Source organism: Roseovarius sp. W115 (assembly GCF_032842945.2).
In the GTDB taxonomy this organism is placed as follows: Bacteria; Pseudomonadota; Alphaproteobacteria; order Rhodobacterales; family Rhodobacteraceae; genus Roseovarius; species Roseovarius rhodophyticola.
Window position 1 is genome coordinate 3444347 of the sequence record NZ_CP146606.1, and the last position, 56501, is coordinate 3500847.

54 protein-coding genes, 1 tRNA gene and 3 pseudogenes (2 of these 58 running past the window's edge) are annotated in these 56501 nt (G+C 57.7%); 32 read left to right on the top strand and 26 right to left on the bottom strand.

Annotation, left to right across the window (positions count from 1 at the left end):
* On the top strand, nucleotides 1–216 hold the final stretch of the coding sequence (locus RZS32_RS17510) for a disulfide bond formation protein B (RefSeq protein WP_317054833.1). Its footprint begins 246 nt before the window's first position; 216 of the gene's 462 nt are visible here — the last part of the coding sequence; its start codon lies off the left edge, out of view; its stop codon occupies nucleotides 214–216.
* 5 nt (nucleotides 217–221) lie between these two features.
* On the opposite strand, the pseudogene RZS32_RS17515 reads toward RZS32_RS17510, so the two are convergent.
* Nucleotides 222–649, bottom strand: a pseudogene (locus RZS32_RS17515) (Lrp/AsnC family transcriptional regulator).
* Nucleotides 650–764: 115 nt separating this feature from the next.
* Between RZS32_RS17515 and rocF the strand changes: the two are divergent.
* The 3 genes from rocF (at nucleotide 765) to RZS32_RS17530 (ending at nucleotide 3471) form a co-directional block, all read left to right on the top strand.
* Nucleotides 765–1691, top strand: coding sequence for an arginase (gene rocF / locus RZS32_RS17520; RefSeq protein ID WP_317054834.1), 927 nt, complete (start codon nucleotides 765–767; stop codon nucleotides 1689–1691).
* Nucleotides 1691–2743 (top strand): ornithine cyclodeaminase, encoded by a 1053-nt coding sequence (locus RZS32_RS17525; RefSeq protein ID WP_317054835.1) that lies wholly within the window; start codon nucleotides 1691–1693, stop codon nucleotides 2741–2743. Before rocF ends, RZS32_RS17525 begins: the two co-directional genes overlap by 1 nt.
* A 71-nt stretch (nucleotides 2744–2814) precedes the next feature.
* A complete protein-coding gene (locus tag RZS32_RS17530) occupies nucleotides 2815–3471 on the top strand; it encodes an FkbM family methyltransferase (protein ID WP_317054836.1) in 657 nt (218 codons plus the stop codon).
* A 260-nt stretch (nucleotides 3472–3731) separates the two neighbouring features.
* Here RZS32_RS17530 and RZS32_RS17535 read toward each other — a convergent pair whose 3' ends face one another.
* The 6 genes from RZS32_RS17535 to pdxH all read right to left on the bottom strand — a co-directional run bounded on the left by RZS32_RS17535 (nucleotide 3732) and on the right by pdxH (nucleotide 10660).
* Nucleotides 3732–4295 (bottom strand): ImmA/IrrE family metallo-endopeptidase, encoded by a 564-nt coding sequence (locus tag RZS32_RS17535; protein WP_317054837.1) that lies wholly within the window; start codon nucleotides 4293–4295, stop codon nucleotides 3732–3734.
* A 272-nt stretch (nucleotides 4296–4567) separates the two neighbouring features.
* Complete coding sequence (locus RZS32_RS17540; RefSeq protein WP_317054839.1) at nucleotides 4568–8236, bottom strand: vitamin B12-dependent ribonucleotide reductase; 3669 nt, start codon at nucleotides 8234–8236, stop codon at nucleotides 4568–4570.
* 549 nt (nucleotides 8237–8785) lie between these two features.
* Nucleotides 8786–8862, bottom strand: a tRNA-Pro gene (locus tag RZS32_RS17545).
* Nucleotides 8863–8939: 77 nt separating this feature from the next.
* The gene (locus tag RZS32_RS17550; protein ID WP_422395926.1) at nucleotides 8940–9332 is read right to left on the bottom strand and encodes a DUF192 domain-containing protein; all 393 of its coding nucleotides are present in this window, start codon (nucleotides 9330–9332) and stop codon (nucleotides 8940–8942) included.
* A gap of 62 nt (nucleotides 9333–9394) precedes the next feature.
* A complete protein-coding gene (locus RZS32_RS17555) occupies nucleotides 9395–9934 on the bottom strand; it encodes a cold-shock protein (protein ID WP_317054841.1) in 540 nt (179 codons plus the stop codon).
* Between the two features lie 120 nt (nucleotides 9935–10054).
* On the bottom strand, nucleotides 10055–10660 hold the full coding sequence (pdxH, locus tag RZS32_RS17560) for a pyridoxamine 5'-phosphate oxidase (protein WP_317054842.1): 606 nt from the start codon (nucleotides 10658–10660) through the stop codon (nucleotides 10055–10057).
* A 173-nt stretch (nucleotides 10661–10833) separates the two neighbouring features.
* On the opposite strand from pdxH, the gene fabI reads away from it, so the two are divergent.
* Genes fabI through RZS32_RS17600 form a run of 8 tightly spaced genes read left to right on the top strand, consistent with a single transcriptional unit; the run spans nucleotide 10834 to nucleotide 18516 of the window.
* Nucleotides 10834–11640 carry an enoyl-ACP reductase FabI gene (gene fabI / locus RZS32_RS17565; protein ID WP_317054843.1) on the top strand — a complete coding sequence of 269 codons (807 nt, stop codon included), beginning with the start codon at nucleotides 10834–10836 and terminating at the stop codon, nucleotides 11638–11640.
* A 15-nt stretch (nucleotides 11641–11655) separates the two neighbouring features.
* Nucleotides 11656–12219 (top strand): hypothetical protein, encoded by a 564-nt coding sequence (locus RZS32_RS17570; RefSeq protein WP_317054844.1) that lies wholly within the window; start codon nucleotides 11656–11658, stop codon nucleotides 12217–12219.
* A complete protein-coding gene (locus RZS32_RS17575; RefSeq protein WP_317054845.1) occupies nucleotides 12216–12818 on the top strand; it encodes a LysE family translocator in 603 nt (200 codons plus the stop codon). The genes RZS32_RS17570 and RZS32_RS17575 overlap by 4 nt, the downstream gene beginning before the upstream one ends.
* Nucleotides 12819–12836: 18 nt before the next feature.
* The gene (gene gpt / locus RZS32_RS17580) at nucleotides 12837–13334 is read left to right on the top strand and encodes a xanthine phosphoribosyltransferase (RefSeq protein ID WP_317054846.1); all 498 of its coding nucleotides are present in this window, start codon (nucleotides 12837–12839) and stop codon (nucleotides 13332–13334) included.
* A gap of 3 nt (nucleotides 13335–13337) precedes the next feature.
* Entirely contained in the window at nucleotides 13338–14531 is a 1194-nt protein-coding gene (locus RZS32_RS17585) for an aminotransferase (RefSeq protein ID WP_317054847.1), read from the top strand.
* Between the two features lie 58 nt (nucleotides 14532–14589).
* On the top strand, nucleotides 14590–16431 hold the full coding sequence (locus RZS32_RS17590; protein ID WP_317054848.1) for a peptidyl-prolyl cis-trans isomerase: 1842 nt from the start codon (nucleotides 14590–14592) through the stop codon (nucleotides 16429–16431).
* Between the two features lie 12 nt (nucleotides 16432–16443).
* Nucleotides 16444–17955 (top strand): anthranilate synthase component I, encoded by a 1512-nt coding sequence (trpE, locus tag RZS32_RS17595; RefSeq protein WP_317054849.1) that lies wholly within the window; start codon nucleotides 16444–16446, stop codon nucleotides 17953–17955.
* Between the two features lie 12 nt (nucleotides 17956–17967).
* A complete protein-coding gene (locus tag RZS32_RS17600; RefSeq protein WP_317054850.1) occupies nucleotides 17968–18516 on the top strand; it encodes a pseudouridine synthase in 549 nt (182 codons plus the stop codon).
* 54 nt (nucleotides 18517–18570) lie between these two features.
* Here the strand turns inward: RZS32_RS17600 and RZS32_RS17605 are convergent, their stop codons facing one another.
* The 3 genes from RZS32_RS17605 to RZS32_RS17615 all read right to left on the bottom strand — a co-directional run bounded on the left by RZS32_RS17605 (nucleotide 18571) and on the right by RZS32_RS17615 (nucleotide 20740).
* Nucleotides 18571–18729, bottom strand: a complete 159-nt coding sequence (locus tag RZS32_RS17605; protein WP_317054851.1) for a hypothetical protein — start codon at nucleotides 18727–18729, stop codon at nucleotides 18571–18573.
* Nucleotides 18730–18937: 208 nt separating this feature from the next.
* Nucleotides 18938–19399, bottom strand: a complete 462-nt coding sequence (locus RZS32_RS17610) for a hypothetical protein (protein ID WP_339106740.1) — start codon at nucleotides 19397–19399, stop codon at nucleotides 18938–18940.
* 417 nt (nucleotides 19400–19816) lie between these two features.
* Nucleotides 19817–20740, bottom strand: coding sequence for a CorA family divalent cation transporter (locus RZS32_RS17615; protein WP_317054853.1), 924 nt, complete (start codon nucleotides 20738–20740; stop codon nucleotides 19817–19819).
* A 335-nt stretch (nucleotides 20741–21075) separates the two neighbouring features.
* Between RZS32_RS17615 and RZS32_RS17620 the strand changes: the two genes are divergently transcribed.
* The 7 genes from RZS32_RS17620 to RZS32_RS17650 all read left to right on the top strand — a co-directional run bounded on the left by RZS32_RS17620 (nucleotide 21076) and on the right by RZS32_RS17650 (nucleotide 28684).
* Nucleotides 21076–21510, top strand: coding sequence for a CBS domain-containing protein (locus RZS32_RS17620; protein ID WP_317054854.1), 435 nt, complete (start codon nucleotides 21076–21078; stop codon nucleotides 21508–21510).
* 170 nt (nucleotides 21511–21680) lie between these two features.
* Nucleotides 21681–22643: a calcium/sodium antiporter gene (locus RZS32_RS17625; protein WP_317054855.1), complete on the top strand. Its 963-nt coding sequence runs from the start codon at nucleotides 21681–21683 to the stop codon at nucleotides 22641–22643.
* Nucleotides 22644–22776: 133 nt separating this feature from the next.
* A complete protein-coding gene (locus tag RZS32_RS17630; protein WP_317054856.1) occupies nucleotides 22777–24075 on the top strand; it encodes a KamA family radical SAM protein in 1299 nt (432 codons plus the stop codon).
* Complete coding sequence (locus RZS32_RS17635; protein WP_317054857.1) at nucleotides 24069–25073, top strand: D-alanine--D-alanine ligase family protein; 1005 nt, start codon at nucleotides 24069–24071, stop codon at nucleotides 25071–25073. Before RZS32_RS17630 ends, RZS32_RS17635 begins: the two co-directional genes overlap by 7 nt.
* Nucleotides 25070–26050 carry a D-alanine--D-alanine ligase family protein gene (locus RZS32_RS17640; RefSeq protein WP_317054858.1) on the top strand — a complete coding sequence of 327 codons (981 nt, stop codon included), beginning with the start codon at nucleotides 25070–25072 and terminating at the stop codon, nucleotides 26048–26050. Before RZS32_RS17635 ends, RZS32_RS17640 begins: the two co-directional genes overlap by 4 nt.
* A 1-nt stretch (nucleotide 26051) precedes the next feature.
* Nucleotides 26052–28313: a GNAT family N-acetyltransferase gene (locus RZS32_RS17645; protein WP_317054859.1), complete on the top strand. Its 2262-nt coding sequence runs from the start codon at nucleotides 26052–26054 to the stop codon at nucleotides 28311–28313.
* Nucleotides 28310–28684 (top strand): SET domain-containing protein-lysine N-methyltransferase, encoded by a 375-nt coding sequence (locus RZS32_RS17650; protein ID WP_317054860.1) that lies wholly within the window; start codon nucleotides 28310–28312, stop codon nucleotides 28682–28684. Before RZS32_RS17645 ends, RZS32_RS17650 begins: the two co-directional genes overlap by 4 nt.
* Nucleotides 28685–28732: 48 nt before the next feature.
* Here the strand turns inward: RZS32_RS17650 and RZS32_RS17655 are convergent, their stop codons facing one another.
* From RZS32_RS17655 to groL, 3 genes are all read right to left on the bottom strand, one after another.
* Nucleotides 28733–29410: a hypothetical protein gene (locus RZS32_RS17655; RefSeq protein WP_339106741.1), complete on the bottom strand. Its 678-nt coding sequence runs from the start codon at nucleotides 29408–29410 to the stop codon at nucleotides 28733–28735.
* Nucleotides 29411–29561: 151 nt separating this feature from the next.
* On the bottom strand, nucleotides 29562–29804 hold the full coding sequence (locus RZS32_RS17660; protein WP_317054862.1) for a hypothetical protein: 243 nt from the start codon (nucleotides 29802–29804) through the stop codon (nucleotides 29562–29564).
* A gap of 60 nt (nucleotides 29805–29864) precedes the next feature.
* A complete protein-coding gene (gene groL / locus RZS32_RS17665) occupies nucleotides 29865–31508 on the bottom strand; it encodes a chaperonin GroEL (protein WP_317054863.1) in 1644 nt (547 codons plus the stop codon).
* Nucleotides 31509–31735: 227 nt separating this feature from the next.
* Between groL and RZS32_RS17670 the strand changes: the two genes are divergently transcribed.
* Nucleotides 31736–31912: a hypothetical protein gene (locus RZS32_RS17670; protein ID WP_317054864.1), complete on the top strand. Its 177-nt coding sequence runs from the start codon at nucleotides 31736–31738 to the stop codon at nucleotides 31910–31912.
* A 48-nt stretch (nucleotides 31913–31960) separates the two neighbouring features.
* Here the strand turns inward: RZS32_RS17670 and RZS32_RS17675 are convergent, their stop codons facing one another.
* Complete coding sequence (locus RZS32_RS17675; protein ID WP_317054865.1) at nucleotides 31961–32809, bottom strand: LysR family transcriptional regulator; 849 nt, start codon at nucleotides 32807–32809, stop codon at nucleotides 31961–31963.
* Nucleotides 32810–33062: 253 nt separating this feature from the next.
* Between RZS32_RS17675 and RZS32_RS17680 the strand changes: the two genes are divergently transcribed.
* The 3 genes from RZS32_RS17680 (at nucleotide 33063) to RZS32_RS17690 (ending at nucleotide 35142) form a co-directional block, all read left to right on the top strand.
* Nucleotides 33063–33311 carry an EF-hand domain-containing protein gene (locus RZS32_RS17680; RefSeq protein ID WP_317054866.1) on the top strand — a complete coding sequence of 83 codons (249 nt, stop codon included), beginning with the start codon at nucleotides 33063–33065 and terminating at the stop codon, nucleotides 33309–33311.
* Between the two features lie 26 nt (nucleotides 33312–33337).
* Complete coding sequence (locus RZS32_RS17685; RefSeq protein ID WP_317054867.1) at nucleotides 33338–33700, top strand: SPW repeat domain-containing protein; 363 nt, start codon at nucleotides 33338–33340, stop codon at nucleotides 33698–33700.
* A 95-nt stretch (nucleotides 33701–33795) separates the two neighbouring features.
* Nucleotides 33796–35142: a cation:proton antiporter gene (locus RZS32_RS17690; RefSeq protein ID WP_317054868.1), complete on the top strand. Its 1347-nt coding sequence runs from the start codon at nucleotides 33796–33798 to the stop codon at nucleotides 35140–35142.
* A 134-nt stretch (nucleotides 35143–35276) separates the two neighbouring features.
* Here RZS32_RS17690 and RZS32_RS17695 read toward each other — a convergent pair whose 3' ends face one another.
* The 4 genes from RZS32_RS17695 to RZS32_RS17710 form a co-directional block, all read right to left on the bottom strand.
* On the bottom strand, nucleotides 35277–35909 hold the full coding sequence (locus tag RZS32_RS17695; protein WP_317054869.1) for an exopolysaccharide biosynthesis protein: 633 nt from the start codon (nucleotides 35907–35909) through the stop codon (nucleotides 35277–35279).
* A 59-nt stretch (nucleotides 35910–35968) separates the two neighbouring features.
* A complete protein-coding gene (locus tag RZS32_RS17700; protein ID WP_317054870.1) occupies nucleotides 35969–36256 on the bottom strand; it encodes a hypothetical protein in 288 nt (95 codons plus the stop codon).
* A 345-nt stretch (nucleotides 36257–36601) separates the two neighbouring features.
* Complete coding sequence (locus tag RZS32_RS17705; protein WP_317054871.1) at nucleotides 36602–37234, bottom strand: tyrosine-type recombinase/integrase; 633 nt, start codon at nucleotides 37232–37234, stop codon at nucleotides 36602–36604.
* Between the two features lie 333 nt (nucleotides 37235–37567).
* Nucleotides 37568–39289 (bottom strand): divergent polysaccharide deacetylase family protein, encoded by a 1722-nt coding sequence (locus RZS32_RS17710; RefSeq protein WP_317054872.1) that lies wholly within the window; start codon nucleotides 39287–39289, stop codon nucleotides 37568–37570.
* A gap of 124 nt (nucleotides 39290–39413) precedes the next feature.
* On the opposite strand from RZS32_RS17710, the gene RZS32_RS17715 reads away from it, so the two are divergent.
* The 6 genes from RZS32_RS17715 to lexA all read left to right on the top strand — a co-directional run bounded on the left by RZS32_RS17715 (nucleotide 39414) and on the right by lexA (nucleotide 44282).
* Complete coding sequence (locus tag RZS32_RS17715) at nucleotides 39414–39995, top strand: anthranilate synthase component II (protein ID WP_317054873.1); 582 nt, start codon at nucleotides 39414–39416, stop codon at nucleotides 39993–39995.
* The gene (trpD, locus tag RZS32_RS17720) at nucleotides 39992–41014 is read left to right on the top strand and encodes an anthranilate phosphoribosyltransferase (protein WP_317054874.1); all 1023 of its coding nucleotides are present in this window, start codon (nucleotides 39992–39994) and stop codon (nucleotides 41012–41014) included. The genes RZS32_RS17715 and trpD overlap by 4 nt, the downstream gene beginning before the upstream one ends.
* On the top strand, nucleotides 41011–41826 hold the full coding sequence (trpC, locus tag RZS32_RS17725; protein WP_317054875.1) for an indole-3-glycerol phosphate synthase TrpC: 816 nt from the start codon (nucleotides 41011–41013) through the stop codon (nucleotides 41824–41826). The genes trpD and trpC overlap by 4 nt, the downstream gene beginning before the upstream one ends.
* A complete protein-coding gene (moaC, locus tag RZS32_RS17730; protein ID WP_317054876.1) occupies nucleotides 41826–42302 on the top strand; it encodes a cyclic pyranopterin monophosphate synthase MoaC in 477 nt (158 codons plus the stop codon). The genes trpC and moaC overlap by 1 nt, the downstream gene beginning before the upstream one ends.
* Nucleotides 42299–43471 (top strand): gephyrin-like molybdotransferase Glp, encoded by a 1173-nt coding sequence (gene glp, locus RZS32_RS17735; RefSeq protein WP_317054877.1) that lies wholly within the window; start codon nucleotides 42299–42301, stop codon nucleotides 43469–43471. Before moaC ends, glp begins: the two co-directional genes overlap by 4 nt.
* A 109-nt stretch (nucleotides 43472–43580) precedes the next feature.
* Nucleotides 43581–44282, top strand: coding sequence for a transcriptional repressor LexA (gene lexA, locus RZS32_RS17740; protein WP_317054878.1), 702 nt, complete (start codon nucleotides 43581–43583; stop codon nucleotides 44280–44282).
* On the opposite strand, the pseudogene RZS32_RS19045 reads toward lexA, so the two are convergent.
* Nucleotides 44276–46203: pseudogene (locus tag RZS32_RS19045) on the bottom strand (ComEC/Rec2 family competence protein). The gene lexA and the pseudogene RZS32_RS19045 overlap by 7 nt on opposite strands.
* A gap of 197 nt (nucleotides 46204–46400) precedes the next feature.
* Between RZS32_RS19045 and gltX the strand changes: the two are divergent.
* Together gltX and gltA are read left to right on the top strand one after the other, a co-directional pair.
* Nucleotides 46401–47810, top strand: coding sequence for a glutamate--tRNA ligase (gltX, locus tag RZS32_RS17755; protein WP_339106742.1), 1410 nt, complete (start codon nucleotides 46401–46403; stop codon nucleotides 47808–47810).
* Between the two features lie 72 nt (nucleotides 47811–47882).
* Entirely contained in the window at nucleotides 47883–49178 is a 1296-nt protein-coding gene (gene gltA / locus RZS32_RS17760) for a citrate synthase (RefSeq protein WP_317054881.1), read from the top strand.
* 366 nt (nucleotides 49179–49544) lie between these two features.
* Here gltA and RZS32_RS17765 read toward each other — a convergent pair whose 3' ends face one another.
* The 7 genes and pseudogenes from RZS32_RS17765 to RZS32_RS17800 all read right to left on the bottom strand — a co-directional run bounded on the left by RZS32_RS17765 (nucleotide 49545) and on the right by RZS32_RS17800 (nucleotide 56058).
* Complete coding sequence (locus RZS32_RS17765; protein ID WP_317054882.1) at nucleotides 49545–50915, bottom strand: aspartate aminotransferase family protein; 1371 nt, start codon at nucleotides 50913–50915, stop codon at nucleotides 49545–49547.
* Between the two features lie 84 nt (nucleotides 50916–50999).
* Entirely contained in the window at nucleotides 51000–51992 is a 993-nt protein-coding gene (locus RZS32_RS17770; protein WP_317054883.1) for a cyclodeaminase, read from the bottom strand.
* Nucleotides 51985–52976, bottom strand: a pseudogene (eutB, locus tag RZS32_RS19050) (hydroxyectoine utilization dehydratase EutB). Before eutB ends, RZS32_RS17770 begins: the two are co-directional and overlap by 8 nt.
* Nucleotides 52973–54136: an aromatic ring-hydroxylating oxygenase subunit alpha gene (locus RZS32_RS17785; protein ID WP_317054885.1), complete on the bottom strand. Its 1164-nt coding sequence runs from the start codon at nucleotides 54134–54136 to the stop codon at nucleotides 52973–52975. Before RZS32_RS17785 ends, eutB begins: the two are co-directional and overlap by 4 nt.
* Nucleotides 54137–54176: 40 nt before the next feature.
* The gene (argE, locus tag RZS32_RS17790) at nucleotides 54177–55340 is read right to left on the bottom strand and encodes an acetylornithine deacetylase (protein ID WP_317054886.1); all 1164 of its coding nucleotides are present in this window, start codon (nucleotides 55338–55340) and stop codon (nucleotides 54177–54179) included.
* Between the two features lie 20 nt (nucleotides 55341–55360).
* The gene (locus RZS32_RS17795) at nucleotides 55361–55924 is read right to left on the bottom strand and encodes a GntR family transcriptional regulator (RefSeq protein WP_339106910.1); all 564 of its coding nucleotides are present in this window, start codon (nucleotides 55922–55924) and stop codon (nucleotides 55361–55363) included.
* 5 nt (nucleotides 55925–55929) lie between these two features.
* Nucleotides 55930–56058 (bottom strand): hypothetical protein, encoded by a 129-nt coding sequence (locus RZS32_RS17800; protein WP_339106743.1) that lies wholly within the window; start codon nucleotides 56056–56058, stop codon nucleotides 55930–55932.
* A 124-nt stretch (nucleotides 56059–56182) separates the two neighbouring features.
* Here RZS32_RS17800 and RZS32_RS17805 point away from each other — a divergent pair, with 124 nt between their 5' ends.
* Nucleotides 56183–56501 carry the start of a maleate cis-trans isomerase family protein gene (locus tag RZS32_RS17805; protein WP_317054888.1) on the top strand. Its footprint extends 473 nt past the window's final position, so 319 of the gene's 792 nt are visible here — the first part of the coding sequence; the start codon lies at nucleotides 56183–56185; the stop codon falls past the right edge of the window.

Consider the following 56501-nt stretch of genomic DNA (forward strand, 5'->3'; position numbering starts at 1 on the left):
GTCGAAAAAGGCTGGTGGGACGGGCCATCAAGCTGTTCGTCGCAGAGCACCGAAGGCTTGTCAGCGCAAGAACTGATGGATCAGATCCTTTCTGCACCATTGGTGCGTTGTGATGAAGTGCCTTGGTCTATGTTTGGATTGTCTATGGCCAGCTGGAACACGGTTGTCGCATTAGCGCTCGCGGGTCTCTGGCTAAAGGCCGCACGCGCCAGCTAGGCCGCCTACCCGGCCTGCTTTTTCGTGTTGAGCAGAAGGTTGGTCTCTGACGTGGCCACACCTTCAATCCGGCGGACCGCGCTCAGCACATCATCAAGCTCTTCCAGCGTGTTCGTTCCGATCTCAACGATCAGGTCCCAGCGTCCATTGGTGCTATGGACCGCGCGGATGGCACTGATCCCGCTCAGGTGACGCACGATACGATCCGCCCCCTGCCCTCAATGCCCAGCATCATCAGACCCCGCACCGCATCGCGATGCGTGTCGCCGCGCACCTGCACGGTGAACCCAATGATGTCGCCTCGGGCTTGCAACCGGTCTATGCGCGCGCGCACCGTGGTCCGCGAGACCCCCAAAAGCCCGGCGAGTTCTGATAAGGACGCCCGTGCATCGTGACGCAACGCAGACAGTAACTTGCGGTCTTTTTCGTCCATTTCGCAATCATAGCCTTTCATTCTGTCAAAGCTGGTTTCGTTTAGTGCAAAATGATCGCTTCAAAAACCCACAAATCGAAAACATTCTATATGCAAGATTCTGGAGAAACGACGCATGAAGAAGAACAGCTGTATTTTGGTTGGTGCCCCTGTGGACAGTGGCAAGAAACGTGCCGGATGCCTGATGGGGCCGGATGCTTACCGTGTTGCCGGGCTTACGACAGCGCTGGAGGATCTGGACCTCGACGTCCAGGATTGGGGCAATGTCGCGGCTGAACCCGCAGATGTGCCTGCAAGCCTGCCGCAGCATATCTTTGAGCCTGCGTTGACCATCGGCTGGACAACGGCGCTGATTGACGCAACCGAACGCGCTATGGCCGAAGGCCTGCCAGTGTTCCTTGGGGGCGATCACAGCCTGTCCCTGGGCACAGTGGTCGGTGCAGCCAATCACGCCGCCAAGACGGGCAAACCGCAATTCGTGCTCTGGCTCGACGCGCATACCGATTTCCACACGCCGCAGACGACCGCGTCGGGCAACATGCATGGGACGCCCCTGGGTTATGCCAGTGGTCGCGAAGGGTTTGGCGGGTTTCCAGAGGTGCGCAACCCTGTGCCCTTTGGCAATATCTGCTTTCTTGGCTTGCGGTCAGTCGACCCCGATGAACGTCTTTTTCTGCAGGACACCGACGCACTCTGTCATGACATGCGCACAATCGACGAGAAAGGCATTGCCCGCCCGCTGGCGGCCTTCCTTGACGATGTGGCCCGCGCTGGCGGAGCTTTGCATGTCTCGCTGGATGTGGATTTCCTCGATCCGACCTACGCACCCGCCGTGGGCACCACGGTTCCGGGTGGCGCGACCATTCGAGAGGCCCATCTGGTGATGGAAATGATCTGCGACAGCGGCTTGATGACCTCGCTGGACCTGGTGGAACTGAACCCGCATCTAGATGAACGCGGCCGCACGGCACAGGTCATGGTCGACCTCGCCGCCTCGGCGCTTGGCCGTCGCGTCTTTGACCGCCCAACAGGGGTGTTCTGATGACCAATCCAATCCCCTCTGACAAAGCCCTCGTCCCCTTCGTCTCGGTCGATCACATGATGAAGCTGGTGCATCACATTGGCATTGAACCTATGCTGATCGGCCTGGCGGATTACATCGAAGCCGATTTCAAACGCTGGGAGCTTTTTGATAAAACCCCGCGCGTGGCGAGCCATTCGGATGTGGGTGTGATTGAACTTATGCCCACCTCGGATGGCGAGGCGTATGGCTTCAAATACGTCAACGGCCACCCCAAGAACACCAAGGAAGGGCTGCAAACCGTGACGGCCTTTGGCCTCTTGGCGGATGTTGATACGGGCTATCCGGTTCTTCTGACCGAAATGACAATCCTGACAGCGCTGCGCACGGCGGCCACCTCAGCCATGGTGGCCAAACACCTCGCCCCCAAAGGCGCTGACACGATGGCCATGATCGGCAATGGAGCGCAGTCGGAGTTTCAGAGCCTGGCCATGAAGGCGCTTTGTGGGCTGAAAACCGTGCAACTGTGGGACAGTGACCCGAAAGCCACCGAAAAAGCGGCGCGCAACTTGCAGGGGCTTGGTCTGAACGTGGTGCCCTGCGCCAGCGCCGAAGACAGCATGGAAGGTGCTCAGATCATCACCACCTGCACGGCGGACAAGCAATGCGCAACAATTCTGACGGACAACATGGTGGGCGAAGGGGTCCATATCAACGCCATCGGCGGGGACTGCCCCGGCAAGACCGAGTTGGCTCCGGCCATCCTGCATCGGTCTGATATCTTTGTGGAATACCCCGAACAGACCCGGATCGAAGGAGAAATACAGCAGCTGGACGACGACCATCCGGTCACCGAATTCTGGCAGGTTCTCACCGGCAAGGCCAAAGGCCGCACCGATGATCGTCAGATCACGCTCTTTGACAGCGTTGGCTTTGCCATCGAGGATTTTTCGGCGCTGCGCTACGTGCGCGATCATATCCATGATGCCGGATGTTTCATAGAGCTGGACCTGCTCGCCGACCCGGACGACCCACGTGACCTTTTCGGCATGGTACAGCGCGCAGGGGCCTGACCTTGCGCACTTGGGTTGCCTAACGGGGAACATGCCACTACACCCGCTTGCAAAACGGACAGGCACCTCCAATGGCATCCCTCAAGAAATGGCTCGACCGGCGTAAAAACCCTTGGAAAGGCGTGTTTTACGACGCGTTCAAAGCGTGGCGTCGGGACAATGCGGCAGAGCGGCTGAAGGCCTATGCAGACCTTCCACCAGAACCGACCGTGTTTGATTTCGGCGGGTACAAAGGCGAGTGGACCGATATTGTTCTGGCCGATGCCCCGGACGCAAAGATGCATATTTTTGAGCCACACCCCCGGTTTGCTGAGGCACTAGAGGCCAAGTACGATGGCAAATTCCGTATATCCGTGCATCCCTTCGCGCTGGGGTCAAAGGCGGACACCATGAAGCTGTCGGATGCTGACAATGCCTCTTCTGCCGTCGCGGATGGCGGTGGCGACATTGAGGCGCCTATTCACGCCGTTCAGGAGTTTTTCGAGGCGCATGACATTCCCGCCATCGAACTCATGAAGATGAATATCGAAGGCGGCGAATATGATCTTTTGCCTGCACTGATCGACAGCGGTGTGATGACCCGAGTGGGCAAGCTGCAGGTGCAGTTTCATCTCTTTGACGAAGGGTTCATTGCCAAACGCGATGCCATTCGCGAAACACTCAGCGCCACGCATGACTGCGCCTGGGTTTATCCCTTTGTCTGGGAAGAATGGCGCAAGCGTAAATAAACAAAGAAAAACGGGGGCATAAAGCCCCCCGGTCAGAGTTTCGCCACTCAGGCTCACTATTTGTACCGCCCGGTTTCTGCCTGCGGCCTGAGCGCCGTCAGGGGCGAGCGCACCCGCCCCGTGTGGCTTTGGGCGACGCTTTTTAGCGTCTTGCCCGATTTCGTCGGGACCGGCGGCTATCTTGGGGACACCGGCCGGTCCCTGGCGCGCTTGGGTGCGCGTGTTGAGTTACTTGCACTTTAAACTTGTATGGCGCGCATTCATGCTTCGAATCTCACTTCTTCAAAGCGGCGAGCCACGAATGGGACTGACAAATCTAATCTTCGTGCAAGTGAAGCTGGTGTGCCTTCGATAAATTCCGCGGTTTTCCTGAGTAGATTGGCTGGAAGCAACACGTTCGCAGCGAAAACGTCGGCTTCTCGTTCGAAAGCCTTCGGAAAGTCTTGCGAATAGTCCCACCCATCTCCTGACCTGTAACCCGATGCAAAATCGAAAATCTCCGCAGAACGCTTCTTATCTTCGAGGAAATGATCGCTGTTTCTATGCAGCACAAAATGCCCCAACTCATGGGCTAAAGTGAATTTCTTGCGTGCCACTGAGTGAACAGAGTTCAATACTACTTTGTATCCTGAGTCTGACCCACACGTCTCGTCGAACTGAATAAACCCGCTTACAGATTCGTGAAGGTTTTCTTCGAAAACTTTCAGTCCCAGACGATGCGCCAGATGCACAGGATCTCCGCCTAACTCAGAAGTAAACTCTCTCAGGATGCCGCGGTCACTGTCTGAAATTCGGGTATCATGTTTGAAATTTACGACCGTCATGAAGCGATCCTTTCAGCCGGACCACTTTCTAAGGTCTCTCTCAAGCCATCGACTTCAGAAACCACTATTCTGAGCACAGCTTCTTTTTCTTCAAGCTCAACCAATCTTTCTGCGCGCACGATTTTGTACTTTAATATCAATGAGTAGGTTTTTTTACCATGCCTTTGGCGGCACGCAGTACCCAACTCGAGAGAAACCAACCCGCTTGCACCAGTGCCCAGACTGACGCTGCAAATCCTATGGATTCTGGAAAGGTCATCAGTCCATCCTCCTCAGCTACAACCGCTCGTCGAGCCACATGTATTACACTTCATACATGTCCCATTCCGCACCAGCGTGTAGTTTCCGCATTCGCCGCAAGGATCCCCTTCGTAGCCTTGCATCTTGGCCTTGGTGGCCGCGTCCATGGTGGTGGCGGTGGTGGTGACAGACGCGCTCACGGCAACGGCGGCCTCTGCCGTTTCCGGCACGAGCGTTTGCAGCGCCACTTCAGGGTCGGCTCCGGCCAGCGCTGTGGCCCCGATGGATTGACCGCCGTTGAGCACGACAAGCTCTTGAGGCAGACGCTTGCGCAGGTAGCCGGTGGAGCTGATCTGCTTGAGCACCTCCAGAGAGTTCGTCGCAGCTTCGCCTGACATCTCCTTGATATTGCTCACACCTTCTTCTTCGCCACGCCCAAGGTCATCAAAGGATGCGCCCTCGGGTTTGACATGGGCCAGGTCGGTGCGATCCAGATAGCTCACCGCCAGTTCGCGGAAGATATAGTCGAGGATCGAGGTGGCATTCTTGATGCTGTCATTGCCCTGCACCATGCCCGCCGGCTCGAATTTGGTGAAGGTGAAGGCATCCACGAATTCCTCAAGCGGCACACCGTATTGCAGGCCAACCGAGACCGCGATGGCGAAGTTGTTCATCATCGCCCGAAAGCCCGCGCCCTCTTTGTGCATATCGATGAAGATCTCGCCAAGCTGGCCATCCTCATACTCGCCTGTGCGCAGATACACCTTGTGCCCGCCCACGGTCGCCTTTTGAGTATAGCCCTTGCGCCGCTCCGGCATTTTCTCACGGTGCGATTTGACGATTTCCTTGACGATCACCTTCTCGACGATCTTCTCGGCCAGAACCTGTGCCTTTTCCTGCGGGGTGCCGGATTCCAGCACCTCCGCGGCGTCATCATCATCCTCAACCAAAGCCGCCGCCAAAGGCTGGCTCAGTTTGGAGCCGTCACGATAAAGCGCGTTGGCTTTGACCCCCATCTGCCAGCTGCGCTCATAGGCTTCCTGGCAATCCTCGATGGTGGCGTCGTTGGGCATATTGATCGTCTTGGAAATCGCGCCCGAGATGAAGGACTGTGCCGCCGCCATCATGTCGATGTGTGAGTTTACCGACAGGAAGCGCTTGCCCTTCTTGCCACAGGGGTTGGCACAATCGAACACATGGTAGTGGTCTTTGCTCAGATGTGGCGCCCCTTCGAGCGTCATGGTCCCGCAGACATGGTCATTTGCGGCCTCGATGTCGGCCTTTGAATAGCCCAGGCTCGCCAGAAGATCGAAGGTGGGATCATTCAGCTTTTCTGCCGGAATGCCCAGCACGTTTTGGCAGAATTCTTCGCCCAACGTCCACTGGTTGAATACGAACCGAATGTCAAAAGCGCTGCCCACGGCGGCGTCGATCTTGGCCAGCTCATTGGGACCAAAGCCATGGCCGGTGAGAGACGTGTGGTTCACGCCCGGCGCGTTGCCGATGGTGCCGTGTCCGACGGCATAGGCCACAATTTCTTCGATCTGCGCGCTGCCATAGCCCAGCTTTTCAAGGGCTGCAGGTACAGACTGGTTGATGATCTTGAAGTAGCCACCGCCCGCGAGCTTCTTGAACTTAACCAGAGCAAAGTCCGGCTCAATCCCCGTGGTGTCGCAATCCATCACCAGACCGATGGTGCCTGTGGGGGCGATCACGGTGGCTTGTGCGTTGCGGTAGCCGTGCTTTTCACCGAGCTTCAGCGCCTCATCCCAGCTAGCCATGGCCAGATCCGCCAAACGATTGTCGGGGCAGTTGGCCAGATCGAGCGGAACTGGCTTCACAGCGAGCTCCTCATAGCCTTCCGTGGCGCCATAGGCCGCATTGCGGTGGTTGCGCATCACGCGCAGCATGTGATCCTTGTTGCGCTTATAGCCTGCAAACGGGCCAAGCTCTTTTGCGATTTCCGCCGAGGTGGCGTAGGACACGCCGGTCATCACCGCAGTCAGTGCCCCGCAAAGCGCACGACCTTCGTCACTATCATAGCCAAGGCCCATATTCATCAGAAGGCCGCCGATATTGGCGTAGCCGAGACCCAAAGTGCGGAACTCGTAGGACAGTTGCGCGATTTCTTTGGACGGGAACTGCGCCATCATCACCGAGATTTCCAGGGTCAGAGTCCAGAGCCGTGTGGCATGCACATAGGATTCCGCGTCAAATGTTTCGCCATCGTAGAACTGCAACAGGTTCATAGACGCAAGGTTACAGGCCGTGTCATCGAGGAACATGTATTCCGAGCACGGGTTGGAGCCGCGAATTTGCCCGTCTTCGGGGCATGTGTGCCAGGCATTGACCGTGTCGTGATACTGAATGCCCGGATCGGCACAGGCCCACGCCGCGTGGCCGACTTTTTCCCAAAGATCGCGCGCCTTGATGGTCTTGGCCACCGTGCCATCGGTCCGGTTGGTCAGCTCCCAATCAGCGTCTTTCTTAACCGCATAGAGGAAAGCATCGGTAACGCGGATCGAGTTGTTGGAGTTTTGCCCCGATACGGAGGCGTATGCTTCACTATCCCAGTCCGTATCGTATGTGGGGAACTCAATGCTGTCGTAACCTTGCCGTGCATAGTCGAGCACACGCTTGACATATGTCTCTGGAATGGCAGACTTTTTTGCGCCGCGAATAGCTGTTTTCAGGCTCTCGTTCTTTGCTGGATCGACCGCATCTTCGGTGCTGCCGTCCCATGTGCGAATGGCTGAGAAGATCTCATTGAGCTTTTGCTCATGCATCTTGGAGCCTGCAACGATGGACGCCACTTTCTGCTCTTCAATGACTTTCCAATTGATGAAGTCCTCGACATCCGGGTGATCCACATCACAGATCACCATCTTGGCCGCGCGACGTGTGGTCCCGCCGGATTTGATCGCACCCGCCGCCCGGTCGCCGATTTTCAGAAAGCCCATCAGACCCGAGGATTTGCCACCACCTGAGAGCGGCTCATCCGCGCCGCGCAGCGACGAGAAGTTGGTGCCTGTGCCGGAGCCGTACTTAAAGAGACGCGCCTCACGCACCCAAAGGTCCATGATGCCGCCATCGCCCACAAGGTCGTCGGCCACAGACTGAATAAAGCAGGCATGCGGCTGCGGGTGTTCATAAGCGCTGGTCGACTTGGTCAACTCACCGGTCTTGTAATCCACATAGTGGTGACCCTGCCCCGGTCCGTCGATGCCATAAGCCCAATGCAGACCCGTGTTGAACCATTGCGGGCTGTTGGGTGCCGCCATCTGACGGGCCAGCATGTGGCGCATTTCATCGAAATAGGCACGCGCGTCTTTCTCGTCAGAGAAGTAACCGCCTTTCCAGCCCCAGTAGGCCCACGCCCCTGCAAGGCGATCAAACACCTGCTTGGCGCTGGTTTCACCCGTTTTCGGCGTATCCTCCGCTGCGGGGGCCGAGCGCCACAGGAACTCCGGCACGCCCTCTTCTTCCACTTTTTTCAGATCGGTGGGCACGCCTGCCTTGCGAAAATATTTCTGCGCGATCACATCGCTCGCCACCTGGCTCCAACTCGCCGGGACTTCAACGTCATCCAGCTTGAATACTGTTGTTCCATCTGGATTCCGGATCTCCGAGCTTGTTTCGACAAACTCAATATCCGCGTATGCGTCTTTGCCTGCTTTGGTAAATTTGCGATCGATCTTCATCAGCTGCGCCCCGTAGCCAAATTGTGTCTAACCTGCCCCCTCTTTAGGGCGTGCCAGTCGGTGGAAACCAAGAACCACACATCCCGGCAGGCCATTGCACCAATGCGCATACAGCCGTAGTCCCCGGGTTATCCGAAGGTATAATTGGGTGTGTGTCCCTGCCTTGCCTCGCACCACTATATCTTGTGGCTTGTCGACCAGCTCACACAAAGTGACGTATGTGACCATAGCAGGTCAACGGATTTTTTTGGCCAATTTGCAAAAATTTCATATTGACTGGGGTTTTCCACAGATCGGGATTTTACAGCAAGTGATTCACGAAGCTGTGATAACCACAAAGTCAGTTCCGCTCCCGCCCATAAAAAGCTCTTTAGCCACGACGGCTTATCGTGGCAAACGAACGCAAAGCATCACCACATGTTCTGCTCACCAAGCACTGGGTATTCACTTGGATGTATTTTTATCGAGACGCAGTCCCACTTCCAAATACAGAGAACCGCTGCAAACAAGCCACAGAGGAAGAGACAGAGAATCGCATTTTTAGGAGGATGGTCGGGGCGGCAGGATTCGAACCTACGACCCCCTGTACCCAAAACAGGTGCGCTACCAGACTGCGCCACGCCCCGGACCGTGCCTCCCTCTAGCGAGGTTTATTCGGTTTGAAAAGGCCCAGTGAACACGGAATGGAAAAAATTGTGCTGCTTCACGACCCGCAGGGCCATTTCGCCTTTGCGTTAGCTATAGCGGGGTGCCGCAATTCTGTGCCCTGAGTGATTCCAAATGCGCGCGCCAAACCGCCGTTCACCTCAAGCACATATTGGATCATATCCCCGCCAAAAATGCTTTCTTCACTCAGCGGAACAGCCTCGTGGTGCACATGCTGAACAACGCCCATGGCATCGACAAAGATCATGTCCAATGGAATGAGCGTGTTGCGCATCCAGAAACTGACCTCATCTGGTTTGTCATAAACAAAGAGCATCCCCGCACTTGGCGGCAAAGAGTCTCGATGCATCAATCCCTGGCCGCGCTCGGAGGGATCGTCGGCCACTTCAACGGTGAACTGCGCCTGCCCCCAATCCCCGCGGAGTTGCACAAGATCTTCGCGGCACGCCTCTGCCAATGCCGAAACGGGTGCTAAAAACAGCAGTATTGATGTTAGGAGTCTTTTGACTGCTTTACCGCGGTTTCCCATCCGCAAACCTCCGTGGCCATACGACCACGCTTACCTTCGATCACGCGGATTGCAAGCGCTTCACCTGGTTGCAGATCCGCCAGTCCTGAACGGCGCAGCACTTCGACATGTACAAACACGTCCTCGTCACGACCGAAGGTATTGGCAAACCCAAAGCCTTTGCCTTTATCAAACCACTTCACCCGCGCAGGCTCCAGCGGCGCAGAGCGGATGACTTCTGGGTCGATATCATCAAGATCGGCCAAGCCAGATGTCTCGATATCCTCGGGGGGCTCGATCTCAAGGACTTCGACGGCCTGCTCGCCGCGTTCTGTCTTTTGCACTTCCAGAAGAACACCGGCACGGTCTGCGACAGAACTTTGTCCAAAGTTCCGAAGCACATTCGCATGAAGCAAAATATCTGGGCCGCCTTCATCCGCGAGGACAAAGCCAAATCCCTTCACAGGATCAAACCATTTCACTCGGCCATGAACCGTGCGCGTTGTTGGAGTGTCTTCAGTCACCGCAGTGGTCCCACCCAAGTTCGAGGCCTAAATCTAATCTACTTTCAAAAGGGGCGAAAGGGGATTTCGCGCATAAATATACTTGCATTCCAGAGTGTTGCATTTGGCGTAACGTCAACGTCATGGATTGAGCCTCTCAATATTCCAGGAATCTGCGTCCGACTCACGACGCCAGACAAAGCGATCATGCAGACGAAATGCTCCATCGGCCCAAAACTCGATTTCCACCGGTGTGATTTTAAATCCGCCCCAAAAAGGCGGACGATCAGGGTTGGCACCTTTTAAGGCCGTGATCTTGGCGACCTCTGCCATGAGGTGTGCGCGTGACGAAAGCGATTCTGACTGCCGTGACGCCCACGCCCCCAAACGGCTTTTGAGGGATCGCGAGGCATAATATTCATCTGCCTCAGGGCCTTCTTCTTTTGTTACGGTGCCGCGAACCCGGATCTGACGGCGCAAAGACTTCCAATGCAACACGAGAGCCGCCTTGCCGCAGGTCTCAATTTCGCGCCCCTTTGCGCTTGCGTAATTTGTATAGAACCAGAACGCATCGTTCGAAATGTCCTTAAGCAACACCATGCGCACATTGGGCAATCCCGTCTCATCAACGGTCGCCAAGGCCATCGCGTTAGGATCATTGATCTCGCTGGCCTCTGCTTCGGACAACCACGCACGGGCCAGAGCAAACGGATCATCTCCGGCAAACTTCCCGTCTCTCTCGCTCATGTAACTGTCCCTTAGTCCCAGACTCGTTAACCTAAACTGTCCCGTCTATCTGACGTTGCAAATCCACATGCGTGTCAACCTGTCCAAACGAGGTACACCGTCTGGCTCTTGATGCTGCGGGTTTGATCGCCTAAAGCAACTATACACTAAAAAACACGGGCCGGGGGTATGATATGTCGAACTCTTTGATGGCAGGCAAACGCGGGCTGATTATGGGCCTTGCCAATGACAAGTCCATCGCATGGGGCATTGCCAAGGCCTGTGCAGAACAGGGCGCCGAATTAGCCTTTTCTTATCAAGGAGATGCCCTGAAAAAGCGTGTCTCGCCTCTGGCTGAGCAACTGGGGTCTGACATCGTTCTGCCCTGTGACGTGAGCGACCCGGCCTCAATCGATGAACTTTTCTCTGGTTTGCAAAATCGCTGGGATAATCTCGATTTCGTCGTTCATGCCATCGGGTTTTCCGACAAGAACGAGCTGCGCGGCCGCTATGTCGACACAAGCCGCGACAATTTCATGATGACAATGGACATCTCGGTCTATTCCTTTACGGCCGTGGCACAGCGCGCCGAGAAGATGATGAACAATGGCGGCGCGATGCTGACGCTGACCTACTATGGCGCAGAGCAGGTCATGCCGCATTACAATGTGATGGGCGTGGCCAAAGCCGCTCTTGAAGCGTCCGTCAAATATCTGGCCGAAGATCTGGGCAAGGACGGGATCCGCGTCAATGCCATCAGCGCGGGTCCGATCAAAACGCTTGCCGCATCTGGTATTGGCGATTTCCGCTACATCCTCAAATGGAATGAGCTGAACTCTCCCCTGCGACGCAATGTGTCCATAGGCGATGTCGGCAAATCAGCGCTTTACCTACTCTCTGACTTGGGCAGCGGTGTCACAGGTGAAAACCTGCATGTGGATGCAGGCTATCACGTGGTCGGAATGAAGGCGGTGGACGCACCAGACATCGACAAGACGTAAGGATTGCGGCTCCCAATGCGACTCGCAACACTCTTGCTCGTCATGGCTGCTATGCCGCTGCGCGCGCAAGAACTTTGCGGCGCTGACCCCGAAACACTGAGCAAGCATATCGCTGGAACATGGATGTCAGAAGTTGTGGCATCACGGGTCCATGTGGCCGGTGTCAAAGAACACGGGCCAAGCGGACATGTCGAAGCGATCACGTTTCAATTCACACCCTCTGGAGAAGGGCAGATGGCGATTAAAAACCAACCACTGGATGCCATGATTCAAGAGCCCGGCGGGTTGGCAATGCTTGGCAAGCCAGATCATCTAAGCGCGTTTGCCGCCGCTTCAGACTTCGCCACACCAGAAGAAAAGGCGCCGCACAAAGACTGCGACATTCGCTTTGTTCCACAAATCTCGGCCAACAAACCCGCAAACGACAGTGCTGAAGTCGCTAAAAACGAGGTAGAACTGATACTTCTGGCACCAGAATTGATGGCAGGCGCTCAAGTGGTTACGCTGGAAATTGAGGGGGTAGAGACAAAGATCGTCTCTGCACTTCTTTTGCGGCGCGACAAAGGAGCCTTGCAATGACACTTACGCATCTGATCGCCTTCAACTTGACCCTGCTGGCCGCCATGGCCGCGCCAGGACCGGCCTTTCTATTTGCGATCAAACAGGCCGTTTCTGGTGGATTTTGGACAGGCGTTGCGACTGGGGCCGGTCTTGGGCTAGTTGCGGCGGCCTGGACCGGTGCCGCGCTCTTGGGCCTTGATGTGATCTTCCGGCTTTTCCCGTTCATCTACACGGCTCTTAAGATCGGCGGCGCGCTCTATCTGATGTACCTCGCTTGGTCGATCTGGAAGAGCGCCAAGGAACCGCTTTCTGAAGCTGCGCAGCCGGGGGCCAAGGCCTTCTGGGGTGGGGTTCTGGTCAATCTGGCAAACCCCAAGTCGGTGCTCTTCGCCGCCTCAGTCCTGATCGTGATCTTCCCCGAAGGATTAAGTCTGGCTGAGAAAGGCTTGATTGTTCTCAATCATTTCTGTGTCGAACTTGTCGTCTATGCTCTTATGGCCGCCGCACTGGCCTCACCCCCTGCACGTGCGGGCTACCTGCGGCTGAAACCAATCTTTGATCGTATCGCTGCCCTGGTGCTCGGCGCACTCGGCTTGCGACTTTTATTGAATCGATAACTCAAAAGGACGGCTGCCATGACCGACCGCCTGCCCCATGAAAAAGGCTTTCACGTCAGCTGGGATCAGCTACACCGAGATGCGCGCGCGCTGGCCTGGCGTTTGCAGGGCGAAGCTCCGGAAGACGGCTGGCGTGCCATTGTGGCGATCACGCGGGGCGGCATGGCCCCGGCGATGATCATTGCGCGCGAGCTTGATGTGCGCGCCGTCGATACGATCAGCGTGAAATCCTATGACCATCAAACTCAAAGCGAGGCGGTGATTCTAAAATCTCCGGACATGGATTTGATGGGCGACGGCGACGGTGTTCTCATTATTGATGACCTGGTCGATACCGGGCGTACTCTGGAACTGGTCCGCAAACTGCTGCCTGCGGCGCATGTGGCGACGGTCTATGCCAAACCTAAAGGACGTGAGCTGGTGCATACATTCATCACCGAAGTGAGCCAGGATACCTGGATTTTCTTTCCATGGGATATGGCCCTGCAATATGTCGAACCCTATCGGGGGGCCTGAAATATGAGCCATCTTTCTCGCACGCAAACAACCTTTTCGCCCCCAGTAATGGAGGCACGCCGCTGGCTTGACGGCGTGCAGTTTACGCAAGACCGACCTCTTATCAACGTTAGTCAGGCAGCACCGGTCGACCCGCCCCCTGAGGCTCTGCGGCAGGTGATCGCCGAGGCGGCACTTTATACGCCGGAGGCGCATCTTTATGGCCCTGTTTTAGGTCGCCCTGATCTACGTGCCGAAGTGGCCAGCCAATGGCGTCGCGCATACGGCGCGGATGTGTCACCCGATCAGGTCGCCATCACCTCTGGCTGCAATCAGGCCTTTAGCGCGGCGATCACGGCGCTCTGCTCTGAAGGGGATGAGGTTATTCTGCCAACCCCATGGTATTTCAATCATAAAATGTGGTTGGATATGGCCGGAGTTGGCGCCGTTCCACTGCCCACTGATGCCGCTTTATTGCCCGACCCGGATGAGGCCAAGGCCCTGATCACCGACCGCACGCGCGCCATTGTTCTGGTCACACCCAACAATCCCGGCGGCGTGGAATACCCTGCGGATCTTGTCATGGCCATTTTCAAATTGGCGCAAACGCATGGCATTGCGTTGATTGTCGATGAGACCTACCGCGACTTTGATGCGCGCACCGGTGCGCCACATGCGCTGTTCCAGGAACCCAATTGGGACCAGACGCTGATTCAGCTTTACTCGTTTTCCAAAGCCTATCGCCTGACGGGCCACCGCGTTGGGGCCATGGTGGCCAGCACGCGCCTCTTGGCGGAAGTCGAAAAATTCCTCGACACGGTCACGATCTGCCCCAACCAGCTTGGCCAGATCGCGGCGCTTTGGGGCATGCAGAACCTTTCTCAATGGCTGGCCGGGGAACGCGACGAAATCCTCGACCGGCGCGCTGCCATTGAGGACAACATGCCCAAGCTGGCAGAGGCCGGATGGACCCTCATGGGCTGCGGCGCCTATTTTGCCTATATGCGACACCCGTTTGAAGGGTCTTCCAAGGACCTTGCGCCAAAGCTGGTGCAAGAGGCCGGTGTGCTCGCCCTGCCCGGCACGATGTTTCAGCCCGAAGGAGACCCAAACGGAGCGCGCCAATTCCGCATTGCTTTCGCCAATGTGAACCGCACTGAGGTCGGCCTGCTCTTTGATCGTCTAGCCGCACTACGCTGGCCTATTGCCCAAGCCTGAGAGACCGAATAGATACACGGTCAATCTGACGCATGAACCGTCACTGGCGAGGAAGAGCATGGCATCGAAAAGCATCACCAAACCACTGGTCTGGATTCTCATGGGCCTGCTCATTCTAGGGCTTGGCGGCTTTGGAGTGACCAGCCTGTCGGGCACATTGCGCAGCGTTGGCAAGGTTGGCGAGGCGGATATTCGGGTCGATGAGTATTTCCGCGGGCTGCAACAGGAAATCAACGCGTTGCAAGCCAGCCGTGGTGAACCTGTCAGCTTTATTCAAGCCAGTGCCGAAGGTGTGCCGGAACGCGTGCTGTCCCAGCTCATCAGCCAGGCGGCCTTTGATCATGAAATGATTTCAAGCGGTGTTTCCGTCGGAGATGAGGCGATCGGGGAACAAATCCTTGCCATGCCACAATTCCGCGGCGGCGATGGTGAGTTCAACCGCGAGGCCTATCGTTTTACCCTCGAACAGGCAGGCCTTTCAGAGCGCGACTTTGAAGAAAGCATGCGCCGCGACACCGCGCGCAGCTTCCTGCAGGCATCTGTTCTGGCGGGCGTGACGCTTCCTGATGCCTATGGCGACACGCTTGCCGCCTATCTGGGCGAACGCCGTGCCATTACATGGAGCCTGCAGACGCGCAACGATTTAGAGATTGGCATACCGGAGCCGACTGAGGCCGATCTGCAAGCCTACCACCAGGAAAACGCCGCTCTTTTCACACGCCCGGAATCCAAGCGCATCACCTATGCCTGGCTCACGCCGGAAATGATCGTGGACACGGTGGAGATTGACGATCAATCCCTGCGCGACGCTTATGAACTTCGCTTTGATGAATTTAACCAACCAGAGCGACGCATGGTGGACCGGCTTGTCTTTCCATCCGAGGATGATGCAGCTGCGGCTGCAGATCGCGTTGCATTGGGCACGGTCAGCTTCTCGGATCTTGTATCAGAGCGCGGCCTGCAACTCTCGGACACCGATATGGGTGTGGTGACGGCCCGTGATCTGGGTGACAATTCTGACGCTATTTTCGCTGGTCTGACAGGACACGTCATCGGCCCCGTTGAGACCAATCTTGGCCCGGCGCTCTTCCGTATCAACGCTATTCTTGAGGCGCAGGAGACCACCTTTGAAGACGCCCTGCCACAGCTTCGAGAAAGTGTCGGCGCCGACCGCGCCCGCCGTGTGGTGGAATCGCAAGTCGACAGTATTGACGACCTGCTTGCCGGCGGCGCGACTGTTGAGGACCTCGCCGAAGAGACCGACATGCAGGTGGCCGAGATCGTCTGGAACCCGACCGTCAGCGATGACATCGCCGCCTATGAGGCCTTCCGCGCCGCTGCTGCGTCACTGACCGAGAACGACTTTCCAGAGGTCATGCAGCTTGATGATGGCAGCATCTATGCCATGCGGCTGGATGAAACGATCCCGCCCGAACTTGCGCCACTTGAGGACGTGCGTGACGAGGTTGTCGCGGGATGGGAAAACCAGACCTATGTTGAGCTTCTGGTTGAAAAGGTCACACCGCTTATCGAGGAGATGCGCGACGGCAAGACCTTTGAAGGTGTCGATCTGGCGGTGACTGGAACGCAAGAGCTCACCCGCCGGGGTTTTGTCGACAATGCACCTGCCGATTTCATTGACCGCGTGTTTTCCATGGATGCAGGCGAAGTGGCACTGATCCGTGGACCGGGCCGTGTCTTTGTGCTCAAACTCGATAGCATTCAGCCTCCGGATGAAGCAGATGAGGATTTAACGCAAGTGATCCAGCAACTTCGCAACGAGGCGGCAGGCACTGTTTCACGCGACTACCTGCAAATTCTGGCAACTGACATTCGCAGCCGCGCAGGCATCGAGATTGACGAAGCGGCGATCAATGCCGTGCATCTGAACTTTCAGTAACGGACGACCACATTGGACCTGATCCCATCATTTGAGGCCTTTGCGAAAGGCTATGAGGCAGGCCAGAACCAGGTCGTGTATACCAAGCTTGCGGCTGATCTCGACACACCTGTATCTCTTATGCTCAAACTCACCGGCGCGGCGCGCGATGCGTTCATGCTGGAGTCCGTCACCGGCGGCGAGGTGCGCGGGCGTTATTCGATCATTGGCATGAAGCCTGATCTTGTCTGGCAATGCCACGGCACCACCAGCCGCATCAACCGACAGGCACGATATGACGCCGACGCGTTCACCCAGCTTGAGGGCGATCCGCTGGACCGCCTACGCGATCTGATTGCGGAAAGCCGGATCGACCTACCTGATGATCTGCCTGCCGCCAGCGCCGGGCTCTTTGGCTATCTGGGCTATGACATGATCCGGCTGGTCGAACATCTGCCCAATGTGAACCCGGATCCGCTTGGCCTGCCTGATGCGATGCTGCAACGCCCTTCGGTGATTGCGGTGCTGGACGGGGTCAAGGGCGACGTTACAGTGGTATCCCCGGCTTGGGTGAGTGAGGGCCAAAGCGCGCGCGCGGCCTATGCGCAGGCGGCTGAGCGTGTCATGGATGCCGTGCGCGACATGGAACGCGCCCTGCCCCAACAGGCCCGCGATCTCGGTGAGGCCGATGATACGGCCGAGCCGCAGTCAAATTTCACGCGTGAGGGTTACAAGGCGGCAGTTGAAACGGCCAAGGAATATATCCGCGCGGGTGACATCTTTCAGGTTGTTCCAAGCCAGCGCTGGACACAAAACTTCACGCGGCCGCCCTTCACGCTTTACCGCAGCCTGCGGCGCACCAATCCGTCGCCCTTCATGTTCTACTTCAACTTCGGCGGCTTTCAGGTGGTTGGGGCCAGCCCGGAAATCCTTGTGCGTGTGATGGATGGCGAGGTTACGATCCGCCCCATTGCGGGTACGCGTCCCCGTGGCGCGACACCAGAAGAAGACAGAGCGCATGAGGCAGATTTGCTGGCCGATCCCAAGGAACTGGCGGAGCACCTCATGCTACTGGATTTGGGGCGCAACGATGTGGGCCGCGTGGCCAAGATCGGCACGGTGCATCCCACTGAAGAGTTCATCATCGAGCGCTACAGCCACGTGATGCATATCGTCTCAAACGTCGTGGGGGACTTGAGCGAGGAGCATGACGCGCTCTCAGCCCTTCTGGCCGGGCTTCCGGCGGGCACAGTCTCGGGTGCGCCCAAGGTGCGGGCGATGGAGATCATTGATGAACTGGAGCCGGAGAAGCGTGGCGTTTACGGCGGTGGCGTCGGGTATTTCAGCGCCGGTGGCGATATGGATGTGTGCATCGCGCTGCGCACGGCGGTGGTGAAAGACCAAAAGCTCTATATCCAGGCCGGAGGCGGCGTGGTTTACGACAGCGACCCAGAGGCCGAATTCATGGAAACAGTGCACAAATCCAACGCCATTCGGCGCGCCGCAGCCGATGCTGCACGGTTTGACCGGGATGACAATGGCTGATCGGGCGACCCCGTGACCCGCGTTCTGCTCTTTAACAAACCTTACGGTGTCCTCTCGCAATTTACCGACAAAGGCACCGAGGGCAGTCCTCGCGAGACCCTTTCGGATTACATTGACGTCCCCGGAGTATACGCCGCGGGGCGTCTGGATCGCGACAGCGAGGGGCTCTTGGTTCTGACCGATAATGGACGACTTCAAGCGCGACTTTCAAATCCCCGTTTCAAAACGGAAAAAACCTATCTCGCTCAAGTTGAGGGCGTGCCGGACGACATGGCGGTACGGGACTTATGCGATGGCGTTACACTCAAAGATGGCCCGACACGACGCGCCAAAGTTCGACAGATTGAGGCGCCGGATATCTGGGAGCGCGACCCGCCCATCCGCTACCGCAAATCTGTGCCTGATAGTTGGTTGGAAATCACCCTATCCGAGGGGCGCAACCGGCAAGTGCGCCGCATGACGGCGCATGTGGGAAATCCCACGCTCAGACTGATCCGATGGCGGATTGGGGAGTGGACAGTTCAAGGGTTAAAGCCGGGCCAATGGCGCGAGGCGCTCTAAGCACCGTCAGACTTGCCTGATGTGCCAACTGTCTTCTCGCTGCGCGCAGCGCCCTCACGCGAAGATCAGCGCCACCACAAAACCCGCCGACATCGCAAACACAATACCTGCCGCGTAAGTTGTCGCTTTTACCGGCTTTTTCTTTGGCTTCATGGTCCATTGCGACCACTTTTGATGCTTGTCAATTACGTCGGCATCGTCCCAGTAACTCATCCCCACAACTCCCAGTACACAATAGAATGAGACTGGAATCGTACGAGATTGTGGCAGAAATGTGGCAAGTGTGGTGAAGCTGTGTCAAACAGCCCAAATTGCTGAATTCCAGGGAAAAAAGTGGAATTAATACCTGTAATTTCAAAGAACTGTATTCAAAATGGAAAGAATGGGACCTGAACGAGCAGGCGCATTGATGCGATAAGCGTCAAAAACTGAAAATATCGCCCATGTTTTCGATGATGGACACAAGCAACACCACGCCCGCGACAAGCACCGCGATCCACCAGAAGAAATGGAAAACGATCGCTGCAACACCAAAGCTTGTCCCGTAGACCGAAAAGCGCCAGTTCTCACGCAGCACGCCCGAGATGAGTGACAAGATGATGGCCAGCACACCGAAAACAGGCGCGGCTATTGCAACATAGCTCCAGATCGACGGAGACACAGCTTCCGGTTCCGGCTGCGGCAAGCCCAGCAAACTACGCCAGGCAGAGCGTTTGATGTCTCCTGCGATTTCGCCAATCTGCGTCCCAATAGAAGGTTTGGTCTCAAAGGTCGGCCCTACGATCTGCGCAAAGACCAAAAGAAGGGCCATTGCCCCCGCTAAAACGGCGTAAAACCCCCAAGTCCTCAGGAACTCAGGCCGGTCTGGGTTAGGCATATGCATTTGGGTTTCCATGAAATGCTTGTGCGGACCAACTTCGGCAAAACTGTGGTTTTGGCGGGAAATGTTTTGGAAAAAGATCAGCGAGCTGCTGTGTGCATAGCTCTTGTTTGGCACTGAGAAAACCGATGAAGGGCTGGTTTGAGCCCAACCTGTGAATTCGAAATTCTTGCTGCGTGCGCTCGCAGCGAGATTGTTTCGACAACTGTGAAGTCGTTCTTGCTGCAACGCAATCACAGAAACGGTCATTCGCGCTGGTTGCGGCGAACCAGCCGGAGCGAACTCACAGGTGGCGGAACCGGGCTGTCCTTTGGGTAGTTGCCAATCTTCCTAAAGGCTTGTGTTGCCTACCGTCTAAGAGACCTAGGTGTGAATAGTCCAAAGGGACTGTTTCCTTAGGAGAACGTCCGGTCAGGCACCTTATCTTGGCCAAAGCTTCAGAAGCAAGAACAATGCTCCGAGACCAACAACCAACAATCCGACGGAGATCCAAAGAAAAGCAAACGGCTGGGTCGCAAGGGGGATACCAGCGACATTCATCCCGAACAGACCAGCGACAAAACTCAAAGGCAGAAAAACGCCTGCAACAATGGAAAGCAGCACCATGGTTTTGTTCAAACGCTCGGTGACGCGAACTGAGACGAAATCTTGAAGGATCGAGGCGCGAAGCTGCATCGTGTCGAGTTGCTCGACCAACCGGGTGATGCGGTCAACTATGTCAGTCAGCCGCCGCTCCTGAAGCTCGGTCTGCCAATCAAAAGTTTCCGCGATAAGCACGTCCAACGCATCGCGTTGTGGAGCTATGAAGCGTCGAAGCAGAACAATCTTGCGGCGAATTTCCGTAATCTCCTTACGCAGCATGGGGACCGGTTTGAGCGACTGTTCGTCTTCCAGCCCGTCCAATGCAGTATCAACGCTTTCGATAACTTCTTGCATGCGGTCTGTTAGCCGGTCCGTCAGGGCAACCACGAACTCACCCGGTGAGTCAGGTCCGTTACCCGCCTCAATCTCCCTTGCCATAACGTCCACTGCGTCGAGGTGCCGAACCTGAAACGTCACCACTTTGGTGGTGTCGATCCAGAGGCGCGGAGAAACCATGTCTTCAGGATCGGCACCGGGTTCCGTGTTGACGCCCCGGAGGATCAGCAGTGCGCCGGAACCATGCGGCAAACACCTGGGTCTGGTGTCCTCCGCGATTAGCGCGGCGACCGTAACAGCATCGACTGCGTCAATCGAACCCAGAGCCATTTTGAGCTCCGGCATATCAGCCTTGAGCCGATGCCAGGCGGTATCGGAGGATTCCTGCCCTAGGCGACGTGCCAGCTTGATTGGTTCTTTAGACATGAGGATCAGCGATCTTTTCGGGGTTGGTCTTTGGGCCACAAGAATCATCAATCAGCGTAACTTAATGCGTCTCAAAGTTCTCCACTCGAAGGGCCAAAAGAAAATTATTGACGACTGATCTCTTGAAGCTTGTCTGAGTAATGCCGATCTTCTTTGTGACGCGAGATGGCCGGGCAGCTCCGTTGCGGTTCCAGTGAGAAGTTCCTGAGACGCCACTCTTCCGATGCAGGACCAACACGCGATCTCTTGCCGATAAGTTTTGGTGGTTTGGTCGTCTGCTACCTGTGATGGGAACCGCTTCCTCCGGCGAATATCTGACCGTCTGTGGAGCATCCATGACCATAAAATCCATCTTGGCACGAAAGAGTGCTTCAGTCCCCTTAATCGGGCCGACTGCCCCTTTGGAAGCGGCACTTGTCCATTTGGAGCAGGACGAAATCTCCGCTCTGATTGTGTCAGGCGGCGGCGAGCGAATTGAGGGAATCCTGACCGCTGCCGACATTGCACGCGGCCTGCACAAATACGGAGCCGACATCGTCGGTCTTTCAGTAAACCGACTGATGACTCGCGATGTGAAAACTTGCGATGTCTCGGCCTCGATCGCAGATGTGCACAAGCTGATGTCCAAACATCAGATTCGCCATGTTCCGGTTACACGGAACGGGGCGCTGTGCGGTCTGATCAACATCCTGGATGTTATTCAGGGACGGCTGGACGACAGCGAGACCGATGCAAAGTCTTTGCGTGACTACGTGGCCGGTCGTGCGTGAGGCGGTGGTCTAAAGGCATTTCCGTCGGATTGTTCGCAACTGGCGGCGCTTGCTTCAGCACCGCAAATGCAGACTTTCCTTGACGACCGGGTGGCCGGGGTTGCAATGCAAATCTGGCAACGGAACTGTTCCGAGTAGACCAAGTCCGTGTCGTAATTGAGAGGCTGTAATTGACCGTACTGTTTCTCCTCCTTGGGTTTGTCCTGCTCATTGCCGGTGCCGAGACTCTCGTGCGGGGGGCCGTGGGACTTGCGGAGCGATTGAAAATACCGCCCATCGTCATCGGCCTGACCCTGGTTGGCTTCGGCACGTCGACACCTGAGCTGGTGACCAGTCTGCAAGCGATGCTCGCGGGTGCGCCCGGTATCGCCGTGGGCAACGTTGTGGGCAGCAACGTTGCCAATATTCTTTTGATCCTCGGGATCGCCGCGCTTCTCAGCCCGATGAGCGTTGCGCCGGCCGCCATTCGGCGCGATGGCACTGTTCTCGTCCTGGCCAGTCTGGCCTGTCTTGCCGTGGTGTTGACCGGGGCAGTCCCCCGTTGGGTGGGTTTTGCCTTTTTGATCGCGCTCGCCAGCTACATCCTGATCACCTATATCAGCGAGAGCGAAAATGGTTCTGCTTCCGCAGCCTTGCATCAGGCCGAGGCCGCCGCTGCCCCCGCCGCGCCGCAATCGGTCTGGCTGATGGTGTTGAGTTTTGCAGGCGGTCTCGCGCTTACGATCCTGGGGGCGCGCTGGCTTGTAGCAAGTTCCATCGACTTTGCCAGGATTGCGGGCGTATCTGAAACGGTCATCGGCCTTACCATCGTGGCGGTTGGCACCTCGCTGCCGGAATTGGTGACTTCGGCCATCGCGGCGCTCCGAGGACAAGGGGACGTCGCGTTTGGCAATATCGTGGGCAGTAACATCTTCAATATTCTGGGCATTCTGGGAGTAACCGCTGCTGTGGCTCCAATCCCGGTGCCGCCCGAGATAGCGTGGTTTGACATCTGGGTCATGCTTGCGGCGACCGGCGCGCTCATTGCCGTTGCGATGACGGGTTGGTTGATCCGCCGCAGTGAAGGGCTGGTTCTGCTCATGGCCTATGGGGCCTATCTGGCCGCAACACTGGTCATGGCTTCTGCAACTTGAATGGAATGGGAAAATCCTCCCACAAGGCTCTTGAATTACGAAAAACCAAGGCGCATATTCGCATCGTCTGAATGTCGCGACAGAATCGACGATGGGCGCGCGACGGCGCATTCGGCGTTGGAACCATTTCCAAATGGATCAAGAAAGTTCTCCTGTTACGGAGCCTCCGGATATCGGGCATATCGCCAGGGTTTTCTCTTCTCCACTCAATCCAAACCACCAAAAATCTGAGCCACGACGCGCAAGGGCGCGGGCAGAGCGTTTTCCAATCGGCCCGGAGACCGGAGCGTTTCGGCGGCGCTTCTTCCCTGACGCCACCTTGGCGGATTGGAACGACTGGCGCTGGCAAATGCGCGCCCGGATACGTTCTGTGGCGGAGCTTGAACGGATCTTCGATCTCAGTGACGAAGAGCGTGAAGCAGTCAGCAGACATGCGGGCGGGCTGCCCGTGGGCATCACCCCTTACTATGCCAGCATTATGGGCCTGGGCGAACCCGGGGAACCGCTACGCCGCACGCATATACCCGTGGGCCAGGAATACCTGAGCACGCCCGGTGAGGCGGACGACCCTCTGGGTGAGGATCACGACACCTCCGTGCCGGGGCTTGTGCACCGATATCCCGACCGGGTTCTCTTCCTGACAACCGGGACTTGTTCGACCTATTGCCGCTATTGCACCCGTTCGCGGATGGTTGGGCAATCGGGTGGCGAATACCAGTTTTCAACCCGTCAGTGGGAACAGGCGCTTGGTTACATCGAGGCGCACCCGGAAATTCGCGATGTGCTCCTGTCGGGTGGTGATCCATTGACCATTTCCGATGAGAAGTTGGACTATCTGCTGGGCCGTTTGCACGCCATTCGCCATGTGGAATTCGTGCGCATGGGCACAAAGGTGCCTACGGTGCTGCCGATGCGGATCACGCGCGATCTGGTCCGGGTGCTGAAGAAACACCGCCCGCTCTGGATGTCGATCCACGCGACCCATCCGACGGAACTGACGCTCGAAGTGACCGAGGCCTATGCGCGCCTTGCCGATGCCGGTATTCCGCTTGGGTCTCAGACCGTTCTGCTGAAAGGCATCAACGACAGTGTCGAGACCATGAAGGCGCTCAATCACGGGCTGCTGAAACGTCGGGTGAAGCCCTATTATCTTTATCAGTGCGACCCGATCACAGGCTCGGCCCATTTCCGCACGCCGGTCGCGAAGGGGCTGGAGATCATCGAAGGTTTGCGCGGCCACACGACCGGATACGCTGTTCCACAATACGTGATCGATGCCCCGGGCGGCGGCGGCAAAATCCCTCTGCTGCCCGACTATCTCGTGGGCCGCGACGGCGACGACCTGATCTTGCGCAACTTCGAAGGCAAGCAGTATCGCTACCACGACCCGGTTGAGGTCGTTGTCTCAGACGTGGAGGGCGCGCCATGCTGATCGGGCTGACCTATGATCTGCGCGACGATTACGCTGGGATGGACTTGTCGGAAGAGGCGTTGGCCGAATTCGACAGCCCAGAGACTGTCGAGGCGCTGGAAGCCGCACTCACGCGCGCCGGGCACCGCACCGACCGGATCGGCAACATCCGCGCTCTGGCGGTTCGGCTTGTGGCCGGAGATCGCTGGGATTTGGTGTTCAATATCGCCGAGGGGCTCTCGGGCCGTTCACGTGAAGCGCAGGTTCCGGCGTTGCTGGAAGCCTACGGCGTTCCCTACACCTTCTCTGATCCGCTGACGCAGGCGATTGGCCTTGATAAGGCAGTGGCTAAGCGGATTGTGCGGGATGCCGGTTTGCCGACCGCGCCATTTGCCGTGTTTCAAAGTGCAGATAACGTAAAGAAGAACGAACATCCCTATTCACTATTCCTGAAACCCTTGGCAGAGGGCACAGGGAAGGGTTGCGAAAACGCCTCAAAAGTTACTGATGCCGAGACCGCCGCCCGTGTTGTTGAAGACTTGATCGCGCGGTTCAACCAGCCCGTGCTGGCCGAGACCTATCTTCCGGGTCGCGAGTTTACGGTTGGCATCCTTGGAAACGGGGCCGATGCGCGCGTTATCGCTGTGATGGAGATTACCTCGCGCGACCGGTCTGGTGATCAGATCTACAGCTTCCAGACCAAGGAACATTGGGAAGAGCATGTTCTGTACCGGCTCGCTGACGATGCCGAGGCACGCGAAGCCGGGCGGGTTGCGCTTGCCGCCTACCGAGTCCTGCAGTGTCGCGATGCGGCTCGGATAGACCTGCGATCCGATGCCGCTGGTCAACCGCAGTTTCTCGAAGTCAACACATTGGCGGGCCTGCACCCGACCCATTCCGATTTGCCGATCCTCTCGGCCAAGGCCGGGATGTCCTATGACGATCTGATCACAGGCATCCTTTCCGCAGCCCTTTCGCGGATCGACCGTAACGAGGAGGCGCACCGCGTCGCGTCATGAAAGGTTTAACCATCCCCGTCCTGCACGGGGCAACCGGCAACACGCCGGACGAACTCGACACCGTGCGCACCGCCCTTGCGGTCCGAGATGCGCTCGTCTCTCTCGGTGCACAGTCCTGGCTTGTGACATTGGACCACGGCGCTGACTCTCTGGACGCGCTTGCAACTGATCAACCCGACCTCGTCTTCAACCTGGTGGAAGCGATTGACGGCCTGGCTGGCCCAGCGGCTGCCATCCCCAAGGCCCTTGCGCGCCGAGAACTACCCTTCACCGGTTGCGGGACTGAGGCCTCCTGGGTCTGCCGGTCCAAGGTTGCACAGAAGGTGCGCATGCGGTCGGCCGGGCTGCCGACACCCGCATGGAGCCAGAACGGTGCCTCCTTGGCCCGTGCACCGAAGGTGATCGTCAAATCAATAACCGAACACGCCTCGATCGGCATCGATCAGGCCTCCGTCATGTCCGGCCGGCGGGCAGCACAGGTCATCGCTGACGGGATGGCTCGGACCGGCGATCCACATTTTGCCGAGGCTTTTATCGATGGCCGCGAATTCGCCTTGTCCCTGCTTGAGACCGATGATGGTCTGAGAGTTTTGCCTCCGGCAGAGATCCTTTTTGTCGGCTATGGCGACGACGTGCATCGCATCGTTGATTACGACGCGAAATGGGTCGAGGACAGCCATGGCTACCAGAACACCCCGCGCCGTTTCGATTTTCCAGAAACGGATGATGCTCTGCTGGAAGAGTTGCAACGTCTCGCCCGAGCCTGCTGGGACTTGTTCGGACTGTCGGGATATGCCCGCATCGATTTTCGTGTCGATGAGGCCGGGCAACCCTGGATCCTGGAGGTCAATACCAACCCCTGTCTGGCGCCTGACGCAGGGTTCATGGCGGCTGCCGCAGAAGCCGGGCAGACTTTTGAAGCGGTCATCGCCGAGATCGTATCGGCAGGCCTACACACATCGAAGAAGGCCGCCTGAGATGTTCCGCATCCGCAAGGTTCCCGACGCACGGGCCCCAAGCAACCGCACGGCCGTTGCCGAAGCGCAGGCTATCCTGCGGGCACAGTTTCCTGGCATGGCTCCGGACGATATCGACGCGCTTCCGGGACGGCTCGAAGACCCGTTTACCCATCGGTTTGTTGCCGAACTTCTGGTCGCAGAAGACGCGCGGTCCCATGTTCGCGCGGCGGCTGTTATGCTCTATGATCCCGAACTGGCCTTTGCCTTTCTGGACATGCTGGCAACAACTCCAGGCGCAAGCCCCGGGCGTGGAACTGGTGGTGCCCTCTACGAACGTGTGCGGTTGGAGGCGGCAGCACTCGGTGCAAAGGGGCTCTATTTCGAATGTCTGCCGGACGATTCCGAGACTAGCCCCGATCCGGCAATCCGCGCGCAGAACGCGGCGCGGCTGAAGTTCTACGAACGGTTCGGTGCCCGCCCGATTGTCGGCACGGCCTATGAGACACCGCTGTCGCCTGAAGATACAGATATGCCGCATCTCGTCTTCGACGGGCTGGGCCGTCACGACTTGCCGGACAGCGAGCGACTGCAAGACATCGTGCGCGCGATCCTGGAGCGGAAATACGGCACACTTTGTCCGTCGGACTATGTGGCTGAAGTCGTGGGCTCGATCCACGAAGAAGCCTATGCCCTGCGTCCGCCCCGCTACAAAGGGACAAAGACAGTCGCCGCGCCGGCCGAGATGCGCCGACCCATCCCGCTGATCGTCAACGACCGTCACGACATCCATCACATTCGGGAGCGAGGCTATGTGGAGAGCCCGATCCGGATCAAGTTGATCCTCGATGACCTTGACGCAACCGGATTGTTTGTCCGCCACGAGACCCGCCACTTCCCCGATCGATGGATCCGCGAAGTGCATGATGCGCGCCTTCTCGACTATCTCAAGAGCGCCTGCGCGGAAGCGCCCGAGAAGACATCGATCTATCCCTACGTTTTCCCGGTGCGCAATGCGACGCGCCCGCCAAAAGAGCGGTCGGTTCTGGCGGGTTACTGGTGCATCGACACCTTCACGCCTATCAACCGCAACGCCTGGCCCGCAGCACGCCGCGCCGTCGATTGCACACTGACCGCCGCCGAGGCGGTTTTGGGCGGCGCACCGGCGGCCTACGCGCTTGTGCGTCCTCCGGGCCATCATGCTGAACGCAAAACCTTCGGAGGGTTCTGCTATCTCTGCAGCGGTGCAGTCGCCGCAAACTACCTGTCGCACTACGGCAAGGTCGCGATCCTCGACATCGACTATCACCATGGCAATGGCCAGCAGGACATCTTCTACGAACGCGCCGACGTCTTGACCGTGTCAATCCACGGCGATCCGAGCTTTGCCTACCCGTACTTTACGGGGTTCCGCTCCGAGACCGGTCTCGGGTGTGGGGCAGGCCATAACCTCAACATTCCGCTGCCTGAGACCGTGTCACCGGCGCAGTACATTGACGCCCTGGATCAGGCTCTGGAGCGCATCGGGGAGTTCCGGCCCGACTACCTTGTGCTGTCGCTGGGCTTCGATACCGGCCGGGGCGACCCGACGGGCACATGGTCGAACCGTCCGGAGGACTTCCGTCGCATCGGCGCGCTGATTGCGGAACAGGGCTACCCGACCGTTCTGGTGCAGGAAGGGGGCTACCGGATACGCACGCTTGGCGCGAATGCGCGGGCCTTCTTTGACGGACTAGCAGGCGGTCTTGGATCAGCCCCGTGCCCCAACGCTGCACCGTCGAGAACCGCCAACGCTCCCGCGCCGCGGCGCTGGCGCACAAGTGTCCGCCCCGAGGATCCCGGCCGCATCCGCGCGCTCGTTGCGGCGACCGACCGCTTTTCCGCCGATGAGATCGAAATCGCTGTGGAACTGGCGCAGGAACGCATCACGCTGGGGCGCGCATCGGGATATCACTTCTTGTTTGCCAATCGCGGCGACAGGCTGGAGGGTTTTGCCTGCTTCGGCCAGATCCCCGGGTCAGAGACAAGCTGGGACCTCTACTGGATCGCCGTCCAACCCGAGCAGCACGGCCAAGGCTTAGGCGCGGAAATTCTGCGTCGTGTCGAGGCAACAATCGGCCGCGCCGGTGGCCGCCAGGTCTTCATCGACACATCGTCGAGCCCGGCCTATGCGAGCACGCGCACATTCTATCTGCGCCAAGGCTATCACCTTGCCGCCGAATTGGCGGATTTCTACCGTCAGGGCGACGGCAAAGCGATCTATGCGAAAGCGCTGTCGGCATGACCAAAGTGAATCTGTCCGTTCGCCGAATAGCGGAAAAGGGTCGCGGTGTGTTCACAAACCTCCCCATCGCGGCGGGTGACGTTCTGGAACGGGCCCCTGCGCTTGAATTGGATGCGCCGGCGACGGATGCCATCGCCTCGACCACATTGGACAACTATTATTTCGCCCACCCGGCAGATCCGGAGGGCGGTCTTATGGTGCTTGGGCTTTCGACCCTACTCAACCATTCCGAGATGCCCAACACCCAGACGACGGCGGCTTTCGACCGACATGTTGGCTGGACAGTCACCCTGCGCGCGCTGCGCGCCATTCCGGCCGGTGAAGAGCTGACCCGCCGCTATTCATGCGCGGTGTGGTTCGATCCAGTATGATCATTGCTCTGTTGGTAAATACCTGGCGATGAAATTGCGTGATTGGCACTACATGCGGACCAGTCTAAGGCCAGTTGCAGCAACCCAGACGAGCCACATGAATAGACCCAGAACGCCTAGCAACACGAGTGGCGAGCCATCCGCAATGGCGATGTTTCCGAGCCCGGCCAAAAGAAGAAGGCTTCCACCCGTCACGCCGAGGAGCCTCTGCCAAGTTCTTGTGAAACCGCCGGTGTAAGCAGCCAACGCCGCGCCGATGAAGGTCACTCCAAGCGCGGGCAGTGCGAGTGCAAAAACCGCGGCATGAAAATGCCACATCAACTCGAAGGCGGGCGTCGGTTCCGTCAGCCCATCCGCGGCGAGGACAACCGCGATATGTGTGGCGACGGTGAGGGCAAACAATGCTGACAGTGTAGCACCTCCCACAACCGCAAGCCGCGACCAGTCCGCACCCGCGCGCCCACTGCGCCGCACCAGTCCGTTCAGACCAGTAACGAGCAAGAGAAGCAGGCACATGTTCACTGCCTCCAGACCAAAAGCGACGGCCAAGACGCCGCGGTTTTCTGCGTGATAAGTTAGGACTAGACCAATGGAATCGCTGTAGTCCGGCGCCCCAGAGATGCCAAACAACATGTTTTGCGAAAACATCGACATGGCGTAGGCGAGCGCGACGGCCCCTACGATCCGCGGGGCGGCGAAGCGGTCGGGCATCACGACCTCGTCCATTCCCGTCCTTATGTCTTGTGGTTCTTTTGGCATGATGACGTGTGGCCTCTCTTTGGCGCAATGAGATAAGCGTGGAAAAAACAGTGGTGATCAGAAGGCGATCAATGGTTTTCCCAAGTCTGTGCGAAGATCCAACGCGTGTTCCAGAGATCTACCCGCGATAGCGTCCACGATGTCCGCGTCTGGGACGGTCATCCCAGTCTTCCCACGCTGTTTCCTCCGGGTAGCGCCAGTCTGAGGGGCTTTCGCAATCGCGCTCATCCTGCAGGGTTTCCGGCGGTTCCCAGTGTTCGGGAAGTTCATCCTGCGGTGTGGAAGTCGCTGAATGCGATCGCTTGCGGCCGAGGCATTGCAAGAACCATAGGCGGATCGTTTCGACCAAGGAACGGATCATCTGCGTGTCTCACATGTTGGCTGGTGGTTGGCGCGGCGCTCAAGTCGCCGCGCGCAAATGTCAAAAATCCATGCCTGCCAGATCGTCGACGTAGTCGGGCATGGGTACGTCCTGCCTGCGTGGTTTCGGCTTTTCGACCACAACTGCCTCCGTCGTCATCATCAGCCCCGCGATCGAGGCCGCGTCCTGGAGTGCAATCCGCACCACTTTGGTGGGGTCCACGATCCCGGCCTCGAACATGTCGACAAACTGATCGGTCTGGGCATCGTAGCCCCAAACCGTATCGTTCTTACGGGTCAGTTGGTCGACGATATACGCCCCATCCTTACCGGCATTGCGCGCTATCAAACGAACAGGCTCCGTTGCCGCCCGGCGCACGATGGTAGCACCTGCCCGCATGTCGTCGTTGATCAACCCTTCCGGGTTCATGGCATGCGATGCCCGCAAGAGTGCAGTGCCACCGCCAGGCAGAATGCCTTCGGCTACGGCGGCGCGTGTCGCGTGGAGGGCGTCATCGACGCGGTCCTTGCGTTCCTTCACTTCGACCTCCGTGACGCCGCCGACGTGAATCACTGCCACACCGCCCGAGAGCTTCGCAAGTCGCTCTTCGAGCTTCTCGCGATCATAGTCGGATGTGGTGTCTTCGATCTGCGTTTTGATCGACGCGCATCGCGCTTCGATGTCTTCGGGCGTTCCTGCGCCATAAATGATTGTCGTGTCGTCTTTGGTGATCAGGATACGTTTTGCGCGGCCCAGCATGTCGAGCGTCACGTTCACCAGTTTTGTGCCGAGGTCTTCGGACACAACTGTTGCGCCGGTCAGAGCGGCAATATCTTGCAACATCGCCTTGCGGCGATCACCAAAGCCCGGCGCCTTTACGGCGGCGCATCTGAGATTGCCGCGCAACCTGTTGACGACGAGCGAGGCCAGGGCTTCGCCGTCGACATCTTCGGCAATCACGAGGATCGGCCTGTCTGCCTCGATCACCGCTTCGAGAATCGGAACAAGTGGCCTCATGTTGGAGAGTTTCCTTTCATGCAGCAGGATGAACGCGTCATCGAGTTCGACCGTCATCTTGTCCGAGGCGGTCACGAAGTAGGGCGAAAGGTAGCCGCGATCGAACTGCATGCCGTCAACGACTTCCAGTACCATCTCGCGCGACTTCGCTTCTTCGACCGTGATCGCGCCTTCGCGGCCTACACGATCCAGAGCGTCGCTGATGATGCGGCCGACCTCTTCATCGCCATTCGACGCGATAGTTGCCACCTGACGGATCTGGTCACTGCTTTCGACAGGGCGGGACAGGCTGGCGAGTTCAACAACCAGGGCCCGCACTGCGGCGTCGATGCCGCGTTTGACGTCCATCGCGTTCATACCAGCGACAACGGCCTTGTTGCCCTCGCGCAAGATGGATCGGGCGAGCACCGTCGAGGTCGTGGTGCCGTCACCGGCAAGTTTCGCCGTGCGCTCGGCCGCTTCGCGGATGAGGCGGACGCCAATGTTGGCGTAAGGGTCTGCAAGCTCAATGGACTTCGCGACCGTGACACCGTCCTTGGTTGTGCGTGGCGCGCCGAAGCTCTTTTCGATCATGACGTTTCGACCACGTGGACCGAGCGTGACGGCGACAGCGTCCGTGAGGACGTTGACGCCTTTGATCATTCTCTGCCGGGCATCGGCATTGAACGCGATAGATTTGGGTGACATGTGGCAAGTCCAGCCTAAGGGGTTTCTTTGTGCTGGATTTGGGAAGCGTCCTTGTTGGCGAATAGATCAAGCACCCATGAAATTTTCGCGCTGTTACTATCGGATCAGTAAATACCTATTTAACTTCAGATACTTGGAGAATGCAGCCCGAAATCTGCGGAATTGAAATGATCGGCGCCTTTGCCCAAATGCACAGGGCTTCAATGTTGAAGCGTGGAGTAGGACCTATGCATACAAAACCTGTTACTCATTGGTGGGACTGGCACAACTGGCGGATCTGGTCGATTGCCGGGCTCGTAGCGCTGCTTCTCATCGCAGCAGCTATCTACATGACCGACATATTCGGAGGTTCGACCTTGCCCGACGCCGGCGGCGTGACGATCACAGAGCCTGCCACCGAATAACGACAACGACCAACCTGCACTGGCGGATCTTCCGCCAGTGCAACCAAGTTACTGAACGCGGGCCTTCGCGAATTTTTGTAACTGACGCACCGCTTCAGCCGGAATGCCCTCTGCTTCACTGGTGACTGCGTAGGCGGCATATCCAAAGCGCGGAGCGTCCTCGACCAAGCGCAACTTCCCACGCTCGACCTCTTCCGAAACGACCCGATACGGGAAGTACCCTGAGCCGGGTACGGCTCTCAGGTAGTCGAGCCCCAGCATTCCGAGACCCAATTGCAGAGCCGGTTTTGCCATATGAGGGAAGTTCAGAAGGTGATCGGCGCGGAATTCAGGTCCCCAGTCGATCAGCACATATGCGTCACCCAACGGGTCCATCTGCGCGTCCGGATTGCTGCTGACCAGAACAAAGTCATCTTCGAAGAGCTGGATGGCATTGAGCTCGGCGGTGTTCAGCGGACGATAGGTTACTGCAATATCCAAACTGCCGTCCGCGATCTGCCGGGACAGTGTTTCGGAACGTTCCGAAACAGCGCTGATTGAGACGTTGGGAAACGCATTCCGAAGGATCGGGAGCGCATCAATCAGAAGCTTGTGCCACAAGCTTGGCACGGCACCGATTTCGAGCGACATGTCATAAACGTCGGGCAGTGACGCATCGAGCCGGGCCTGCGACCAGGTGCGCACCAATGCCTGGGCGTGGCGGTGAAACCGGTGGCCTGCGGGCGTCAAGGTCGCCCCGCTTTTCCCGCGTTCGAAGACGGGCCGTCCGAGTTGATCCTCGAGCGAACGGATGCGCATGCTGACCGTTGATTGCGTCACATGCACTTTTTCAGCGGCGTCAAAGAAGCTGCCGGTTTCGACCACCGCGAGGAATGTGCGTGCAAGTTCAATGTCCATGCATTATCTATTTGGAATTCCGATATCAGCGTCAATATAAATTCGTTTTTCAATCTGTTCGATTGACCCCATATTGGCTCTGTAGCGGTCAGGAGCCGTCACATGTTCGGAACACGATCCATGATTTTGTGACGACTGTCGCACCCGATCCCTCGTGACGTCATCGCCTTTCAGGGCCGCGCCCCAAAGCCGCTACATCAGGAATGCAACTTTAACCGGGGATCTTATGGATGCCCCAGCTATGGAGAAAAACATGAGCCGCGTATCAACTGGTGCACTGCTCGCAATGCTGACGGCGACATCGGCCTTCGCACTGTCGGCCGAGATCGACACCGATGGTGATGGCATGGCGTCTCTCACCGAAATCCAGGCGTTCTATCCTGAAGTAACCGAAGAACTCTTCGGAGAGATGGACACGGATGGCGATGGGTACGTCAATGACGAAGAATTCCTGGTGGCTGTCGGAGCCGAACTCATCCCCGACCCGGAAGCTGACTTGTAACCAGGAGGTTGCGGAGTGATCCACACATGTCTCAAGGCACACGAATCCACGGACAGCTTCTGAGTGCCGCAGGCCTCTGGCTGCTCCTGTCCCCCTTCGTCCTGTTCAGCCAAACCAGCCTGTCCACTGGAGTTTCGGACAAGGCAATCCTTGTCTCGATGTCCATGGGTTTCCTGGTGTTGGTGATCGCAGGATTGAATACGCGATATCATCGCTGGGTGTGTGGCGCTTTGGGCATTGCATTGGGTGTCGCAACACTGGGAGGCCCGTGGGTGTTGGGCTACGCCGACCAGTTCATGGTCACGCTGAGTTCCAGCATCACCGGGGTTGCGATCATCTCAATCGCGGTTGCCGAGTGTTTTGGTAGCAATCAACAAGGTCACTCCTAGACGGAAGCAGGGCGGGAAACCGCCCTGCATTCCTTGCGCAACTGATACCAACTGGGCGAGACTCAAAACCGATATTGCAAGGAACGCGCCCAAAAATGGAATTCGTTGGCGGACACGAAACAAACCTGGAAGACATCGCTGCAGTTTGTCTGATCGCCGCGATTGCTGGACTGATACTCGTACGAATTGGTCAACCACCAATGGTTGGCTACATCTTGGCTGGTCTGATTTTTGGTCCAACTGGATTAGGGTTCATTCAAAGCTCAGACGGGATTGCTCTGCTTGCCGAGCTTGGTGTGCTGCTCCTTCTTTTCCTGATCGGCCTTGAGCTTTCGATCCGAGCATTCGTCTTGGTCCTTCGACCGGCCTTGGTGGTGCTTGCCGGCCAACTTGCGTTTTCTCTTGGTCTGACGGCCGTCTTCGGCGCGATATTGGGCTGGAGTATCGAGCAGGTTCTTCTTTTGGGTTTCATCGTTGCAGTTTCGTCCACCGCGGTTGCTATCAAGATCCTGGAAGAAATCGACGAGCTAAGAACGGAGATCGGACGCATCACCGTCGGTGTCATGATCGCCCAGGACATAGCGCTTGTCCCAATGCTTGTTCTGGTCGAAGCGCTCGGCGAAGAGACCATCCCTGCAAGAGAGATCGTATTGCTGATCACCCTGGCGATGGCCTTGCTGGCGGGCCTGATCTGGTATTTGAGCCGTCCAGGCAAGTTTAGGGTTCCCTGGTCCGATCGCTTAACCGGACGTCCGGAACTCATCATTCTGGCAGCACTTGCTGTGTGTCTGACAGCAGCCACAGCGAGCGGTTTATTTGGACTTTCGCCGGTCTACGGGGCATTTCTTGCCGGATTAATTCTGGCAAACTCGACATTGCGCGCCGAAATCATCGAAGTAACCCATCCTGTACAAGCGATCTTGGTGTTTGTGTTTTTCTTGTCGGTGGGACTTCTGATTGACTTGGAATTCATCGTTGCCAACTGGGAGATCGTCGTCAGTTTTGCGGCCGTGGTGGTCGTCCTCAAATCGTTCTTCAATGTAGGCCTGATCAAGCTATCGGGTTTTAGTTGGGAGACCGCCCTCCCTGCAGGTCTAGCCATGGCCCAGATAGGTGAGTTCTCATTCATTCTTGCCGCGGTGGGCGTCAAGAACGGTGTTTTGGACGATCAGACCTATAAACTGGCCCTTTCCATCATAGCCGTCACCTTTGTCATTTCGCCAATCTGGATGAATGCGGTTCGTCGGTTCGACGCAGTAACCAGCAAGCATCTCACAAGCTTGAGAGATTGGCTTGCAGAAAGCTATTCGCCGGAGTTGAAAGAGTTGGGCAAGGGTCGCGAAGCAGTTGCCCGTTCTTTGGAAGGGTTACGTGACAGCGTCGCCGGCAAGGTCGATCCATCGACCGAAGAAGATGTCAAATCGGACAAATCCGAGAGTTAGCGTTTATAATCAAAGGGGTCGCGCCTCGATCGCTCATCCGGCCTGCCTTGGCACTCAACACGATGCTTCCGCATTGCGACTGTCTTGATGTCGTGGCTCAAAGCACAAAAAGGCGAACTACTCGGAGGCGCGAGTCACCGAAAGAGCTCAAGAAACGCAAAAGCGCCAACCGACAGGATACCGATCACGAGCCCGCATGAGATCAGCGCCAGCACAAGACCGGCACTGAACCAGTATCCGTCGCGCTCGCTAAGACCAAGTGCCAGCATGACAATCGAAAGCGCGGGAAGCCCATTGGCAAAAGGGATGGGCAGAAACAAAAAGACCGCGAGGATCAACGTTGCGCCACCGATGACGCGCTCTGCCGCAAGGTACGATTTCGGCCACCAACGTGGTTTGGCCATACGCTCGATCCGTTCGACATAAGGCAAGGAAACGGTGACGATCCGGCGGAATACGGATGGCTCGATCGACCGTTCGGCAACGAGGCGCGGCAGCCAGACCTCACATCTGCCAAGCAGGAGCTGCATGCCCAGAAGCATCAATGGGAGAGCCGTGAAAACCGAGGAGCCCGGAATGAACAAGAACACATTCGGTGCGGCAAAGATGACCATCAAGGGCGCGAAACTCCGGTCACGCAACGCCCTGACGATGTCTCCGACAGAAACACGCCCGCCTTCACCGGTCACAAGGTCTCTCAGAACCTCCGACAGCCGACGCCCAGGTTGGCGCGCCAGAAGCGTCTTGGCGATTTCAACTTTTGTCATCGGGCAAACAGATCGATGAGGGTCGGCAGCGCGCAGGCGCTACCGACCCACGACAAGCGTTAGCTTCCGCCATCCGTCCCTTCAGGCAGAGCGACGGCAAGACGGTGAAGGGCGGTGATAGCGGTCAGGCCGTCCTCACCAGCGCTGTCGTACACCATGTGAACGCGATCCCCTCGAGCAAGATCGTCGGGTGTCTCGACGGAGGCAGGAAGTTCCCAAACCGTCATGTCGGTCATCACAATGATCCGATCAACCCGGTCGAAGCTCAGAATGAGCCCCTCAGTTTCATCGGCGACAGCGGGTGTCGCCAACGCACCCGCAACAAGTATAGCAAGAATGGAACGCATGTTTCGATTCCCAACAAGGAGGAAGCCCTGGGCGCGCGATTTCGCGCTTGCGGCAGCCGGACGGAGCCTCGCGCCCGACACTGCAGATATGGGAGTTCGCAAAGCCTGCGCAAGAGACTCTTCTAGACCAATATCGATGTGTGTTCCGCGATGAGCATTCTCGGCAATCTCGTGCGCATACGGCGAAAAGTCGAAAGCATCGGGCCCGAAAAACCTGAAGTTTGGATTGGAGCAGGTCTTGCCCCGCGGCCCAAAAGTTGCATGCAGAATAGAATGACTTACGCGCCGCGGAGTCAAAGGCCTAGCACGGAGAAGCGATCAGCATGAGCCGTCGGCCAGATCAAATCACATGTCGACACCTTCGGCGATGCTCAGCGCATCCTCCAACTCGACACCAAGGTAGCGTACAGTACTGTCAACCTTCGTGTGCCCGAGCAGAAGTTGAACGGCCCTGAGATTCCCCGTCTTTCGATAGATCTCCGCAGCTTTGGTCCGTCGGAGGGAATGGGTACCATATCCACTTGGCTCCAGGCCGGTCGCCACCACCCAATCGCGAACCAGCCGACCATACTGGCGCGTGGAAATGTGTGGCCGTTCGTGGAAACGACTGGGAAACATGAAATGGCTTCCGATCATCTCGGGCGACTTGATCCAAGCGGCGACGCTATCGCGCGTATTTTCAACCAGCTCAAACTGGACAGGCCGTTTGGTTTTGCTCTGAACCACCGAAACACGTTCGCGAACACGATCATCTTTCATCAGATCGATCACGGCGAGTTTGACCAGATCACACCCGCGCAGCTTGCTGTCGATGGCGACGTTGAACAGTGCAAGATCGCGGAGATTGCCCGCAAGTTCAAGGCGTGCACGGATCGCCCAGACTTGTTTGGGCAGTAGCGGTCTTTTTTGTCCGATAATCCGCCCTTTGTTCCAAACTCTGTGTTTCGGGGTTACTGCTGGAAGTTGGACTCTTGGCATAGTGTGCCCTCCGATCCTCCCTCCGCGCCCAGACGTCAGCACCGCGCTGGCTCTGAGGAGTTTACCCGAATATTTGCGAATGTCTTCCGCCGGCCAACCTACGCGGTGGCACCGGTCTGCGGCGATAAGGTGGATTTCTGTCTGACTGTCCGCCATTGTTTGAATGGCTGGTTTGGTGAATTGGTAGCGACGCAGCGCCGGGGGCTTTGTTAATGCGAAACAATGCTGCGTCAGCAATAGCCGCATCTGCACAGGTCCGGTTTGTCCGCAAACCGGACATCCATACACTCGTCTTCTAAATCGCAACATGGTCAACAGAGAGACCCTTCGCCTCTACTGCTGCGACGCTTTCAGCACCGCCGACACTGGAGCCAAGGCCACCGAGGACGCGCGGTCCTGCAGGCCCCATAAGAGCAGTGCGCTGATCGTATCAGGGCGCAGGCGGCCTACCATGATCACACCGCCCTCTTCCTGACCTGCCCGGAACGCGGCCTGATCAAGGAAGCGGCGGATGACTGTGGCGCCCTGCCCATTGCCATCAAAGTCGCGGAAAACCGTGGCCGAGGGCACACCTTCGCGCGCGGCGAGTTTTTGAGCCGTGTTCAGACCATTGGGCCACATCACCAGGCCATGTCCCGAAGCGAGCAGGATGGGTGCCAGTTGCGCGGCGGCCTCACGGTTGGACTGCAACCCTGTGTCCAGCCCTTCCATAATGCCCACAGCCTCTGGAACGGCCTCAAGGTAGACCCCCATGGCCACTTCAACATCCTGGGCTGCGGCATTTTCCGGCAGGTTCGTCATGGCCAGAACTTCCTGTCCCGCATCGCGGTATTTCTGCGCAATCTCCTTAGCGTTTGGAGAGGTCACATTCACTGCAAAGCTGATCGGATAGGGGAAATCAGTGAAGGCTTCGGGTCCGACGAGGCTATTGCCATCATCCATCAGGACAATGGCCATCAAGGGCTTGTCGCCCTCATTTTCGAACTCAACGGCAAACCGATCAATTGGTCTGAGATCCTCTGCTCCAGCCTCTGGCACCGTTTCATCTTCGGACGGCTCCAAGGCCGCCTCTTCGGTTTCAACCGGATCGCCGACGCGCGGCAAACGGTCCGTGGTGACACCATCAGCGATGTTGCCAATCACGCTTGAGGACGCTTCTTCTGTGGCGGACTCGGCCTGAGCGAGGTCCAGAACCCGGTCGTCTTCTTGACCTACATCAGCCTGTGCCGTCTCGTCGCTGACCTCAGGCTGTGCTGGTTCAGGCGTGGGGGCTTGTTCGATTTCTTCGGTGATCTGCGCAAGGCCAGTGTCTTCAGTGGCAGTTGCAGGTTCAGGTCCTGTCGCTTCAGACGTTTCCGCGATGGGCTCCTGCTGTGTTTCAGCTCCCGTTGCGACCTCAGGTGCAGCCTCTTCGCTCTCTGTGGGTGTCTGAGGAACGTCTTCGACCGCAGCTTCTTCTGCGACCACGGCTTCTGGTGCTTGGTCCGACGTCTCAGTCTCAGTCTCAACAACTTGTAGTCCAGATTCCTCTTCCACTGGTTCAGGTGTCAAAGGCTGTGCAGGTTCGGTCGACACGCTGACTGTGTCGTCGCCTTGTGGCGCATCCGGTGCCCTGCTCTGTTCGATGGCGACAACAGGTTCATCGCCTCCCAGAGCCACACCACCTTCTTCGGTTGGCACTTCGGGGGTTTCCAGACTGCTGTCGATCTGGCCGATTTCTGGTGCGTTGGCTGATCCCAGGTCGGACTCGGACAGAGCGGCAAGACTACCCGGCTCTGGCGCATCTGCCTGCCCTACGGGTTCTTTGGGTGCGGATGGCTCAGGTTCCGGCAAAGACACCGCTTCGTCGCTTAACCCTTGATTGAATTCCGATCCAGCCGGCACCTCGACCTCAGCAGTCTGCGGTGCAGCGGCTGACTCCTCTGTCTGCTGTTCTGCATTTCGCGCCGCAGCGGTTCCGGTGTTGCCACCGCCAACAATGACGGATGCCACAGCCAAACAGACGCCCGATACGGCCGTCCCGGAGATGAGACCTCCCAATAATCCACGAAGCACTGCTATTGCCCTCGAATTTGCTTTTTCTGTATCTTGCGCCTCTTGACGCTCTCGCGCAAGCCTGAACAAGTATACCGCGACTGATACCCGGGCCTCCAGCCCCAATCCGAATTGGCCAAAACCGATGCTTCTGCTGATCGATAACTATGACAGTTTTACCTATAACCTCGTGCATTACGTGGGCGAGTTGGGCGCCAACGTGGTGGTCCGGCGCAATGATGCCATTGATGTGCAAGAGGCTATGGCGCTGAAACCAGAAGGGATTCTGCTCTCACCCGGCCCTTGTGATCCGGATCGCGCCGGAATTTGCCTTGCACTCACGCAGGCGGCGGCGGAAACCCGCACACCGCTTTTGGGTGTATGCCTCGGGCATCAAACCATCGGTCAGGTCTTTGGCGGCAAGGTCGTGCGTCACGCTGAGATCGTGCATGGCAAGATGGGTCAAATGCGCCATAAAGGCACCGGTGTCTTTGCCGGGTTGCCTTCGCCATTTGAGGCCACACGCTATCACTCGCTTGTGGTTGAGCGCGACAGTTGCCCAGATTGCCTGGAAATCAATGCCGAGCTTGAGGATGGCACAATCATGGGGGTGCGGCACAAGCAGTTGCCTATTCATGGCGTGCAATTTCATCCGGAATCTATTGCCTCGGAACATGGCCATGCGCTTTTGAAGAACTTTCTTGAGACCATGCAGGTGCCCGCATGAGCGACACGCTGAAACCTCTGATTGGCGCAGCGGTGGACCGAGCGCTCACCCGCGACGAAGCGGAAGCGGCGTTCAGCGTCCTCTTTGAAGGTGAGGCCACACCGGCGCAGATGGGCGGCTTTCTGATGGCGCTGCGCACGCGGGGCGAAACGGTAGATGAATACGCTGCCGCCGCGGCTGTGATGCGTGCGAAGTGTAACAAGGTGACAGCGCCCAAGGGGGCGATGGACATTGTCGGCACCGGGGGCGACGGTAAGGGAACTCTGAACATTTCGACGGCAACTGCCTTTGTGGTGGCGGGCGCTGGTGTGCCCGTGGCCAAGCATGGCAACCGCAATCTGAGTTCAAAATCAGGCGCAGCCGATGCGCTGACCCAGATGGGTATCAACGTGATGGTCGGCGCAGATGTGGTTGAAAAGGCTTTGGAAAGTGCCGGTATCGCTTTCATGATGGCCCCGATGCATCACCCGGCCATGGCGCATGTCGGCCCGGTGCGCGCAGAGCTTGGCACGCGCACGATTTTCAACATTCTGGGCCCCTTGACCAACCCCGCGGGTGCTAAACGCCAACTCACGGGCGCGTTTAGCCGTGATTTGATCCGGCCCATGGCCGAAACTCTGGGACAACTTGGATCAGAACGTGCCTGGCTGGTGCATGGCGGCGATGGCACAGACGAGCTCAGCATTGCAGGCTCAAGCTGGGTGGCCGCTTTGAACGAAGATGGCGGCGTTGAGGATCTAGAGGTGCATCCCGAGGATTTTGGCCTGCCGGTGCATCCGTTTGAAGCCATTCTTGGCGGCACGCCGGAAGAAAACGGCGCGGCGTTCCGCGCACTTCTCAACGGAGCAAAAGGCGCGTATCGTGATGCCGTACTGCTGAATGCAGCTGCTGCCCTGACCATTGCAGGTAAAGCCAGCGACCTGAAATCCGGCGTTGATCTGGCCCGCGAAAGCATTGACAGCAGCGCGGCCAAGGCGCGGGTTGAGACGCTGGCCCAAATCACATCGGAGGCCGCATGAGCACGCCGTCCATTCTTGAAAAGATCAAAACCTACAAGCTTGAGGAAATCGCCGCCGCCAAAGCCGCCAAGCCCTTGGAAGAGCTGACAACAGAGGCCGAGAACGCCCCTGCGGTTCGTCCTTTCACCGACGCGCTTTTACAAGCCAGCAAGACCGGCTTTGGCCTCATCGCAGAGATCAAAAAGGCCAGCCCCTCCAAAGGCTTGATCCGAGAGGATTTTGATCCGCCTGCCTTAGCCGAAGCCTATGAGGACGGTGGTGCGGCCTGTTTGTCTGTTCTGACCGACACACCCAGCTTTCAAGGCGCGCCAGAGTTCCTTGTGGCCGCGAGAGAGGCGTGCAGCCTGCCGGTTCTGCGCAAGGATTTCATGTATGACACCTATCAGGTGACTGAGGCGCGTGCCTGGGGGGCGGATTGCATCCTGATCATCATGGCCTCGGTCGATGATGGTCAGGCGGCCGAGCTAGAGGACGCGGCGACCGAATGGGGCATGGATGCGCTTCTGGAAGTCCATAACGAAGAAGAGTTGGAGCGCGCAGCGCGCCTTACCTCGACAATGATCGGCATCAACAACCGCGACCTCAATACGTTCGAAACCTCACTGGATGTCACCAAGCGATTGTCCAAACTCGTGCCAGAGGATCGCATGATCGTCACCGAAAGCGGGCTTTTTGAGCCAGAAGACCTGGCCGATCTGGCACGCTACGGCGCGCGCGCCTTCTTGATTGGTGAATCTCTCATGCGACAGGACGATGTGACCACCGCCACGCGCCGTATTCTGTCCGCCGCTCCGGCCCCAAGGGGGATTTGATGGCGGATCTCACACATTTCGACGGCAAGGGCGACGCCCATATGGTCGATGTCTCGGACAAGGCCGTCACGGACCGCATCGCCGTGGCCGAAGGTCATGTGAAAATGGCCGCGCAAACCTTTGATATCATTTCAGAAGGCCGCGCCAAGAAGGGCGATGTGCTCTCTGTCGCGCGTTTGGCGGGGATCATGGGCGCCAAGAAGACACCCGAGCTTATCCCGCTTTGCCATCCCTTGCCCATCACCAAGGTTGCGGTCGAGTTAACACTCGATCCCGACCTGCCCGGCGTGGGAATAGAGGCAACGGTCAAAACGACCGGGCAAACCGGCGTCGAGATGGAAGCATTGACCGCTGTGAGCACGGCTGCGCTGACCGTCTATGACATGGTCAAGGCCGTGGACAAAGAGATGGACATCGGCGGCATTCGCGTGTTGCTCAAAGATGGCGGCAAATCGGGACGATTTGAGGCCAGATGATCACCGTCTCCGAAGCTTTGGACCATCTCTTTGCGCTGGTCTCTCCTCTTGAACCCGAGACTGTGCCCTTGGCGCAGGCCGGTGGACGCGTGCTGGTCCAACCGGCCGTGGCGCGGCGCGACCAGCCACCTTTCGATGGCTCTGCCATGGATGGCTATGCTGTACGGGATGAAGACGCAGACCCCGGTGCATCCCTGACGGTCATTGGCGAAGCTGCTGCCGGGCATCGGTTTGATGGTGCTGTAGGCCCTGGCCAGGCCGTGCGCATTTTCACCGGTGCTCCGGTGCCGAAGGGGACATCGCGGGTTGTCATACAAGAAGACGTGACGCGTGACGGCGATCAGATCACGCTGGGGTCCAAGCTCGATGCAAAAACCCATATCCGTCCGGCAGGCAGCGATTTCAAAATCGGCGACATTCTGGATGCGCCAAGACGGCTTAGCCCCTCGGATGTCGCCCTGCTGGCCTCAATGAATATCGCGCAAGTCGAGGTGACGCGCAAACCGCGTGTCGCGTTGATTTCCACCGGGGATGAGCTGGTGATGCCCGGCGAAACCCCCTCACCGGATCAGATCATCGCGTCCAATACATTCGGCCTCAAGGCGCTACTGGATCAGCTTGGCGCGGAACCCCGTGTTCTTCCCATCGCAAGGGACACACGATCGTCTTTGGAAATGGCGTTTGAGCTGGCCGAAGGGGCCGATCTGGTGGTGACCATTGGCGGAGCATCGGTGGGCGATCATGATTTGGTGGGCGATGTTGCACAGGACCTTGGAATGCAGCAGGCGTTTTACAAGGTGGCGATGCGCCCTGGCAAGCCGCTGATGGCCGGGCGAATGGGCGATGCGGCGATGCTGGGCCTTCCGGGCAATCCGGTCTCAGCCATGGTGTGTGGTCATGTTTTCATGGCTCCGATGATCCGGGTGATGCTGGGCTTGCCTGCCTGCCCTGCCCCGAGACAAACGGCGCGGCTGGGCTGTGACATGCCGAAGGGTGGCCCGCGCGAGCACTACATGCGCGCAGCTCTGAACGACGGAAAAATTGTGCCAGAAGGACGGCAGGATAGCAGCCTTCTGAGCCTTCTGGCCCATGCGGACGTGCTTATGGTGCGTCCTGTAGACGATGCGCCGCGTCAAAAAGGCGATCAGGTCGAATATATCGCACTTTAAGTGAGTAGCGTGCGGGTCTTGCCACGCCACTTATCCACAGGCCTGTTGACACAAAACATGAACATGAATAGAACAAAGAGAAACCAACGAGCCTTGGAGGAATGGTTTCATGCTGACAAAGAAGCAGCTCGATTTGTTGGAGTTCATTCATAAACGGGTGCAGCGCGACGGTGTGCCGCCCAGTTTTGATGAGATGAAAGATGCGCTTGATCTACGGTCCAAATCCGGCATTCACCGATTGATCACCGCACTGGAAGAACGTGGATTTATCCGTCGTCTTGCCCATCGGGCACGGGCGCTTGAGATTGTCAAACTGCCCGACAATATGATCGGCGACAGCGCACCGGGCTTTACCCCGCGTGTGATCGAGGGCGACAAGCCCGACACGCCGCAACCTGCCAATGCCCAACCGGTTGATGCCGCTCAGGTGATGGAGCTGCCACTGATGGGCCGAATTGCCGCCGGTGTGCCGATTGAGGCGATTGCCCATGCGAGCCGCAATGTGGCCGTGCCCGGCGATATGATCAGCGGCCCGGGCGAGCATTACGCACTTGAAGTCAAGGGCGACTCGATGATCGATGCGGGCATTAATGACGGCGACGTGGTGATCATTCGCGAAACCAACTCGGCCGATAATGGCGACATCGTTGTGGCTCTGGTTGAGGATCAGGAAGCAACATTGAAAAAGTTCTACCGCCGAGGCAACGCCATCGCGCTCGAGGCCGCAAACCCGGCCTATGAAACGCGTGTTCTGCCCGATGACAAAGTCAAAGTTCAGGGCAAGCTGGTCGGGCTGATCCGAAGCTACTGAGCATGCCAGAGCCGTGTGCCGGTGACATCGCGCGCGGATATGGTTTTGATCCCATCTTTGGTTTTGTAGAGGGCAAGCGCACCGCTTGCCCTTAGCGTTTTGGGATGAATAACGCGGCACGGCAGGTTCAGGTCACGCGGCACAGCGGACAGGATCACCCAATCCTCTCGCGCACAGCTGTCAAAGCTTTCAGCGGCTTTTTTGCCCAGCAAATGAGTGATCTTCCATGCGCGGGTTGTGCTCTCTGACCAAAGCGCGTTTGCCGCGTCCTGAGAGCTTGGATTTCCATCGTTCTCAAGCCAGTTGAGCGCAACAAAGCCCGCACCGCGCGGTTTAGACAGCGCGCGACCCTGATCCGTCATAATGCCCACGAGCCCGCCGGTTTCCGCGATGAGCACATCCGGTCTGGGCGTTCCGGCCCATAGCGCAAAACCCAGGACAACAGGCACAACGCCCAATATCCGCAACCGCCCTTTCCACAAAAGCGCAAAGAGCGCGCCAAGCGCGATGAGCGGCAAAACCGCCTTACCCGGAGACGGCACCATCCCTCTTGCGCCTTCCCAGCCGGACGTTGTGTGCGCAACTCCGAGAATCCAATCCAGCGCGAGCCCCATGATGCTGAGTACCGGGCCTTCGAGGCCAAATGGCATCAACAGCCCGGCGAGTACCGCCATTGGAATCACAATCACCCCCATGAGGGGCACTGAGAGAAGATTGGCAATTAGACCGTAATGCGCGATCTGGTTGAAATGCGCGGCTGCAATGGGCGCCGTGGCCAGCCCTGCAACAGCCGAGGAAATCACCACTGCCACCGCAGGGCGCAACCAGCGTGGGCCAAGAGAGATATCCCGGTCTCTCAAGCCATTGAACACCGCAATCAGGGCTGCGGTTGCTGCAAAGGACAACTGAAACCCCGGCCCCAGCAAGGCCTCAGGGCGCAAGACCAGCACAATGATAGCCGCAACCGCCACCGAGCGCAGGCTCAACACACGCCTGTCCGCCAGCACCGCGATCAACATGACCGTGACCATCACAAAGGCCCGTTCGGTCGAGACGTTCCCCCCGAGAGTGCGAAGTATCCGGCGGCTGCAAAAAACGCGCCTATGGCCGCAAGTTTGCGTGTTGGCCAGCGGACATTCAGCGACGGTATCGCAGCAAGACCCAACCTCAGGGCGGCAAAAACAAACCCTGTGAGCAAGCCCATATGCAGCCCCGAGATGGCCAGAAGATGCGCCAGATTGGACACTCGCAAAGCGGTGAGCGTGTCCTGCCCCATGGCCGAGCGGTCCCCGGTCATGATGGCGGCGGCAAAGGCCCCGGCCTCGCCCTCCAGTTTGGATTGCACCCGCGCTGATAGGGCCATGCGCGTGCGGGTGATCCATTGCCCCTGCCCCGGCGGTCTCAGGCGCAGAACAGGTGTGCGGGTGTACCCCACGGCACCCAGTTGCTGAAACCAGGCGTGGCGTTGGAAGTCGAACCCGCCGGGCTCAACCGGGCCTCCGGGAGGGGACAGATGCGCTGTCAGGATCAGGGTCGTTCCAGGTGTCAGTGGCACAATCGGAGGATCCCCATGCAACGCCACACGCACGCGCGCCGGTATCTCATCCATCGGAATGCCGGTCAGGACCACCTGGTCCAATGTCAGGCGCAAAGCATCCGAGGCCGAACGATCCAGCGCCACAAGTCGTCCCTGCACCGGGCCGTAATATCGCCAGCCAAGAACAGGCTCTGCCAGCAAATGCGCCCGCGCCCCGGCCAGGACCCCGCCAAGAGCCACAAGTGACAAAGCCCAGAGCGCCGGACGGACCTCAGGCGCCAGCCAGCGACTGGCGACAAGAGACACAGCCATTCCCAATCCCAGAACAGCGTAGTGCGTCGCCCCAGGTTCAAATTTCAGAAGAAAATATCCGCCGATTCCCATGGCCAAACAGACCGGCACCCAGCCGAACAGATACCCGCGCTGCGACAGCCAAACCAGTGTGATGGTCTGACACAGCCGAACCGCAAATGCGTGCGCATGGCTCAAGGCTTGTTTCCTGTGCAGCGGCTGGGTAGACAGACCACGCCGGTTTGCACGCAAGCTTGGCCTCTGCCTCTTACTGAAAGGTTAACGTTTTCATGGCGCAAAAGGTTGTGACCCGTTTCGCCCCCTCGCCTACGGGCTATCTCCATATTGGGGGGGCACGTACAGCGCTCTTTAACTGGCTTTATGCACGGGGCCGCGGCGGGACGTTTCTCTTGCGGATTGAGGACACTGATCGAGCGCGCTCAACGCCCGAGGCCACACAGGCCATTCTGGATGGTATGGCTTGGGTTGGACTGGATCATGACGGCGATGTCATCAGCCAGTTTGACCGCGCCGACCGCCATGCCGAAGTGGCGCATCAGCTCCTGTCCGAGGGCAAGGCGTACAAATGCTTCTCCACACAGGAAGACATCCAGGCCTTTCGTGAGGCGGCGCGCGCCGAAGGCCGTTCCACCCTGTTTCGCAGCCCCTGGCGTGAAGCGGACCCGGCCACCCATCCCGACCTGCCCTACGTGATCCGCATCAAGGCACCTCAGGATGGCAATACTGTTATTCGGGATCAGGTGCAGGGCGATGTCACGATCCGCAATGACCAATTAGATGACATGGTCCTGCTGCGCAGTGATGGTACGCCGGTCTACATGCTGGCCGTGGCGGTGGATGATCACGATATGGGGGTGACACATGTGATCCGGGGCGATGATCACCTCAACAATGCCGCACGCCAGATGATGGTGTTTGAAGCCATGGGCTGGGACATCCCCGTCTGGGCGCATATTCCGCTGATTCATGGTCCTGATGGCAAGAAGCTTTCAAAACGCCACGGCGCGCTTGGCGTCGATGAATACCAGAAAATCGGCTATCCGGCGGCTGGTATGCGTAACTATCTGGCGCGACTTGGGTGGAGCCACGGAGATGATGAATTCTTCACCGACGCCCAAGCCCAAGAGTGGTTCGACCTCAGTGGAATCGGCAAATCCCCGGCCCGGTTTGACTTCAAAAAACTGGAGAATCTCTGCGGCCAGCATATCGCCGCTGCAGACGATGCTGCACTGCTGCATGAATTGGAGGGTTTTTTGGCGTCTACTGGCGCGAACAGCCTGCCCACAGCAAAACGTGATCTGCTGTCAACGGGTATGTACTGCCTGAAAGAGCGGGCCAAGACCTTTCCTGAACTGATTGATAAGGCTGAGTTTATTCTCACAAATCGACCAATCACTCCGGATGAGAAATCCGCCGGACAGCTTGATAATGTATCCCGTGGTATACTGCATGAATTGACGCCGCGACTGCAAGATGTTACGTGGTCCAGAGACGCTTTGGAGGCCGCTGCAATGGCCTTCGCGGAGACCAAGGACATCAAGTTCGGTAAGCTCGCCGGCCCCTTGCGGGCAGCCCTTGCAGGACGAAGCGCAACACCCAGTGTGTTTGACATGATGCTGGTACTTGGGCGAGAGGAATCTCTGGCCCGAATAAACGATGCGGCCCAAGGTCAGGTTTAACCAAGCCTAAAGGGTCGCAGGACTATGCACTGCGGGATGTCTTAGGATATCCGCGAGATGATGGAGAACCCGATGGCCGAAAGCACAAAATCCGCAAAACTGACAATTGATGGCACCGATTATGATCTGCCGATCTATTCGCCGACGGCCGGACCAGATGTCCTCGACATTCGCAAGCTCTACGGTCAGGCGGGTGTGTTTACCTACGACCCCGGTTTCACCTCGACCGCATCCTGCGACAGCACAATTACGTACATTGATGGCGGCAAAGGCGAATTGCTGCACCGTGGCTATCCAATTGATCAGTTGGCCGAGAAGTCGCATTATCTCGAAGTGTGCTATCTTCTGCTCTACGGCGAACTGCCCGACGCGGCCACGCTGGAGGATTTTGAGAACCGCGTGACCATGCACACCATGCTGCATGAGCAGATGCATTTCCTCTTCCGCGGCTATCGCCGGGACGCGCATCCGATGGCCATCATGGTGGGCGTCGTCGGCGCACTGAGCGCCTTCTACCACGACAGCACCGACATTTCCGATCCCTGGCAACGTGAAGTCGCCTCGATCCGCATGATCGCCAAGATGCCGACCATCGCGGCGATGGCCTACAAATACACACTGGGCCAGCCGTTTGTCTATCCACGCAATGAGCTGGACTATGCCTCGAACTTCCTGCGCATGTGCTTTGCCGTGCCTGCCGAGGATTATGAGGTGAACCCGATCCTGAGCCGCGCGATGGATCGGATCTTTACCCTGCACGCCGATCACGAGCAGAACGCGTCGACATCCACAGTGCGTCTGGCCTCCTCCTCCGGCGCCAATCCGTTTGCCTGTATCGCCGCGGGCATTGCCTGCCTTTGGGGTCCGGCGCATGGCGGGGCGAACCAGGCCTGCCTTGAAATGCTGCGCGAGATCGGCTCGGTTGACCGCATTCCGGAATATATCGCCCGCGCCAAGGACAAGGACGATGATTTCCGCCTGATGGGTTTTGGCCACCGGGTCTACAAGAATTTCGACCCCCGCGCCAAGGTGCTCAAGCAATCCGCAGATGAGGTACTCGATCTCTTGGGGGTGGAAAACAACCCCACCCTTCAGGTTGCCAAAGAGCTTGAAAAACAGGCTCTGGCGGACCCGTATTTCGCCGAGAAGAAGCTGTTCCCGAATGTGGACTTCTATTCCGGCATCATTCTGGATGCGATGGGCTTCCCCACCTCAATGTTCACCCCGATCTTTGCACTCAGCCGCACAGTGGGCTGGATTTCACAATGGAAAGAAATGATCGCCGACCCACAACTCAAAATCGGCCGCCCGCGCCAGCTCTATCAGGGCGAGACGCTGCGGGATTATGTGGATATGGAAAAGCGGTAGTCCTGTCGGGGCAGCCCAAAGTGTAATTTCAAGTTAAAAACCACCCTCACATGCGCTTGTGGGGGTGGTTTTGGTTTAATGACTGCAATACGGGACAATCTTGCCATTCGTTTCTTGCAGTTGAATGGCTGTTTTGTATGGTTCGCGACCGCAGCGAAAAGCATCAAGGGCGTAAAGTACAAATGTGCTGCAGGCGCGAAAATATAGGGTGGCGCTAGGAAAGCAGACATTCGAAACGCGGAAGCCGTCGTGGCTTGGTTGCGTCGACGAACACCACATCTAGGTCAAAACCGGCCTCTCATTCACGCTTCAAGTCGCAAAATACACTGTCCAGGCTCAAAACTGGACAGAGACATGGAAACTGCCTTACGACAACACCCTTTCAATTGCCTGTCTGGTTTTGCCCACGATTTCGTCAGCCTCTTTCTGGCTCAGGCAAAATGGCGGGGCAAAACCGATGATATCGCCTTGCGGCATGGCGCGTGCGATGACACCGCTCTCTGCCATGGCGGCGGCCACCTGAGGGCCGATCTTTTCTGACGCATCAAAGAACACACGCCCTTCGCGCTCTCGCACCAGTTCGACCGCGCAGAGCATACCTTCGCCGCGCACTTCGCCGACATGGGGATGATCCGCCAGGGAATCTGCCATTTGTGCGGTCAAATATTGCCCAACCGCACCGGCATTGGAGATCAGGTCAAGCGCATCAAGCAGTTTCAGATTGGCAACCCCGGCGGCGGCTCCAATGGGATGCGCGGAATAGGTCCATCCATGCCCAATCGGGCCGTTTTCATCCGTGCCCTGCTCCAGCACACGCCACATCCGGTCACTGACAATACTGCCTGACAGGGGCGCATAGGCGCTGGTCAGTCCTTTGGCGATGGTGATGAGGTCAGGTTTGATTCCGTAGTGGCCCGAACCGAACATGCTGCCCAACCGTCCAAAGCCTGTCACCACCTCATCCGCGATCAGTAGGATATCATGCTTGTCGAGAACCGCCTGAATAGCGGGCCAATACCCTGCGGGCGGCGGGACGATCCCGCCTGTGCCCAGAACCGGTTCACCGATAAAGGCCGCGATGGTGTCCGCGCCCTCTTCCTCAATCAGAGCCTCCAGCGACGCGACGCAATGCTGCACAAACTCTGCTTCACTCTGGTTCAGGTCGGCGCGACGGAAGTAATACGGGGCTTCTGTGTGAACGACCTGGCCCAAAGGTAGATCAAATTTCTTGTGAAAGAGTTCCAACCCAGTCAGCGACCCCGTCATCAGACCCGAGCCATGGTATCCACGCCAGCGGCTAATGATTTTCTTCTTGTCAGGGCGTCCGAGAATATTGTTGTAATACCAGATCAGCTTGATGTTGGTTTCATTGGCGTCACTGCCTGACAGTCCGAAATAGACCTTGCTCATGTGGTCGGGCGCACGATCCAGGATCATTTTGGACAGGGTAATGCTGGCCTCGGTGCCATGCCCGACATAGGCGTGATAATAGGCCAGTTCCCTGGCTTGTTCGGCTATGGCTTCGGCAATTTCAGCACGACCATATCCGACATTCACGCAGTAGAGCCCGGCAAAGGCGTCCAGATGCCGGTTACCGTCGCGGTCCACGATATGGCAGCCTGATCCGCCAGTAATCACGCGTTGCGCCAGATTGCCCCGGGCAAATTCGGCCAGATGGGTCGACGGATGAAAAAAGGTTTCGCGATCCCATTGTTCCAGCAGATCATTCTTAAGCATATTTGACACTCCATTCGCGCTTATGCGCGGCTTTCGGGGACGCATTCGAGGTTTGGCTCTTCGAGGCAATCTTGCGCATCTTTGTTAACTTGTGAACGACGTGCCTTTGCCCGCCGCTTCGGCGCGCTTACGGGCCAGTGTTGCAACAGCCGTATCCTGCACCCCGGTTCCGGTCAGATCACAGACTGTCAGGCTCGTCGCAGCATCGTATCCGGGCAATGCACCTATAACCACCTCGCCAAGCTCTGGGAATTGCGCGGTCTCTGACACAAGCCCAGCGGCCATGGCGGCGCGCAGCTCGCCCAGAACTCTGGTCTGGGACAAACGATCCGGTACATAGTGATCCGCCGCCGCGACAAGCGCTGGATCAATCTCGCATTTGCCGTCCTGATCAGACCCCATGGCGATCACAAGCTGCCCCGGTTTGACATGGCCCTTCTGAACAAGCGGAGTTTTTGCTGGTGTTGTCGTGACGATTATATCTGCCGTTTGGGTCGCTTCGCCAACCGTTTCAGAGGCAGACGCCTCAACGCTCAATGTGTTGGAGATACTTTCGGCAGCCTTTCGTGCCTTTGCGAGATCGCGCGCCCATACCGTGACATGTGTCAACGGACGAACAAGGTGAATGGCCTCAGCTTGCAGCTTTGCTTGCGCGCCTGCACCGATCACACACAGGCGAGAGGCCTCTGCGCGTGCCAGATGACGCGCGGCCACAGCACCCGCTGCCGCCGTGCGCGCTTCGGTCAAGTATCCGTTGTCCAGCAACACCGCCTCGACCTGTCCGGTTTTGGCCGAAAAGACCACCATGATGCCATTGGTCGTCGGCAAGCCCATGGCGGGATTGTCATAAAACCCCGGCGACATCTTGACTGTAAAACTCTCAGCCCCGCTGATATGGGCCGTCTTGATATCAATCTCACCGTTGTTTTCGTGAATGCCCATCGACACGATGGGCGGCATTTCCACACCGCCACCGGCCAGAGCGGCAAACCCCTGTTCGATGCTATCAACAAGCGACAGATCAAGCGGCACTAGTGCGCGCAATTCGGTTTCGGTCAAAATTTTGATATCAGGCATTTTTGTCCCCCGCCGTCACATCCACATCTTCGCCAGAAACAATTCGGTGGTGCAACGCCATGTCAATGTTACCACCGCTCAGGAGCAGCACGGTTTCGCCATTCGGTCTCACTTTGCCTGCGAGCAGGGCTGCAATCCCAACCGAACCTGACCCCTCGATGATCTGGTGCTCTTGCCAATAGGCGTGCCGAATGGCAGCGGCAATCTCGGCCTCGCTGACCAGAACAATATCGTCCACCAGATCGCGGGTCATTTGAAACGTGTATGCGTTGTTTAACCCGATGCCTCCGCCCAGACTATCCGCCAACGTTGAAAGCTCGGGCACAGCGATTGGCTTACCCGCTTTCTGGCACGCATACATGGCTGCCCCGCGCTCCATCGACACACCGATGACGCGGATGTCGGGTTTGCGCGCCTTCAATGCGGCGGCCACACCGGAAATCAAACCACCGCCGGAAAGCTGCACCAGCACTGTGCTCAGGTCGGGCACATCTTCGATGAGTTCCAGGCCAAGCGTGCCCTGCCCTGCAATAATGTCGGGGTGATCAAAGGGGGGATCATCGTCATGCCCTCTTCCTCGACCAACCGATCCACTTCAACCTGAGCATCATCCTGGCTTTGACCGACAATGCGCACCTCTGCGCCTTGCGCGCGAATGCCGTCGATCTTGTTTTGCGGCACCAGTTTGGACATCGCCACGATGCATCGCACCCCATTTTGCCGCGCCGCATAAGCCAGCCCACGACCATGGTTGCCCGTGGACACACCAACAACACCCTTTGCGCGCTGATCGTCTGTCAGGTTCAGAATGGCGTTTGTCGCACCACGGATTTTGAATGATCCCGTCCGCTGATGATGCTCCAGTTTCAGGTACACCGGAACGCCCGCCGCCGTGCTCAGCCTGTCTGAAAGCTCGGTCCTTGTGCGGTGGACTGTGCTGGCAATTCGGCCCCGCGCGGCCTCGATCTTGGCAATATCAATCATTCCGCCGCCTTTGGCTTGGACACTTTTGGCCCGGTCAGCATCCGTGCCAGGTAGCGCTGAAATTCCCAAATGGTCTGCTCCTTTGGAGAGAGGCGCCCCGGCTGCGCCGACAGGGCCGCGGCATTACGTGCGATGGCCGACGTGATGGGCTTGTCCTCATCGTTGATCGCATGAAAACTGGCTTTCAGCTCTTCCACACGCGCGTCAAATTCCTCCCCTACGGGCATGGCGTCAGGATGGACATCAACACCCCAGAACACACGCACCTTGTCCGTTTCAACCGGCATTAGAGACATCCAGAAGGTCCGCTCTGCCGACACAGACGCCATCTGAGCCGGGAACGCACCAAAGAGCGGCACGCTGTTCACCTCATCCTCGGACAGCTTCGGGTTCGGGTTTGCCATGGCTTCGCTATATTCAAACGCGACACCGGGATTGCGCCCTTGCGTGTAAAGGCAGTAGCCCGGACCGCCGGTCACGACATGCGCATGTTGTGTGGGCAGAACCGGCTCTACGGTTTTGCTGTGCACGGCAAACAGATGGTAAGGCTCCATGAAATTCTGGAAGAGGATTTTCCAGTTGGTGTCCCAGATCTCATCCACCCGAAACAGAGTGCGGTAGCTGGCGACATCATAGTTGGCCAAAAGCTCTGACAGGGGCGCCAGTCGCGGCGCCAAAGGCTTGGCCGACGGATCGAGATTGACGTACACCCAGCCCAGCCATTCTTCGACGGCGAATTGCGGCAGGCGACAATTTCGTTTGTCAAAATTTTCCCGCATATGGGCCGCCCCGATCAACTGCCCATCCAATGTGTAGGTCCAGGCGTGATAGGGGCAGGTGATTTTGCCACCGATGCTGCCCTCGCCCTCCAGCAGGCTCATCATCCGGTGGCGGCAAATATTGGACATCGCGCGCAACACACCGTCATGGTCGCGCAGGATGAAGACCTCGTCGCGGCTGATGGTCATGACGCGGTAGTCGCCAGGCTTTTCAAACTCATCCGAACGGCCCACGCAAATCCATTCGCAATTGAAAATCACATCCCGTTCCAATTCGAGAAATGCCTGAGATGTATAAACCTGAGGCGGCGTGGCCTCGGACTGATCTTCGGGCAAAGCGGCATTCGCGGATACCGCGTCAAGCAATTCGGAAAGTGGCATATTGGGCTGCATGACAGGACCTCAATCGCTGGGTTTGGCGTTAACTCGATAATCGCGTGGTGAGTTTATGCAGGAAATCCAACCCCTGCGTCAGCTCTTCGAGTTCAATATATTCATCGGCCTTATGAGCGCGGCTGATATCGCCTGGGCCAAAGACCACGGTAGAATAGTCAGCGTCGCTAAAATAGCCCGCGTCAGTTCCGAAAGAGACCACGCCGGTGTCGTTCAGCCCCGTGATCATGCTTACAAATTCCGCCGCCTTCGCGGCATTGCGGTCATCCAGCGGCGGCACGGCAATTTCTGTTATAATCCGGATCTCGGCACCGTCGCAGACGGCCCGCATAGCAGGTAGGATGTCCTGCTCGGCAAAGGCTTGGATTTCAGCGATGGCCACTGATCCGTCCTCGCCCGGCATCGGGCGGTATTCCCAATCGAAGTTGCACCACCCAGCAGTTGCGTTTCGCGCCGCGCCGCCCTCTACCGTGCCGACGTTAAAGGTAGGATACGGCGGGCTGAAGGGCGAGCCTTCCAAGGGGTTTGCCGCGCGCTGCGCATTCATCTCTTCAATCTTCGAGATCAGCTTCATCGCAGCGGTGATTGCGTTGACACCCTGCCTTGGGTCACAGGAATGCGCCTCTTGGCCCTTGATTTCAGTGCGCATCTCATAGCCGCCCTTGTGGCCGGTCACGATCTTCATCTGCGTCGGCTCTCCGACGATGACGATCTCTGGGCGATAGGCAAACCCCGACAAGCTTTCGAGCAGGACGGGCATCCCAAGCCCGCCCGTTTCCTCGTCAAATGTAAACGCGATATGAATAGGCTTGGTCAGGGGTGCGGCTTTGAACACAGGCACCGACGCCAGAACACAGGCCAGAAACCCCTTCATATCAACCGATCCACGCCCATAAAGCCTGTTGCCTTTGCGGGTCAGCGTGAACGGGTCGCTCGACCAGTCCTGACCCTCCACCGGGACAACATCGGTGTGCCCGTTCAACACTACACCGCCGTCGATCTCTGGCCCGATTGTCGCAAAGATGTTGGCACGTTCTTTGGCCTCGTCGAAGCTGAGGGTCGAGGAAATGTCGTGATGTGCCAGAAAGTCTTGAATGTAACCAATGATCCCATGGGTTGGACGTCCGGATACAGTTTCAAAACCGACCAGAGCGTCAAGGATATCTAAGGCCGCATCCAGTGTTTGGGGCATGGCTTTATCCTCGGACGGCGTCATGGTTCTGCCAGCAATCGACCAAGAAGGGTCAACATCCGTTGAAGGTCGATGCTGCGGTAGTGCCCAACACTGCGAATGTCATTGTCCAACATGGCCGCGCGAATTTCTTCTAACTCGTTGAGCTGCCCCGCATGCGCCTTGTCCCAACCAAACTGAGGAAGAAACGTGTACCAAATGCGCGCCACCCGGTAATACATCAATTCAGTGATCTCACAGAGCGGCGCATTACCCGTCAGATCAGACAGTAACTGTTGCAGGTCATTGGCAATGAGCGCCAGCTCATCAAATGCCCCTGTCTTGTCCGCCAAGTCGCGGGTGCGTTTCACCAGATCATCGATCGTCTTGATATGATCCGGTGTGATCTCAATCGGCGACAGCTCTCCCATCATTTCAGCCAGACGTTTGCGCAGGTCATAAATCTGTTTGAAGGTCTTCAGATCAATGTCGGTCACTATCGTACCAACGCCGTTCTTGATCGCCACCAACCCCATGAATTCAAGCCGGTGAAAAACCCGGCGGATCGGGGTGCGGCTGATGCCGAACTCTTTGGCCAGTGCCACCTCGCTCAACACGGTCCCGGGGGATAAGTCAAAAGGCAAATCCGATCCCGCAATTCGCAATAGATCCGGTCAAACCGTTCAGCGCCGGTTTCGTCCTCGGACACGGCGATAGCTGTCTCAGCTAACTTAACCATCGGCTTCCTCCGGTGAAGTTTCTGCGTTTCACGCGATTTCCATACGCGCCGCGTCCTCTCCCATTGACACGACTCAGCTTTAGGGGTGAGCATAGCTAAAATCAAGCTGTATACAGGTTACGCCATGACAGAGGTCGTCCAAACAGCCGACATAACAAGGTTTCAAAGCACTTCGGTCTGCGATGACATTGCGCTCGATGAGGGCCCTGGAAAATATCGGATCGGGCTCATTGTGCTCAGCAATGACTACACGGTCGAACGTGACTTCATGAATATGCGGCCCAACGATGATGTCGCGATTTTCACCACACGGATTGCCAACACACCTGACTGCAACGTGAACACCTTGCGGAAAATGGCGTCCAGAATTGCAGATGCGGCCGAGCTTTTGGTGCCTGAGGGGCGGCTGGATACGGTCGCTTATGCCTGCACATCAGGCTCGG

Excerpts from the sequence above, each read along its gene's own strand:
- rocF (WP_317054834.1), top strand. The coding sequence starts at position 765 with ATGAAGAAGAACAGCTGTATTTTGGTTGGTGCCCCTGTGGACAGTGGC.
- RZS32_RS17525 (WP_317054835.1), top strand. The coding sequence starts at position 1,691 with ATGACCAATCCAATCCCCTCTGACAAAGCCCTCGTCCCCTTCGTCTCG.
- RZS32_RS17530 (WP_317054836.1), top strand. The coding sequence starts at position 2,815 with ATGGCATCCCTCAAGAAATGGCTCGACCGGCGTAAAAACCCTTGGAAA.
- RZS32_RS17535 (WP_317054837.1), bottom strand. The coding sequence starts at position 4,295 with ATGACGGTCGTAAATTTCAAACATGATACCCGAATTTCAGACAGTGAC.
- RZS32_RS17540 (WP_317054839.1), bottom strand. The coding sequence starts at position 8,236 with ATGAAGATCGATCGCAAATTTACCAAAGCAGGCAAAGACGCATACGCG.
- pdxH (WP_317054842.1), bottom strand. The coding sequence starts at position 10,660 with ATGAGCGAGAGAGACGGGAAGTTTGCCGGAGATGATCCGTTTGCTCTG.
- fabI (WP_317054843.1), top strand. The coding sequence starts at position 10,834 with ATGTCGAACTCTTTGATGGCAGGCAAACGCGGGCTGATTATGGGCCTT.
- RZS32_RS17570 (WP_317054844.1), top strand. The coding sequence starts at position 11,656 with ATGCGACTCGCAACACTCTTGCTCGTCATGGCTGCTATGCCGCTGCGC.
- RZS32_RS17575 (WP_317054845.1), top strand. The coding sequence starts at position 12,216 with ATGACACTTACGCATCTGATCGCCTTCAACTTGACCCTGCTGGCCGCC.
- gpt (WP_317054846.1), top strand. The coding sequence starts at position 12,837 with ATGACCGACCGCCTGCCCCATGAAAAAGGCTTTCACGTCAGCTGGGAT.
- RZS32_RS17585 (WP_317054847.1), top strand. The coding sequence starts at position 13,338 with ATGAGCCATCTTTCTCGCACGCAAACAACCTTTTCGCCCCCAGTAATG.
- RZS32_RS17590 (WP_317054848.1), top strand. The coding sequence starts at position 14,590 with ATGGCATCGAAAAGCATCACCAAACCACTGGTCTGGATTCTCATGGGC.
- RZS32_RS17605 (WP_317054851.1), bottom strand. The coding sequence starts at position 18,729 with ATGAGTTACTGGGACGATGCCGACGTAATTGACAAGCATCAAAAGTGG.
- RZS32_RS17610 (WP_339106740.1), bottom strand. The coding sequence starts at position 19,399 with ATGCATATGCCTAACCCAGACCGGCCTGAGTTCCTGAGGACTTGGGGG.
- RZS32_RS17615 (WP_317054853.1), bottom strand. The coding sequence starts at position 20,740 with ATGTCTAAAGAACCAATCAAGCTGGCACGTCGCCTAGGGCAGGAATCC.
- RZS32_RS17620 (WP_317054854.1), top strand. The coding sequence starts at position 21,076 with ATGACCATAAAATCCATCTTGGCACGAAAGAGTGCTTCAGTCCCCTTA.
- RZS32_RS17630 (WP_317054856.1), top strand. The coding sequence starts at position 22,777 with ATGGATCAAGAAAGTTCTCCTGTTACGGAGCCTCCGGATATCGGGCAT.
- RZS32_RS17635 (WP_317054857.1), top strand. The coding sequence starts at position 24,069 with ATGCTGATCGGGCTGACCTATGATCTGCGCGACGATTACGCTGGGATG.
- RZS32_RS17640 (WP_317054858.1), top strand. The coding sequence starts at position 25,070 with ATGAAAGGTTTAACCATCCCCGTCCTGCACGGGGCAACCGGCAACACG.
- RZS32_RS17645 (WP_317054859.1), top strand. The coding sequence starts at position 26,052 with ATGTTCCGCATCCGCAAGGTTCCCGACGCACGGGCCCCAAGCAACCGC.
- RZS32_RS17650 (WP_317054860.1), top strand. The coding sequence starts at position 28,310 with ATGACCAAAGTGAATCTGTCCGTTCGCCGAATAGCGGAAAAGGGTCGC.
- RZS32_RS17655 (WP_339106741.1), bottom strand. The coding sequence starts at position 29,410 with ATGGACGAGGTCGTGATGCCCGACCGCTTCGCCGCCCCGCGGATCGTA.
- RZS32_RS17660 (WP_317054862.1), bottom strand. The coding sequence starts at position 29,804 with ATGATCCGTTCCTTGGTCGAAACGATCCGCCTATGGTTCTTGCAATGC.
- groL (WP_317054863.1), bottom strand. The coding sequence starts at position 31,508 with ATGTCACCCAAATCTATCGCGTTCAATGCCGATGCCCGGCAGAGAATG.
- RZS32_RS17670 (WP_317054864.1), top strand. The coding sequence starts at position 31,736 with ATGCATACAAAACCTGTTACTCATTGGTGGGACTGGCACAACTGGCGG.
- RZS32_RS17675 (WP_317054865.1), bottom strand. The coding sequence starts at position 32,809 with ATGGACATTGAACTTGCACGCACATTCCTCGCGGTGGTCGAAACCGGC.
- RZS32_RS17680 (WP_317054866.1), top strand. The coding sequence starts at position 33,063 with ATGAGCCGCGTATCAACTGGTGCACTGCTCGCAATGCTGACGGCGACA.
- RZS32_RS17685 (WP_317054867.1), top strand. The coding sequence starts at position 33,338 with ATGTCTCAAGGCACACGAATCCACGGACAGCTTCTGAGTGCCGCAGGC.
- RZS32_RS17690 (WP_317054868.1), top strand. The coding sequence starts at position 33,796 with ATGGAATTCGTTGGCGGACACGAAACAAACCTGGAAGACATCGCTGCA.
- RZS32_RS17695 (WP_317054869.1), bottom strand. The coding sequence starts at position 35,909 with ATGACAAAAGTTGAAATCGCCAAGACGCTTCTGGCGCGCCAACCTGGG.
- RZS32_RS17700 (WP_317054870.1), bottom strand. The coding sequence starts at position 36,256 with ATGCGTTCCATTCTTGCTATACTTGTTGCGGGTGCGTTGGCGACACCC.
- RZS32_RS17705 (WP_317054871.1), bottom strand. The coding sequence starts at position 37,234 with ATGCCAAGAGTCCAACTTCCAGCAGTAACCCCGAAACACAGAGTTTGG.
- RZS32_RS17715 (WP_317054873.1), top strand. The coding sequence starts at position 39,414 with ATGCTTCTGCTGATCGATAACTATGACAGTTTTACCTATAACCTCGTG.
- trpD (WP_317054874.1), top strand. The coding sequence starts at position 39,992 with ATGAGCGACACGCTGAAACCTCTGATTGGCGCAGCGGTGGACCGAGCG.
- trpC (WP_317054875.1), top strand. The coding sequence starts at position 41,011 with ATGAGCACGCCGTCCATTCTTGAAAAGATCAAAACCTACAAGCTTGAG.
- moaC (WP_317054876.1), top strand. The coding sequence starts at position 41,826 with ATGGCGGATCTCACACATTTCGACGGCAAGGGCGACGCCCATATGGTC.
- glp (WP_317054877.1), top strand. The coding sequence starts at position 42,299 with ATGATCACCGTCTCCGAAGCTTTGGACCATCTCTTTGCGCTGGTCTCT.
- lexA (WP_317054878.1), top strand. The coding sequence starts at position 43,581 with ATGCTGACAAAGAAGCAGCTCGATTTGTTGGAGTTCATTCATAAACGG.
- gltX (WP_339106742.1), top strand. The coding sequence starts at position 46,401 with ATGGCGCAAAAGGTTGTGACCCGTTTCGCCCCCTCGCCTACGGGCTAT.
- gltA (WP_317054881.1), top strand. The coding sequence starts at position 47,883 with ATGGCCGAAAGCACAAAATCCGCAAAACTGACAATTGATGGCACCGAT.
- RZS32_RS17765 (WP_317054882.1), bottom strand. The coding sequence starts at position 50,915 with ATGCTTAAGAATGATCTGCTGGAACAATGGGATCGCGAAACCTTTTTT.
- RZS32_RS17770 (WP_317054883.1), bottom strand. The coding sequence starts at position 51,992 with ATGCCTGATATCAAAATTTTGACCGAAACCGAATTGCGCGCACTAGTG.
- RZS32_RS17785 (WP_317054885.1), bottom strand. The coding sequence starts at position 54,136 with ATGCCACTTTCCGAATTGCTTGACGCGGTATCCGCGAATGCCGCTTTG.
- argE (WP_317054886.1), bottom strand. The coding sequence starts at position 55,340 with ATGCCCCAAACACTGGATGCGGCCTTAGATATCCTTGACGCTCTGGTC.
- RZS32_RS17800 (WP_339106743.1), bottom strand. The coding sequence starts at position 56,058 with ATGGTTAAGTTAGCTGAGACAGCTATCGCCGTGTCCGAGGACGAAACC.